56 protein-coding genes and 2 tRNA genes (1 of these 58 only partly in view) are annotated in these 57,671 nt (G+C 40.2%); 17 read left to right on the plus strand and 41 right to left on the minus strand.

Annotation, left to right across the window (positions count from 1 at the left end):
• From BM380_RS12175 to BM380_RS18340, 3 genes are all read right to left on the minus strand, one after another.
• A protein-coding gene (locus BM380_RS12175; protein WP_090494564.1) for a M17 family metallopeptidase crosses the window boundary here: on the minus strand, positions 1–1,278 show its 5' portion. Its footprint begins 258 nt before the window's first position; only the first 1,278 of its 1,536 coding nucleotides appear in the window; the start codon lies at positions 1,276–1,278; its stop codon lies off the left edge, out of view.
• A gap of 110 nt (positions 1,279–1,388) precedes the next feature.
• Positions 1,389–2,444 (minus strand): DNA polymerase IV, encoded by a 1,056-nt coding sequence (dinB, locus tag BM380_RS12180; protein WP_033102619.1) that lies wholly within the window; start codon positions 2,442–2,444, stop codon positions 1,389–1,391.
• Positions 2,445–2,516: 72 nt separating this feature from the next.
• A complete protein-coding gene (locus tag BM380_RS18340) occupies positions 2,517–2,693 on the minus strand; it encodes a hypothetical protein (protein ID WP_013464196.1) in 177 nt (58 codons plus the stop codon).
• A gap of 316 nt (positions 2,694–3,009) precedes the next feature.
• Between BM380_RS18340 and BM380_RS12185 the strand changes: the two genes are divergently transcribed.
• The 3 genes from BM380_RS12185 (at position 3,010) to BM380_RS12195 (ending at position 5,562) form a co-directional block, all read left to right on the plus strand.
• On the plus strand, positions 3,010–3,441 hold the full coding sequence (locus tag BM380_RS12185; RefSeq protein ID WP_028834338.1) for an acyl-CoA thioesterase: 432 nt from the start codon (positions 3,010–3,012) through the stop codon (positions 3,439–3,441).
• Between the two features lie 12 nt (positions 3,442–3,453).
• Entirely contained in the window at positions 3,454–4,506 is a 1,053-nt protein-coding gene (locus BM380_RS12190; RefSeq protein ID WP_090494566.1) for an aldo/keto reductase, read from the plus strand.
• Positions 4,507–4,629: 123 nt separating this feature from the next.
• The gene (locus tag BM380_RS12195) at positions 4,630–5,562 is read left to right on the plus strand and encodes an ABC transporter substrate-binding protein (protein ID WP_090494797.1); all 933 of its coding nucleotides are present in this window, start codon (positions 4,630–4,632) and stop codon (positions 5,560–5,562) included.
• Here BM380_RS12195 and BM380_RS12200 read toward each other — a convergent pair.
• From BM380_RS12200 to BM380_RS12210, 3 genes are all read right to left on the minus strand, one after another.
• Entirely contained in the window at positions 5,495–6,115 is a 621-nt protein-coding gene (locus tag BM380_RS12200) for a fumarylacetoacetate hydrolase family protein (protein ID WP_090494568.1), read from the minus strand. The two genes, BM380_RS12195 and BM380_RS12200, sit on opposite strands and share 68 nt — an antisense overlap.
• A 243-nt stretch (positions 6,116–6,358) precedes the next feature.
• The gene (locus tag BM380_RS12205; protein WP_090494570.1) at positions 6,359–8,875 is read right to left on the minus strand and encodes a glycoside hydrolase family 3 protein; all 2,517 of its coding nucleotides are present in this window, start codon (positions 8,873–8,875) and stop codon (positions 6,359–6,361) included.
• A gap of 16 nt (positions 8,876–8,891) precedes the next feature.
• Positions 8,892–10,157 carry a sugar MFS transporter gene (locus BM380_RS12210; protein WP_090494572.1) on the minus strand — a complete coding sequence of 422 codons (1,266 nt, stop codon included), beginning with the start codon at positions 10,155–10,157 and terminating at the stop codon, positions 8,892–8,894.
• Positions 10,158–10,408: 251 nt separating this feature from the next.
• Between BM380_RS12210 and BM380_RS12215 the strand changes: the two genes are divergently transcribed.
• The 3 genes from BM380_RS12215 to BM380_RS12225 are packed head-to-tail and all read left to right on the plus strand — an operon-like array spanning position 10,409 to position 14,100.
• The gene (locus BM380_RS12215; RefSeq protein WP_064662479.1) at positions 10,409–11,743 is read left to right on the plus strand and encodes a GH1 family beta-glucosidase; all 1,335 of its coding nucleotides are present in this window, start codon (positions 10,409–10,411) and stop codon (positions 11,741–11,743) included.
• Positions 11,744–11,758: 15 nt separating this feature from the next.
• On the plus strand, positions 11,759–13,087 hold the full coding sequence (locus tag BM380_RS12220) for a glycoside-pentoside-hexuronide (GPH):cation symporter (protein ID WP_024601541.1): 1,329 nt from the start codon (positions 11,759–11,761) through the stop codon (positions 13,085–13,087).
• 11 nt (positions 13,088–13,098) lie between these two features.
• Positions 13,099–14,100, plus strand: coding sequence for a LacI family DNA-binding transcriptional regulator (locus BM380_RS12225; protein WP_090494574.1), 1,002 nt, complete (start codon positions 13,099–13,101; stop codon positions 14,098–14,100).
• Between the two features lie 32 nt (positions 14,101–14,132).
• Here BM380_RS12225 and BM380_RS12230 read toward each other — a convergent pair whose 3' ends face one another.
• Genes BM380_RS12230 through BM380_RS12250 form a run of 5 tightly spaced genes read right to left on the minus strand, consistent with a single transcriptional unit; the run spans position 14,133 to position 19,653 of the window.
• Positions 14,133–16,094: a response regulator gene (locus tag BM380_RS12230; protein WP_090494576.1), complete on the minus strand. Its 1,962-nt coding sequence runs from the start codon at positions 16,092–16,094 to the stop codon at positions 14,133–14,135.
• Positions 16,095–16,119: 25 nt separating this feature from the next.
• Positions 16,120–16,581, minus strand: a complete 462-nt coding sequence (locus tag BM380_RS12235; RefSeq protein ID WP_028834347.1) for a response regulator — start codon at positions 16,579–16,581, stop codon at positions 16,120–16,122.
• 1 nt (position 16,582) lies between these two features.
• Positions 16,583–18,067 carry a sensor histidine kinase gene (locus tag BM380_RS12240; protein WP_090494578.1) on the minus strand — a complete coding sequence of 495 codons (1,485 nt, stop codon included), beginning with the start codon at positions 18,065–18,067 and terminating at the stop codon, positions 16,583–16,585.
• An 18-nt stretch (positions 18,068–18,085) separates the two neighbouring features.
• Positions 18,086–18,295: a hypothetical protein gene (locus tag BM380_RS12245; protein ID WP_028834349.1), complete on the minus strand. Its 210-nt coding sequence runs from the start codon at positions 18,293–18,295 to the stop codon at positions 18,086–18,088.
• Between the two features lie 17 nt (positions 18,296–18,312).
• Positions 18,313–19,653: a sigma-54-dependent transcriptional regulator gene (locus BM380_RS12250; protein ID WP_028834350.1), complete on the minus strand. Its 1,341-nt coding sequence runs from the start codon at positions 19,651–19,653 to the stop codon at positions 18,313–18,315.
• 227 nt (positions 19,654–19,880) lie between these two features.
• Between BM380_RS12250 and BM380_RS12255 the strand changes: the two genes are divergently transcribed.
• Positions 19,881–20,396: an NUDIX hydrolase gene (locus BM380_RS12255; protein WP_090494580.1), complete on the plus strand. Its 516-nt coding sequence runs from the start codon at positions 19,881–19,883 to the stop codon at positions 20,394–20,396.
• Between the two features lie 28 nt (positions 20,397–20,424).
• Here the strand turns inward: BM380_RS12255 and BM380_RS12260 are convergent, their stop codons facing one another.
• The 3 genes from BM380_RS12260 to BM380_RS12270 form a co-directional block, all read right to left on the minus strand.
• Entirely contained in the window at positions 20,425–20,931 is a 507-nt protein-coding gene (locus BM380_RS12260) for a YgjV family protein (RefSeq protein ID WP_090494582.1), read from the minus strand.
• Positions 20,932–20,993: 62 nt separating this feature from the next.
• The gene (locus tag BM380_RS12265; protein WP_090494584.1) at positions 20,994–21,560 is read right to left on the minus strand and encodes a Crp/Fnr family transcriptional regulator; all 567 of its coding nucleotides are present in this window, start codon (positions 21,558–21,560) and stop codon (positions 20,994–20,996) included.
• Positions 21,561–21,566: 6 nt separating this feature from the next.
• The gene (locus BM380_RS12270) at positions 21,567–22,601 is read right to left on the minus strand and encodes an NAD(P)H-dependent flavin oxidoreductase (protein ID WP_090494587.1); all 1,035 of its coding nucleotides are present in this window, start codon (positions 22,599–22,601) and stop codon (positions 21,567–21,569) included.
• A gap of 200 nt (positions 22,602–22,801) precedes the next feature.
• On the opposite strand from BM380_RS12270, the gene BM380_RS12275 reads away from it, so the two are divergent.
• Positions 22,802–24,178 carry an NAD-dependent succinate-semialdehyde dehydrogenase gene (locus BM380_RS12275; protein ID WP_090494589.1) on the plus strand — a complete coding sequence of 459 codons (1,377 nt, stop codon included), beginning with the start codon at positions 22,802–22,804 and terminating at the stop codon, positions 24,176–24,178.
• A gap of 71 nt (positions 24,179–24,249) precedes the next feature.
• Here BM380_RS12275 and BM380_RS12280 read toward each other — a convergent pair whose 3' ends face one another.
• From BM380_RS12280 to BM380_RS12295, 4 genes are all read right to left on the minus strand, one after another.
• Entirely contained in the window at positions 24,250–24,786 is a 537-nt protein-coding gene (locus BM380_RS12280; protein ID WP_016900149.1) for a DUF924 family protein, read from the minus strand.
• 132 nt (positions 24,787–24,918) lie between these two features.
• Positions 24,919–25,998, minus strand: coding sequence for an endonuclease/exonuclease/phosphatase family protein (locus BM380_RS12285; RefSeq protein ID WP_090494591.1), 1,080 nt, complete (start codon positions 25,996–25,998; stop codon positions 24,919–24,921).
• A gap of 9 nt (positions 25,999–26,007) precedes the next feature.
• Positions 26,008–26,379 carry a hypothetical protein gene (locus BM380_RS12290; protein ID WP_090494593.1) on the minus strand — a complete coding sequence of 124 codons (372 nt, stop codon included), beginning with the start codon at positions 26,377–26,379 and terminating at the stop codon, positions 26,008–26,010.
• A gap of 73 nt (positions 26,380–26,452) precedes the next feature.
• A complete protein-coding gene (locus tag BM380_RS12295; RefSeq protein WP_013464176.1) occupies positions 26,453–26,701 on the minus strand; it encodes a TIGR03643 family protein in 249 nt (82 codons plus the stop codon).
• Between the two features lie 143 nt (positions 26,702–26,844).
• On the opposite strand from BM380_RS12295, the gene BM380_RS12300 reads away from it, so the two are divergent.
• Positions 26,845–27,501: a YoaK family protein gene (locus BM380_RS12300; protein WP_090494595.1), complete on the plus strand. Its 657-nt coding sequence runs from the start codon at positions 26,845–26,847 to the stop codon at positions 27,499–27,501.
• 56 nt (positions 27,502–27,557) lie between these two features.
• Complete coding sequence (locus BM380_RS12305; protein WP_090494597.1) at positions 27,558–29,627, plus strand: TonB-dependent receptor; 2,070 nt, start codon at positions 27,558–27,560, stop codon at positions 29,625–29,627.
• Between the two features lie 58 nt (positions 29,628–29,685).
• On the opposite strand, the gene BM380_RS12310 is transcribed toward BM380_RS12305, so the two are convergent.
• The 7 genes from BM380_RS12310 to BM380_RS12340 form a co-directional block, all read right to left on the minus strand.
• Positions 29,686–30,825, minus strand: a complete 1,140-nt coding sequence (locus BM380_RS12310; protein ID WP_090494601.1) for a Na/Pi symporter — start codon at positions 30,823–30,825, stop codon at positions 29,686–29,688.
• Positions 30,826–31,220: 395 nt separating this feature from the next.
• Positions 31,221–32,483, minus strand: coding sequence for a tyrosine--tRNA ligase (gene tyrS / locus BM380_RS12315; RefSeq protein WP_090494603.1), 1,263 nt, complete (start codon positions 32,481–32,483; stop codon positions 31,221–31,223).
• Positions 32,484–32,567: 84 nt separating this feature from the next.
• Positions 32,568–33,374 carry a helix-turn-helix domain-containing protein gene (locus BM380_RS12320; RefSeq protein WP_090494606.1) on the minus strand — a complete coding sequence of 269 codons (807 nt, stop codon included), beginning with the start codon at positions 33,372–33,374 and terminating at the stop codon, positions 32,568–32,570.
• Positions 33,375–33,397: 23 nt separating this feature from the next.
• Positions 33,398–34,387, minus strand: a complete 990-nt coding sequence (locus tag BM380_RS12325) for a fatty acid desaturase (protein ID WP_090494608.1) — start codon at positions 34,385–34,387, stop codon at positions 33,398–33,400.
• Positions 34,388–34,552: 165 nt separating this feature from the next.
• Entirely contained in the window at positions 34,553–35,362 is an 810-nt protein-coding gene (locus BM380_RS12330; protein WP_090494798.1) for a substrate-binding periplasmic protein, read from the minus strand.
• A 1-nt stretch (position 35,363) separates the two neighbouring features.
• Entirely contained in the window at positions 35,364–36,644 is a 1,281-nt protein-coding gene (locus BM380_RS12335) for a sensor domain-containing diguanylate cyclase (RefSeq protein ID WP_090494610.1), read from the minus strand.
• Between the two features lie 592 nt (positions 36,645–37,236).
• Positions 37,237–37,321 (minus strand) — tRNA-Leu (locus tag BM380_RS12340).
• 271 nt (positions 37,322–37,592) lie between these two features.
• Between BM380_RS12340 and BM380_RS12345 the strand changes: the two genes are divergently transcribed.
• Positions 37,593–38,090 (plus strand): RDD family protein, encoded by a 498-nt coding sequence (locus BM380_RS12345; RefSeq protein WP_024601524.1) that lies wholly within the window; start codon positions 37,593–37,595, stop codon positions 38,088–38,090.
• Between the two features lie 114 nt (positions 38,091–38,204).
• On the opposite strand, the gene lptG is transcribed toward BM380_RS12345, so the two are convergent.
• Together lptG and lptF are read right to left on the minus strand one after the other, a co-directional pair.
• Positions 38,205–39,272 (minus strand): LPS export ABC transporter permease LptG, encoded by a 1,068-nt coding sequence (gene lptG / locus BM380_RS12350; protein ID WP_016900139.1) that lies wholly within the window; start codon positions 39,270–39,272, stop codon positions 38,205–38,207.
• Complete coding sequence (lptF, locus tag BM380_RS12355) at positions 39,269–40,381, minus strand: LPS export ABC transporter permease LptF (protein WP_090494800.1); 1,113 nt, start codon at positions 40,379–40,381, stop codon at positions 39,269–39,271. The genes lptG and lptF overlap by 4 nt, the downstream gene beginning before the upstream one ends.
• Positions 40,382–40,688: 307 nt before the next feature.
• On the opposite strand from lptF, the gene pepA reads away from it, so the two are divergent.
• The 3 genes from pepA (at position 40,689) to BM380_RS12370 (ending at position 45,730) form a co-directional block, all read left to right on the plus strand.
• The gene (gene pepA / locus BM380_RS12360; RefSeq protein ID WP_016900137.1) at positions 40,689–42,200 is read left to right on the plus strand and encodes a leucyl aminopeptidase; all 1,512 of its coding nucleotides are present in this window, start codon (positions 40,689–40,691) and stop codon (positions 42,198–42,200) included.
• A 172-nt stretch (positions 42,201–42,372) separates the two neighbouring features.
• Positions 42,373–42,819, plus strand: coding sequence for a DNA polymerase III subunit chi (locus BM380_RS12365; protein ID WP_090494612.1), 447 nt, complete (start codon positions 42,373–42,375; stop codon positions 42,817–42,819).
• 58 nt (positions 42,820–42,877) lie between these two features.
• Positions 42,878–45,730, plus strand: a complete 2,853-nt coding sequence (locus BM380_RS12370; RefSeq protein WP_090494614.1) for a valine--tRNA ligase — start codon at positions 42,878–42,880, stop codon at positions 45,728–45,730.
• 136 nt (positions 45,731–45,866) lie between these two features.
• Here the strand turns inward: BM380_RS12370 and BM380_RS12375 are convergent, their stop codons facing one another.
• Positions 45,867–47,168 (minus strand): outer membrane protein transport protein, encoded by a 1,302-nt coding sequence (locus tag BM380_RS12375; protein ID WP_090494616.1) that lies wholly within the window; start codon positions 47,166–47,168, stop codon positions 45,867–45,869.
• A gap of 282 nt (positions 47,169–47,450) precedes the next feature.
• Here BM380_RS12375 and BM380_RS18435 point away from each other — a divergent pair, with 282 nt between their 5' ends.
• Entirely contained in the window at positions 47,451–47,771 is a 321-nt protein-coding gene (locus BM380_RS18435) for a hypothetical protein (protein WP_035112674.1), read from the plus strand.
• Here the strand turns inward: BM380_RS18435 and BM380_RS12380 are convergent.
• Positions 47,731–48,948, minus strand: a complete 1,218-nt coding sequence (locus BM380_RS12380) for an HD-GYP domain-containing protein (RefSeq protein ID WP_090494619.1) — start codon at positions 48,946–48,948, stop codon at positions 47,731–47,733. The genes BM380_RS18435 and BM380_RS12380 overlap by 41 nt on opposite strands.
• 284 nt (positions 48,949–49,232) lie before the next feature.
• A tRNA-Arg gene (locus BM380_RS12385) sits at positions 49,233–49,307 on the minus strand.
• Positions 49,308–49,544: 237 nt separating this feature from the next.
• Between BM380_RS12385 and BM380_RS12390 the strand changes: the two genes are divergently transcribed.
• Positions 49,545–49,727, plus strand: a complete 183-nt coding sequence (locus BM380_RS12390; RefSeq protein WP_008110377.1) for a hypothetical protein — start codon at positions 49,545–49,547, stop codon at positions 49,725–49,727.
• On the opposite strand, the gene BM380_RS12395 is transcribed toward BM380_RS12390, so the two are convergent.
• Genes BM380_RS12395 through BM380_RS12405 form a run of 3 tightly spaced genes read right to left on the minus strand, consistent with a single transcriptional unit; the run spans position 49,724 to position 51,436 of the window.
• Complete coding sequence (locus BM380_RS12395; protein ID WP_090494622.1) at positions 49,724–50,527, minus strand: phosphotransferase family protein; 804 nt, start codon at positions 50,525–50,527, stop codon at positions 49,724–49,726. The two genes, BM380_RS12390 and BM380_RS12395, sit on opposite strands and share 4 nt — an antisense overlap.
• A 3-nt stretch (positions 50,528–50,530) precedes the next feature.
• Entirely contained in the window at positions 50,531–51,154 is a 624-nt protein-coding gene (gene pnuC / locus BM380_RS12400; protein WP_090494801.1) for a nicotinamide riboside transporter PnuC, read from the minus strand.
• Positions 51,155–51,184: 30 nt separating this feature from the next.
• A complete protein-coding gene (locus BM380_RS12405; RefSeq protein WP_008110382.1) occupies positions 51,185–51,436 on the minus strand; it encodes a hypothetical protein in 252 nt (83 codons plus the stop codon).
• 100 nt (positions 51,437–51,536) lie between these two features.
• Here BM380_RS12405 and BM380_RS12410 point away from each other — a divergent pair, with 100 nt between their 5' ends.
• The gene (locus tag BM380_RS12410) at positions 51,537–51,776 is read left to right on the plus strand and encodes a DUF2960 domain-containing protein (protein WP_004588463.1); all 240 of its coding nucleotides are present in this window, start codon (positions 51,537–51,539) and stop codon (positions 51,774–51,776) included.
• A 70-nt stretch (positions 51,777–51,846) separates the two neighbouring features.
• Here the strand turns inward: BM380_RS12410 and alr are convergent, their stop codons facing one another.
• From alr to priB, 8 genes are all read right to left on the minus strand, one after another.
• Positions 51,847–52,926, minus strand: coding sequence for an alanine racemase (gene alr / locus BM380_RS12415; protein ID WP_016900131.1), 1,080 nt, complete (start codon positions 52,924–52,926; stop codon positions 51,847–51,849).
• Positions 52,926–54,305, minus strand: a complete 1,380-nt coding sequence (dnaB, locus tag BM380_RS12420; protein ID WP_016900130.1) for a replicative DNA helicase — start codon at positions 54,303–54,305, stop codon at positions 52,926–52,928. Before dnaB ends, alr begins: the two co-directional genes overlap by 1 nt.
• Before the next feature lie 112 nt (positions 54,306–54,417).
• A complete protein-coding gene (locus BM380_RS12425) occupies positions 54,418–55,356 on the minus strand; it encodes a DUF4097 family beta strand repeat-containing protein (protein WP_024601519.1) in 939 nt (312 codons plus the stop codon).
• A 9-nt stretch (positions 55,357–55,365) separates the two neighbouring features.
• On the minus strand, positions 55,366–55,845 hold the full coding sequence (locus BM380_RS12430; protein ID WP_090494624.1) for a hypothetical protein: 480 nt from the start codon (positions 55,843–55,845) through the stop codon (positions 55,366–55,368).
• Entirely contained in the window at positions 55,838–56,389 is a 552-nt protein-coding gene (locus tag BM380_RS12435) for an RNA polymerase sigma factor (protein ID WP_016900127.1), read from the minus strand. Before BM380_RS12435 ends, BM380_RS12430 begins: the two co-directional genes overlap by 8 nt.
• A 223-nt stretch (positions 56,390–56,612) precedes the next feature.
• Complete coding sequence (gene rplI, locus BM380_RS12440; RefSeq protein ID WP_008110407.1) at positions 56,613–57,065, minus strand: 50S ribosomal protein L9; 453 nt, start codon at positions 57,063–57,065, stop codon at positions 56,613–56,615.
• A 36-nt stretch (positions 57,066–57,101) separates the two neighbouring features.
• On the minus strand, positions 57,102–57,329 hold the full coding sequence (gene rpsR / locus BM380_RS12445) for a 30S ribosomal protein S18 (protein WP_002962753.1): 228 nt from the start codon (positions 57,327–57,329) through the stop codon (positions 57,102–57,104).
• 12 nt (positions 57,330–57,341) lie between these two features.
• Positions 57,342–57,659: a primosomal replication protein N gene (gene priB, locus BM380_RS12450; protein WP_008466122.1), complete on the minus strand. Its 318-nt coding sequence runs from the start codon at positions 57,657–57,659 to the stop codon at positions 57,342–57,344.
• Between the last annotated feature and the right edge of the window lie 12 nt (positions 57,660–57,671).

Consider the following 57,671-nt stretch of genomic DNA (forward strand, 5'->3'; position numbering starts at 1 on the left):
AAAATCATAATCTTCACGGCGTGAACGCGACACTTCAGCACCGTCAGCCCATAAATCACCACAATCGGCTAATTGGCGTGAAATATTAGCACTACGCGCGGGCTCATTCTCAACATATGCACCATATGGTCCCATCGCGCGCGCAGCGTGCCCTGTTAAAGTAGCCACAGTAAACAGCGTTGGATTTATTTCGGTTTTAGCTAAATCTTTCATTTCACTAAGTAAATCCCCCATAGCTAAACGCCCTTCGGCATCGGTATTACCAATACGTACTCGCACACCTTCACGGCTAGTAATTATTTCATCAGGGACAAAACAATCTGAACCAATAGAGTTGCGTACAACCGCTAAAAAGGCAATCACTTTAACCCCTTTAGGCTGATAATCGGCTACTGCTTTCATAAATCCAGCAACCGAGGCCGCACCGCCTTTATCGCGGCTCATGCCCGCCATAAAACCACCGACTTTTAAATCTGCACCGCCCGTGTCATAGACTAAACCTTTACCAACAAACATCAGTGTTCGGGTTACTTCGCCCTCAGGCACGTATTCAAGTTTAACAACGCGTGGATGATGACGCTCTACCGCATACGATGCGCGAGCAACGGTACTTAGCATGGGGTAATGCTTATCAATGGCAGCTAAATCATCAATCACATCAACGCTCACCGCACTGTTTTCAAATAACTCAGTACAATAATCAGCAAAACGTGGGGGGGCCATGCGTTCAGGCTCGGTGCCACATAAATCACGTGCGGCATATTGCCCCGCAGCTAACGCATTGACTGCTTTGATTGTTTGCTCATTGGCATCAATTAAGCCTATTTGAGTAATAGGTTCAATACCTTGACCATGAAACTCACGCGCTTCTAGGGGTTGCCATAATGCTTGGCATGCGCCTAAGTAAGCCACTTCAAGAGCATGTTGATAACGGCTATCCGTATTTAAAGCGGGTAAATAAATAGCAGGGTTAACACTACCTGATGCTTTTGCCTCATTAATGGCTAATTTGGCTGCATCAAAATAACGACGAACGTCGTCATAATCTCTGTTTAAAGGGCCTGTTGGCGCTAACACGACACGTTTACCGGCAATCACTAACAAGGTGACTTGATTGCCTATGCGAGAGTCTACTTGGGCTTGGTCTAAAATTGCATCACGCAGTGGCGTATTTGGTAAATGAGAAAAGTCGTTGCTGATAATAATAAGTGCATCATGCGATGTACAATCTAGGCTTGCACTTACCGGCTTAGCCAGTACTGCTTTTGGATATGCCATAAAAAAGGATCCTGTTAGAAAACGTAGTCCCTATTATTATTTATTTAGCAATTTATAACCAGTGAACTGCGATAACCTGCATATTTACTGGCAACTTGGAGTTACACGTTTTACACATCTAAAATACTGAGCTGTAAATTATGCTCTGGTTGATTTTTAATACCCACGCCAATTCCTAATAAGCGCACCGGTTGTTGTAATCCACGTTGATAGGCTTTGGCGAGTAACTCTTTAAAAATAGCCGTGTTTAATTGATGCGCAGCTTGATCTGCTGAGGTCACTACAAAATTAGCAAATTTAACTTTAACACTTAATTTATTAATTTTATGTTGTAGTTGCTGTTTATTTAATCGAACCACGAGTTCATCTAACAGTTGCGGTAATTGTTCAAGGCATTCATCTAGGCTGTTTTTGTTGTATTCATAAGTATGTTCCACACTCAATGACTTACGTACCCGCTCGGTGGAAACGCGCCCTATATGCTCACCCATGCACTTTTGATATAACGACACACCAAAATTACCCACATGCTGTTGCATCCAATTAGCCCCTTTTTCGCGCACATCTTGCCCCGTGTATAACCCTTTTAAATTAAGCTTTTCTAGAGTTACTTTACCCACCCCTGGAATTTTACCTAATGGCAATTGGGCTAAAAACGAGTCAACCTGCTCAGGCAATACTACAAATTGGCCATTGGGCTTATTTTCATCACTAGCAATTTTGGCTATAAATTTAATTGGGGCAATCCCTGCAGATGCAGTCAGTCCTGTGGTATTAAAAATATCGGTACGAATTTGCTCAGCAATTAACGTTGCACTACCTTTAAAAGCAGTACTATGGCTCACATCTAAATATGCTTCATCAAGCGAAAGAGGTTCTACAAGGTCAGTATAGCGGTTAAAAATGGCGCGGATCTGTGTTGATACTTGTTTATAAACAGCCATTCTGCCAGGCACAATAACTAAGTCAGGGCAAAGCTGTTTGGCATGATAGTTAGACATAGCAGAGCGCACCCCATACTCTCTAGCAATATAGTTAGCGGTAGAGAGCACTCCACGGCGACTATTTCCGCCAATTGCCAGTGGTACGCTTGCAAGCTTAGGATTGTCGCGCATTTCTACGGCCGCATAAAAGCAGTCCATATCTATATGAATAAACTTTTTCATCACACAATAACAACTGTTTATTTATACAGCCATTATTGTGGAATCACTTTTAATTAGCAAGCATGTTATTACTTAAAAAGAGCGTTTACTTTTCTTTGGCTTATTAAAACAATACATCCAAAATAAAATTTCTAAAGAAAAGCCTAATAAAATCAAAACAATTGCCCCAGCCTCATTACCCATAGCGTAACAAGTAAACGACGCTATAAAAACGGTGCATGCCAATAACCAATTAATTATATTCTGCATAGTTATCTCCTTGTGTGTTAATAGTTACTATAGCCATGAATTTAAAGAGGTACAATTTTTACTCAAGGGTTTTTATTTAGCACTGTTGTTCTTTTAAGGTTAAGGTTTGTTCAATCTGAGGCAGTTTACTCACGGCGCGAGGTTTATAGCCTAATTGTTTAAATAAAAAAGGCGCAAAGCTTCCATGTCCTGCTTACGTCCCTTATTTACATCCATGAGGGCAATACAGAATAGCTCCACCCCTAGTTATAATTCCCTTGAGCTCATCCGACCATATTGCTAATCTAAATGCTTTAAAACTAAGAGCAATAAATACATGGAAACGTTTAAACAACAACACCCTATTCATACCGATATCACTGTGGCATGGGGCGATATGGATGCCCTACAGCATGTTAATAACTGTGTTTACCTGCGTTATTTTGAAATAGCCAGAATCGATTTTTTAAATAAATTAAATTTATTTGATACCATCAACTCAAAAGCCACGGGGCCTGTGATCAGTGAAAATAATATTCGCTATAAGCGTCCAGTTACCTTTCCCGACACATTGAGCGTAGGTATTACCATTAGTGATATTAAATCTGACCGATTTGTAATGAACTACAGTGTGTTTAGTCATGCGCAAAACGCGATAACAACCACCGGCATGTCAAAAGTGGTGATGTTTGACTTTAAAACAGGCCAAAAAGCCACGATCACTGAGCCATTGTTATCGGCTTTAAAAGCAAACTCTCAAACCGAATAATTAGGATTAGCAATGCAATATAGTCAATTAGGCAGTAGTGGTGTTAGCGTTTCAAGAGTGTGTTTAGGTAGCATGACCTGGGGAGTACAAAACACCCAACATGATGCCGACCAACAGATAGCCTATGCGCTTGAGCAGGGTGTGAACTTTATTGATACAGCAGAAATGTATGCTGTTCCTCCCTCTCCCGATACCTTCGGTAAAACAGAAGAAATTATAGGCAATTGGATAGCACGTAATTCACAAAAACGAAAAGACATTGTTATTGCAACTAAAATTGCCGGTAATGGGCTTTCATGGATCCGTGATGGCGGTGATATTACTCGCCAAGCTGTTATTGATGCCGTTGATCAGTCTCTAAAGCGCTTACAAACCGACTATATTGACTTATACCAATTACATTGGCCAAATCGTCGCACTCCTCATTTTGCAAGGCAATGGCCTGGCATGCTTAAATTTACTGATGTCGATGCAAAACAACACACCGCTGATATGCTTGATATTTTAGAGGGGTTAGATGCGTGTGTTAAAGCAGGAAAAATTAAGCATTGTGGGCTTTCTGATGATACGCCTTGGGGAATTAGCCAATTTTTAAATTTAGCAAAAGAGCATAACTTGCCAAAAATGGTGTCTATCCAAAACGAGTTTAGCCTAGTACATGCCAAAGATTGGCCTTATTTAATAGAACAATGTGTACATGAAGATATTGCTTATTTACCTTGGTCACCATTGGCCGCAGGGCTATTAACCGGTAAATACCTAAATGGAGCACGCCCTGAAGGCTCCCGCTGGACATTTATGCAGCGTCACGGTATTTTTCGTGATACGCCACAATCACAACAGGCGACCAAAGAGTATGTTGAACTTGCCCATGCACACGCTATCACCCCAGCTCAATTAGCGCTGGCTTGGTGTAATCAAGTTGATGGAGTGACATCATCTATTATTGGTGCCACTACTATGGCGCAATTAAAGGAAGACATTGATGCGTTTGACCTAACACTGAGCGATGACGTGTTATCAGCGATTGATATCATATTTAGAAATAATCCAATGCCTTACTAATGAAATCAAGCAAAGGGTAAATGTTATTCAATAATGTTGATTCTTTGCTATTCTTTATGTTTATTTTTTAAGCGCCAAGGTATAATTAAATACAGTCATTTAATAAAGAATTATCAGCTTTTTATGGATACAGCTCGTTATTTCTGCCTGCTATTTTTAATATTCTCGAGTAACAGTATTAGCCAATCTAAAAATCAGCTTACTGAAATTTTATGGCTACAAAGCAACACACCACCTTTTCACTTAGACTCAGAGAATACTCAAATGGGCTTGTGTGACAATTTAACTAAGCAACTAATCAGTAGTATAAAGGATGTAAAACATACTCGATTATTTGTTCCACAAAAACGAATTAATAAATATATCAAAGAAGGCAAAAATGTCTGCTTTCCATGCGTAATCCATAAAAAGAGCACCAACGAAGTCTATACATACTCACGTCCTACCTCTATCTACCCTGAGTTTAGTATTATTACAACTAACCAAAAAGCAGAAATACTTACTAAAGCACATGGTAATCCTATAAATTTAATTAGTTTACTTAGCGATGAACGCTTTACCTATGGACAAGCCGCAGCACGACGTTTTTCACCACACATAAATATGATTATTGAAAACTCTTTGAGCCATCATAACGTGTCCTTGAGCTTAAGTAGTGATAATGAGAGTGGCGTTGTGATCGATAGGTTGAGGCATGGCTTTTTAGACTACTCGCTCGATTACCCTTTTATGGCCAGTTACTTTAACCAGCAACAACACCCTATAAAAATCGTTAGTATACCCATAGCTCAAAATACGCGCTCATTAATCAAAGGAGCTGTAGGCTGTGCGACTAATGCGCCTAATGATTTTGCTAATCAGGCAATTAAGAAAATTAATGCGGCATTAGAAAGTACCATACTAGAATCAGCGGCTCATCAACTAAGCCAGCGACACTGGCTAAGTGAACATATCGATAATTTTGATAAACAATATTATCAACACATAATTAACTTTGACTCACAGACCAATGATGCTCCAATAAACACTGCTGACCAGAATAAAGAGCAACGTTGAACTCTCGTCCAGTACTAACCATCCCTACGCCAGCAGGCGTGCCAGTCATAATAATGTCGCCTTCTTCGAGGCTCATAAACTGACTAACCTCAGCCAATATTTGTGCAGGTTGGTGCAACATAAGTTGGCTATCACCATGTTGAACCGGCTTGCCATCAATATGTAATTTAAATATAAACGATGTCATCTCTGGCGTTAATTCAATAAACTCACTAAATAAAACTGAACCGTCAAATGCTTTAGCACGCTCCCACGGCAGGCCTTTTTCTTTTAAGCTGCTTTGCAAAGCGCGTTTAGTCAAATCAAGTCCAATGCCCACGCCCACAAGTTGTTTATTTTTAACCGCAAAGCATAACTCTGTTTCGTAGTGCAATGTATCGCCAAGATGAGTAGCGAGTAAGGTATCAGTGATCGCGCTATTAGGCTTATTAAAAACCACCATTTGCTCTGGGTGTTCGTTGTTTAATTCAGCAATATGCGCACTGTAATTACGCCCCACACAGACTATTTTTGAAGGTTGTATGCTCTGCGAAGCCAGCTTTATTTGATTCATTTTCTCACCTGTTAATTACACAACGCGTTTAATATTTTGGCATACTCTCAAATTATTAACGCAAAAGCGAATACAGTTTTATCATGCTTTTATGACTACTACTGAGCTAAATATAATCAATGATACAGACTGAAATAAAAAGTAGACGTGTATAATTTGGTAGGTTTTTGTATACGCGGTTTTAAAGCAATAAGCAGGTACATTTAGCACCTGCTTATTGATAGATTATTAATAGGTTATTGACTACTTACAAGTAACACTACTTTGCTCGGCAGCATTTGCTGTAATAGCCAGCTTAGCAATAGATACATGCCAATCACCTTGCGTGCTTAACAGCCAAGGGGTGAACACTTGTGCTAAGTCAACACCTTGCTCTGCAAAACAACTTAAATTGATGTTTAATGTTTGCCATTGACCTGATTGCTCAAGGTTATCAGTAATATCAAACTTACCCTGACAACTCTCACCACACCCCATACCAACCCATAACGGACTAGCCGCGGCTTTATCTACTTTAATTTGCATTTGCAGTTGGCCATTACTCTCAACGTATGAGCGTAAGTCAGATGGGAATGCCGCGGCTAAATTAACCCCAGCCATTGCTTGGCCATTAAAACGAATAGCGCGCGCATCTTCTTGCACCTCTTTATCAAATGTTTGGATGCTCACCGCACCTAATGACTCGCGACTGCTCGCCACCGTTTTTTGTTGCTCACCACTTTTTAAAACCAGTGACCACGGTGCTTTAATTGCACGCTCAAACAATACTAAATCATCTAGTTTTTCAGTCTGTTGAGTTTGCTCCACCAAGTCATCTTTTAAGACATTACTATCGTTGTAAGTTAAACCAAAACCATAAGGAAGTAATGGGCTGTAAGCTTCGTCGTTACGGTTTTCATTATCGATTGGGTTATTCGGCCATGAAAAAGATAGCTTGCCTTTAAAGTCATGATTAATAGAGCCGTCTGCATTTTTAAACAAGACATCGCTAATAGCATCGCCTTCACTACCTGGAAGCCAAATAGCAACGAACGCATCACTGGCGTTAAGCTCAGCATTAACCCACATAGGGCGACCGCTTATAAATAATGAAACAACAGGGATTCCCGCATCTTTAAACTTACGTAGTAACGCTAAGTCGCTTTTATTACCGCGCTGGTATTCGAGGTTATCAACATCACCATTACCCTCTGCGTATGGTTGCTCACCAAACACCACAATGGCAACATCAGGGCGTGCAGTATATTCCCCTTCAACGCTCAGCGCTGCACTGCCACCAGCTTGCTCTACAGTATCTTTAATACCTGCATAAATAGAGCTGCCACCAGGAAAATCGCTGTTTTTATTACCTGTACCTTGCCACGTAACGCTCCAACCACCCGACTGCATACCTATGTTATCAGCCCCTATGCCTGCGACTAATACGTTGGTTTTAGGTGATAATGGCAGTAACTGCTGCTTATTTTTAAGTAATACTAAAGACTCGCGTACAGCCTGCTTAGCCACTGCACGGTGATCGCTACTACCAATAATTTCAGTTTTTCCAGACAGGGGACGCTTCGCAGGGCTTGGTTTATCAAATAACCCTGCACGCATTTTAACGCGTAAAATACGCGTTACTGCATCATTAATTCTACTGAGTGGGATTTCACCGCTATTAGCTTGGTTAACCAAGTTGCTAAATAATGGTTTCCACTCATCCGGTGCCATGTATACGTCTAAGCCCGCATTAGCCGCTTGAGCACAGTTACTATTAGAACAACCTTTAACCTGCCCGTGGCCATTCCAGTCACCGACAACAAAGCCATCAAAACCCATTTTATCTTTAAGCACATCGGTCAGTAAATATTTACTGCCGTGAATTTTTTCACCATGCCAGCTATTAAACGAGGCCATTACCGTTTGTGCACCTGCACCCAAACCACCAACATAACCTTGAGCATGAAGCGCAAATAATTCTTCTTCAGAGGCGATATTATTACCTTGATCATCGCCATTCACAGTACCGCCATCACCTAAAAAATGCTTAACCGTACTGACTACACGCGTATCTGACAAAAAGTCTTCATCAACAGCGCCTTGTAAGCCTTTAACAATTGAGGCTGAATACGCTTTTACTATTTCAGGGTCTTCAGAGTAGCCCTCGTAAGTGCGACCCCAACGATCATCTCGCACTACGGCAACCGTAGGTGCAAATACCCAGTCAATACCGGTAACCATAACTTCACGCGCCGTTGCTGCGGCAATTTTTTCAATAAGTTCAGGGTTGTTCGCCGCCCCTAAACCAATATTATGCGGAAACAAAGTCGCACCAATCACATTGTTGTGTCCATGTACCGCATCGGTGCCCCACATTGTAGGAATCGTGCTGCCATCGAGTGAATCATCAATAGACGCTTGATACATCTTTTCAGCTAAATCAACCCAGTCTTCGGGGGTTGCATGTTTATTGTTATTTGGAAACGAGCCACCGCCGTTTAAATAGGAGCCAAAGCCATATTTACGCATATCTTCAACCGTAATGTGACGAATTTCAGGTTGGATCATTTGCGCTATTTTTTGCTCTAGCGTCATGTTCTTTAACATATCTGCGATTTTTTGCTCCATTTGAGCATCGCTTTTAATACCGGTTTCTATTGTTGGCCAAATTTCTTTTTGATTTGTCGCATCGCTAGCACTGTTAGAGGGTTGCGAACAACCGCTGCTGGTTATTGCTGCTAGCATCAGTGCAGTGACTGAAAAAGTTCGTTTAATAATCATAGCATTCACCTAAAACTTAAAGACGAGTTGACGTTGTTTTTTTTGCACCAAACAGCGCGAAGTAAGTAATATATAAATAGCAGCCAATAGGCAGTATAAGCGCTAACTGCACACCGATATTGTCAGCCAGCATACCTTGTAGTAATGGAATAATAGCTCCACCTACAATCGCTAAGCATAAAATACCCGACCCCTGTGAGGTGTATTTACCCAAGCCTTGAAGCGCTAAACTAAAAATAGTAGGGAACATAATAGAGTTACATAGACCAACCAATAAAATAGCCCACATAGCGAGTGACCCTTGACCTGTCATCGCAATTAACACTAACACACCGGCCAAAATACCATGACAAGCTAACACCTTGGCTGCATTTAATTTTTGCATAATCGCAGCGCCAGCAAATCGCCCTATCATTGCACCTGCAAAATAATAGCTAATATAATGTGCAGCTTGTTGCTCAGGTAAACCTGCAATATGGTCAAGGGTTAAAAAGCCGACTAAAAAGCTACCAATCGCAACTTCAGCACCTACATAAACAAAAATACCAATAGCGCCCAAAATAAGATGGCGATATTTCCAAACACTGCCTAAGTCAACAAACTCAGTGTCACCTTGATTTTCAGCTTCACTATCAATCGCTTTACCGAGTTTAGGTAACTTCAAAAAAGCAAAAATAATAGCCAGTGTCAGTAAACTTGCACTGAGCATTAAGTAAGGGAACTTAACTTGTTCGGCTGTAGCTTGACTAATTTCAGACAAAATCAACCAACTACCAAATAATGGCGCAACCGTTGTTCCTAAAGAGTTAAAAGCTTGGGTCATGGTTAAACGCGAAGACGCTGTTTTTGCAGGCCCTAATACGCTTACATAAGGGTTAGCAGAGACTTGTAAAATAGTGATCCCTGAAGCAAGCACAAATAAAGCAAGTAAAAAGAGTTCGTAAACATGTGCCTCTGCAGCGGGGTAGAATAATGCACACCCTATCGAAGCAACAACCAAACCAACAACAATACCAAATTGGTAACCTATTTTACTAACGAGTTTTCCTGCAGGAATTGACATAACAAAGTAGGCACCAAAAAAGCAAAATTGTACCAACATTGCTTGGGTGTAATTAAGGGAGAACATTCCCTTTAAATACGGAATTAAAATATCGTTCAGGCAAGTAAGAAAACCCCACATAAAAAACAAGGTCGTAAGCGATGTTAACGCAAAGGTGTGTGTAGCCCCTGGTTTTTGGCTGTTTTCTGCTGCCGGTAGTGGCTGTGTGATATGTGCCATAGTATAATCTCTAATTATTTATAATTATCAGATTGTTACCTCTATTTAATTGCGTTTAGTAAAACTTAAAAAGCAGATAATAGTTGCAACACCAAATGTAAGCGCTTACATTTATAGCATACAGAGAAAATTTATCAATTTATTTACAAATAATATTGTAAGCGCTTACATTGCTGTATTATACAATTTCTATTGCTTAGCTAATTACGGTAAAGCGCATTATTATTGCAAGCTTAAGGACGTATCTCATTGTGTTTAAAACAATTTCGTTGCCAGGCACGTCAGCCCTTTTAAAATCGCCGTTTATTTTTGGTGTTGCCACGGCCTCTTTTCAAATAGAGGGAAGCCACAACACGCGATTGCCATGTATTTGGGATACTTTTTGTAGCAAACCAAACACCATTGCAGATAACAGTAACGGCAATCACGCCTGTGAGCATGTAAAATATTGGCAACAAGACGTTCAAATGATTGCCGATTTAGCCGTTGATGCCTATCGACTTTCTATTTCTTGGCCCCGCGTTTTACACCAAGATGGAAGTTTAAACATTCAGGGCATGGCGTTCTATAAGTCATTACTACAAGCTCTTAAAGCACGCAATATTAAAACTTATGTCACTTTATATCACTGGGATTTGCCACAACATTTAGAAGACAACGGTGGTTGGCTAAATCGCGATACCGCGTATCAATTTGCTCATTACGCTCATATAGTAACTCAGCAACTAGAGGGCTTAGTGGATTCTTATGCGACCTTAAACGAACCGTTTTGTAGTGCCTACCTAGGCTATGAAATAGGGGTACATGCACCAGGCATAAAAAGTCAAAAAGCAGGACGCCAAGCGGCGCACCATTTACTACTAGCCCATGGACTTGCGATGCAAGTGATACGCAAAAACTGCCCTAAGATAGAGGCCGGTATTGTGCTTAATTTTAGCCCTGCCTATCCATTTACTCCTGACGATGAACGCGCTGCTAAATTAGCTGATGACTATCATAACCAATGGTATATTCAGGCAGTGCTGGAAGGCCGCTACCCTGAAGTGATTAAGGAGCTTGCAAATGATGCAAAACCTGATGTTGCAAATGGCGACATGGCAATTATTAGCCAAAAAATCGATTTTTTAGGGGTTAATTACTATACTCGTATCCATTACAAAAATACGCCAGATCATTGGTTTAGCGAAGCTCCTTTAGAGAATATTGCCACCACTGATATGGGCTGGGAAATATACCCACAGGGATTGTGTGAACTCCTACTTTCATTAAATGATCGTTACACGCTACCCAAAGTATATATAACTGAGAACGGTGCAGCGATGGCCGATGTATTAATAGATGGAAAAGTAGATGACATACATCGTATCAATTACTACCATACACACCTTAATGCCGTTCATAATGCCGTTGAGCAAGGCGTTAATGTGCAAGGCTACTTTGCATGGAGTTTAATGGATAATTTTGAATGGGCCTATGGCTATGAAAAACGCTTTGGGCTAGTCTATGTTGATTACCAAACTCAACAACGCACCTTAAAACAAAGCGCAATTGCGTATCGTGATTTTCTTAAACAGCGCCAAAAATAATAATGAGTGGCTTTTATGCTGAGTAAAAAAGAAAAAATAGCTTATGGCCTAGGTGATACGGCCAGTAATATTATTTTTCAAACCGTAATGCTATTTTTAACTTTTTTCTACACCGACATTTTTGGTATTTCGCCTGCTGTTGTTGGTACCCTTTTTTTAGTCGTCAGAGTCATTGATGCAGTTACAGACCCAATAATGGGCGCCCTGACCGATGCCACTCATACAAAATACGGTAGCTACCGACCTTATCTACTTTGGCTTGCCATCCCCTTCGCTGTTATAAGCGTGATTACCTTTACTACCCCCGCGATGGATGACGGCAACAAAATTATTTACGCGTTCGTTACCTACACCTTGCTAATGTTGGTTTATACCGCAATTAACATTCCTTATTCGGCACTTGGCGGCGTACTCAGTAGCAATCCTAACGAACGGGTTTCTATTCAATCATATCGATTTGTGTTTGGCATGCTGGGGGGGTTATTGGTTACGAGCTGCACTTTACCTTTAGTAAAGTGGTTTGGGGAGGGTAATAACGAGTTGGGCTATCAACTCACCATGCTGGTTATGAGTTGCCTAGGTGTAGTGTTATTTCTAATTTGTTTTCGTTACACCAAAGAGCGGGTGATCAATCCACCACATAAATTATCTTTAAAAACACAACTTCACGTTTTATGGCAAAATCAGCCGTTTAAAATATTGTGTATGGCAGCACTGATATTATTGACCAGTATGGTGCTGCGCACGACATTAGCTATTTACTATGTAAAGTATGTTCTTGGAAAAGAAGATTTAATCACCGAATTTGTGACTTTAGGTATGGTCGGTAATATTATAGGCTGTGCGTGTGCGCAACCTTTAAGTAAACGCTTAGATAAAAAAACGGCTTATATTTATCTGCAATATATTTCTGCCATATTGAGCTGTTTTGCTTTTTTTGTCCCTAATGAGCAAGTTTTACTCGCCTTTTTAATGTATTTTTTATGGTGCTTTTTCACTCAAATGGCGACACCTTTATTGTGGGCAAAAATGGCAGATGCTATTGACTACGGAGTTTGGCAAAATGGTCAACGACTCACAGGATTGGTTTATGCAAGCGTGGTATTTTTTATCAAATTGGGGCTCGCATTAGGCGGCGCTATAGCGGGTTGGTTACTTGCGTATTATCAGTATCAAGCCAATGTAGAATTAAGCGAAGCAACTAAAAGCGGTATTTTAACCTCATTTACACTCTACCCTGCGATTGGCAGTATACTTGTGGCTTTAATAATGACTAAATACAACTTAGATAACAAAACCATAAAAAAAATCACCGCCGATTTAACACAAAAAAGTAATTTGTAACAAGGAATAGTATGGCCACCATTTATGAGGTGTCAAAGCTTGCAGGGGTATCACTTGCCACTGTTTCAAGAGTAATGAACAACAATGCAAACGTAAGTGATGCAACCAGAAAAAAAGTGACTTTAGCGATGGAAGAATTAGGCTACCGCCCAAATTCTATTGCGCAATCACTGGCCTCTAATTGCTCTAATAGTGCTGGCTTATTGGTTTCTGAGTTAAAAGGTCCTTTTTATGGCCCTATGATGAGCGGCATAGAAAACACCCTCAGAAAACAAGGTAAACACGTTATTATTACCGCAGGGCACAGTGACGCAGAGCGAGAACAACAAGGCATAGAGTTTTTAATTAGCCGTAATTGTGATGCACTTATTTTGCATGTTGAAGCGGTTAGCGATGAATATTTAATAAAGCTGAGCAAAGGTAAAACACCATTTGTTTTACTCAATCGCCATATTCCTGAGCTCGCCGATCGCTGTATTATTCTTGATAATATTAAAGGGGGCTATTTAGCGACTAAATACATTCTTGAGTCTGGTCACAAAAACATTGCTTACATTAGCGGTCCTTTATGGAAAAAAGACGCTCAAGAGCGTTTAAACGGACATAAACAAGCACTTGCTGAACACGACATTGAGTTTGATGAAAACAGTTTGTATGAAGGTGACTTTATAGAAGATAGCGGCTACGAAGGATTTTCTGCTCTTTATAAAAATAACCCCGCGATTACTGCCTTAGTGTGCGCCAATGACGAAATGGCAACGGGTGCAATGGTCAGTGCCAGAGAGCATGGCATTGAACTACCCGCACAACTTTCAATAATAGGCTACGATAACGTGTTCTTTACCCGCCATGTATTCCCCCCTTTAAGCACTATTAATTACCCAATAGATGAAATGGGAAAAGTAGCTGCACAGTGGGTACTGAGCCATGTATATCAAAAAAGCGTACAGCCTATTCAAACTTTATTTCAGCCCGAATTAGTCATACGCCAATCAGTCGTTAATATTACCTAGCTAATTATTATATAAATTGGCAAATAGTGGCGTTAAACAAGTTTACTTAATAGCGCCAAGTTTATTGGTTTAAGCAAAACTTGCTCTATTTCTAGCTGCCTAATATGTACGGCATCAGGCTCCATTCCACTAATAATAACTCGTTGAATATCAGGATAGTGTTCTTTAATAAACCCAGCAAGCTCTAAACCTGAACCATCGGGTAAATGCATATCGAGTAATACTTTGTCGTAATTACTGTTATGCTCAAGCGTCGCCTTACAGTCTTTGACACTTGTTGCTATATCCGTGTCTACATCCAAACTTTCTAATAATAACTGAGTAATTTGTCCGGCATCAGCATCGTCTTCCACTAATAAAAATCGCTTTATATTAGTATTATGTTTTGGCGTTGGCTGTATCGATGAAACACGTTGTGTTTTTTTCCCCAGTGCTGACTCTAAGCATTGGTAAAGTAAGTTGGAATCCACAGGTTTAGCAATCATATCGTCAAACCCTAGCGCGGTTAGTTCGTTATGAATGCCTTTCATGGTGGCCGCGGTTAAAGCAATAATCGCCCCTTTAAACCCTAACTTTCTGAGTTCAATCGCTGCTTCTTTTCCGCCCATCACCGGCATATGAATATCTAAAAATATAATATCGTAAGCGGCGCGCCCTTCTGCGAGTTGCTTTTTAACCTTATCAAGCGCTTGTTTGCCATTATCGGCATAATCTACATCTGCACCCGCTGAGCCAATTAAATGGCCAACTAACACGCGTAAATCGCGTAAGTCATCCACCACCAACACTTTGCCACTTACTTCGCATGGCGCTACTTTTTGCTGCATGTTGGGGGTTAAATCAAGTTTTAATAAATTGCGCTCTACCTGTCTGATATCACCAGGGTATAAGGAAATGGTAAACGTTGAGCCCTCACCTACATAAGAATCTAATGAAATAGTACCCTGCATACGACTAAGTAGCTCAGAACAAATAGCTAATCCCAAGCCCGCACCACCTACTGAGCGCGACTCTACATCGGCAATTTGCTCAAAAGGCTTAAAGATGAGTGCTTGTTTTTCTGGAGCAATACCCAAGCCTGAATCTTTAATGCTAAAAAAGAGCATTTCACGATCAGCCACCGTCTCTGTCCATGCGTTAACGATAATTTCGCCTTGCTCGGTAAATTTTATCGCATTATTGATCAGGTTAATGAGAATTTGTCGAACCCGAGTAGCATCTACACGAATAACTAATGGCAAAGGCTCCAGTGATTCAAATTTTAATGATAAACCTTTATCAAGGGCTGATACACGCATTAGCGTAAACACGTCGGCCATTAGGCTATCAAGATTAACATCCCCCAAGCTTAGCTCAAGCTTATCGACTGCAATTTTAGATAAATCTAAAACATCATTCAGTAAGCTCAATAAGTGTTTGCCATTACGATAAATAACACCCAACTCATTTTCAGCTTGCTTGCTAAAATCACTGAGCATAAGTAGTTCGGTATAGCCTAAAATAGACGACAAGGGAGTTCGCAGTTCGTGGCTTAAATGCGCTAAAAAGCGGTCTTTTGAACGGTTTTCAGCCTCTGCTTTTAAACGCTCAACTCGCTCATCTTCTACATCGCGGCGCGCTAATGCATAACGAATAGAACGGGCAAACCGGCTACCACTCATTTCACTTTTAACTAAGTAATCAACCGCACCAGCATCAAGCGCAGCCGAATCTAGCGCATCGTTAGATTGCCCCGTTAACATGATAATAGGCCCACAAAAGCCATTCTTAATCGCTTGCTTTAAAACACTTAAGCCATCTGAGGCACCTAAGCGATAGTCAAGCAAGCAAATATCATGCTCATTTTTACTTAGTACATGTATTGCCTGCTCAGGAGAGCTTATCCACTCTATGTCAAACACATGGGAACTGAGCTGCTCTAAATAGTCACGAGTAAGAATGTAATCATCTTCATCATCTTCAACCAATAGCAGTTTCGTTGCCTTTGCTAACATAGCGTCTCCTGTTTTAATTATATGCTTAATCGTTAAACGTGCTTGGTAGCTCTACAAATTCAACCCAGTATTTACCTAACGTTTTCATCAACTCAACTAAACCATCAAAAGTTACTGGCTTGGTAATATATGACGCCGCACCTAAATCGTAACCTTTAACCATATCCTCTTCTTGCTTTGAAGTAGTTAAAATAACAACGGGAATACCTTTTAAATTAGGGTTGGCTTTAATCGCTTGAAGTGCTTCACGTCCATCCATTCTCGGCATGTTTAAGTCGAGTAAAATCAAGCCAGGTCTTGGTGACAGGGTTTTATCTTCAAACTTCCCTTTACGCTCTAAATACTCTAAAAGCTCTACACCGTCTTCAACAAAGTGTAATTCATTTAAAACGCGACTTTCAGCGAGGGCATCTTGGGTTAATAAACGATCATCTTCATCATCGTCTGCCATTAAAATGGTAATGGGTTTTACGTTTGTTAATGGCATATTATGCCTCTCCTTGTAATGTGAATAACTCTGCATCCACAGGTAGTTTAATAATGAAGGTTGCGCCTTCATTAGGGGGACTTATTGCTGTAATAGTTCCGCCATGTCGCTCTACAATTCTGCGACACACAGATAATCCAATGCCGGTTCCTTTATATTGAGAACGTCCATGTAAACGCTGAAATGGCACAAATATTTTATCTGCATACTCAGCTGAAAAGCCGATACCATTATCTTTTACAGTAATAACATGCCAACTTACTTTACTATTATGGTCTTCACTAAACTCGCTAATTCGTTCAAAGCTAATATCAATAACAGGGTTTACGTTAGGCGCTCTAAACTTCACAGCATTTGAAATTAAGTTTAAAAACAGCTGATGCATTTGACTCGGATCAGCCTGAATGATTGGCATATCAACCGTTATTACTTGCGCATTAGACTCATTAATGGCTATTTCTAAATCGCTTAAAATATCATTAAGTATGCTATTTAGATTGGTGTCGGTAAAATCTTTACCTCGAGTTGTTACTCGAGAGAACTCTAATAAATCATTAATTAAATTAGACATGCGCTGCGCAGCATTTTTCATTCGAGCAATGTAGTCAGTTCCCTTTTCACCTAACTCGTCTTTAAACATGCTTTCAAGACGATCGCTAAATGCTTGAATTTTTCTCAGCGGCTCTTGCAAGTCATGACTGGCAACAAAAGCAAACTCTTCTAACTCACGGTTACTGCGACTTAACTCATCAGAATATAACGTAAGTTCTTGGGTACGTTCGGTCACTTTACTGGCTAAGGTTTCGTTTTGCATTTCGAGCTCAGCTCGATATACCGCCGCATTTTTTAAGTTAAGCCGCGCAAGTAAAAACATACCACCAATAAGTAAAGCACTCGTGATGGCTGTAATTGCAAAAGTGATTTTTGCCTCGTTTTTTATTTGCGCTAATTTAGAAAAGTGACTGACTTTAAATAACAGCTCACGATCTTGGATATCATTAACAAGTACACGAATCTCTCGGTATAGGTCACGTCCTTTATGAGAGTTGAGTATGAGCATTGCACGTTCTTCTTTGTCATTTAATGCTAATTCAACTGTGCTTTTAAGCTCAGCAATTTTACTATCAACTAATAAAATTAACGTTGCAATACGCTCAGCTTGTCCCTCAATCTCAGAGTTTAAAGAGCGAACATAATCGGTTTGCGATTCAATTTGTGCAACCGCATCGTAATATGGAGCTAAGTAATCATCGTCCTGCGTTAATAAATACCCGCGCTGCCCTGATTCAGCCTGCACTACAGAGAGATGCATTTGCTCAATGGCTGTACTTAGCATATTAGTGTTATCTAAACTTTGCTGAGTACGCGTTAAGCCTTGTATGGTATTAACCGCTAAAAATGCATTACCTACAATAATGCATAGTATTATGGAGATAAATAACGCCCATATAACATTTGCTTTGCCTTGCTGTTTGCGTTTAATCATTTATCATCCTGGTTTTTATTATTTTGAGTCTGAAATAAGCTGTAAACTGTCACTACATGCTTGGCAATTAACAATTATTTTATCGAGTGCCTCGAGTGCTTTTTCGACGGGCATATCGTTTTCAAGTACTAGCTTGATAAGCTCAGCATTCATTGAAATACGATTTAACGGTGCCCGCGCATCATGTACTAGTTCGTTTAAAGGCTTTATTTGTTTAGTTAATGCCATACTATCCTCATGTTGTTTTATTTATATTCGCCAATGCCACCATATGCGTTAAGGCGGTTATAAAGCGTTTTAGTACTTATACCTAACATTTGTGCAGCCAATGTTTTATTACCTTGTACTTTATCGAGTGTTGCATGAATAAGCTCTTTTTCAACTTCTTCAATGGTTTGTCCTGCAGAAACCTGATTTTCCTGAGCTTGATTATTTACTCGTGAAAAAGGTGACTCTAGGTTATCAGGCAGTGCCACATCGCTTGTTTGTGGATCGCTCATAATAAAAGCGCGATGAATTGCATGACGAAGTTCACGTACATTACCTGGCCAGTCGTACGTTTGCAGCTCTTTAAGTTGCTCGTTCGTCCAGCTAAAAGCAGTGCCATTTTCATCATTTAACTGCTCTAAAAAGACTTTTGCCAATAATGGAATATCGTCTTTTCGTTCACGTAATGGCGGTATATCAATAGGAAATACGGCAAGCCTGAAGTATATATCTTCACGTAAAATATTATTTTGGGCTAAATCGATTAAAGAACGGTTGGTCGCAGAAATAACGCGGCAGTTAGTTGGAATTTCTCGGTTGCCACCTACCCTTGTTACTTTTTTTGTTTCTAATACGCGCAATAAATTAGGCTGCATGCCAATGGGCATTTCAGTGACTTCATCTAAAAATAAGGTGCCATCATTTGCCTGTTCAAACACGCCCTCTTTGCGGGCTATCGCCCCTGTAAAGGCACCTTTTTCATGACCAAATAATTCACTGCCAATAAGCTCTTTTGAAAGGGCGCCACAGTTGCTAGCAACTAAAGGTCCTTCGCATTGACTGGCATTATGAATCGCTTGTGCAACCACTTCTTTACCGGCACCACTTTCACCTACTAACATTACGTTAGCCTGTGTTTTAGCAACACGCTCTATCATAGTATAGAGCTTTTGCATTGCCTCAGATTCACCAATTAAGGTATCAAAATGATGGGTGATAGCGTTTTTCTTAGCTTTTTTAACAGTTTTTTTAGGACCGTTTAAAACCAGTTCTAAATCTTCTCGCTGCAGCGGCTTTAATAAATGCGTTACATTGGGCTCACACATATCGGCTAAAATCCCCTTAACCGATGGGTGACCTGAAATAAGAGTGACTTTAGGAGATTGACCAATCATTTTTAAATGATCTAATAAGTGCAAGCCGCTACCATCGGGTAACATGAAATCTAGTAATACATGATCAAAGGAATTATTCTCAAACCACTGATGCGCTTCTTCTAAACTGGTCGCAGTTTGAATATTATGCCCAAGAAACTCAACAATGTGACAAATAACATCACTAAATTCGATGTCGTCATCAACTAAAAGTATATTTAACATGATTAATCCCTATGCTTTTTTATTATTCTACTCACCCCTTTCAACAAATGAAAGGTATTCAGAGCAGGACTAAAACAATGACATTTTATTTTTTAATAGTTCGCCATTATAACTACAGATATATGTATAAACGCTTAAATTAACAATCTTTTCAGTTAATTACTTTTTAACAATGAAGTAATTAATACAACCAACTGATATAATTTATCTTTATTGCTGGAGTCGTTATGCGCCTATTAAAAACCACTATTCACCCCACTATTAATATTACTCAAGGTCGTCAGTTTACTCGCCCTACTGCTCGCGCAATTGTATTTAAACAACAGCACATTTTATTAATGTACACTCAGCGCTATGACGATTTTAGTTTACCCGGTGGTGGCGTAGACTTACACGAAAGCATTGAACAAGGACTTATCAGAGAGCTTAATGAAGAAACTGGCGCGCAAAATATAAAAATCTGCAGTGAGTTTGGCCTCTATGAAGAATATCGTCCTTGGTACAAAGATGACTTTGATATTATTCATATAAAGTCATACTGTTATGTATGCGAAATTAACGAACAACTCGGCCAAGCACAGCTTGAGCACTATGAGCAACAAAATGGTATGCAAGCTAAATGGGTAAATATTTTTGAGGCGATAGCTCACAACGAACGCACATTAGCTAATAGCGATAAACAAGGATTGTCGATTATTCGAGAAACCTTTTTATTAAAAGAAATTGCCAAACAGTTCTTTTAATAAGTTTACATTGCTGCATTTTACGTTCCTACTTGAGGTTCAGCAAGACTTTTTTACTAATATAAAATCGATATAAACCAAATAAGTTACTACTTAAAAATAGGCTTTCCATAATTATTGCCACAGGGGAGCCAGCAAAAATATTATGCGTTATCCAAAAAGAGGTTCCCACCACCATACATAACCTCAAGTGCAAGTCTCTATTTTGAAATGAAGCAATGGTTTGTATTAATGTCGCCACCAGCGCAAAGCCACTAAACCAATCTTGCCATGTTAAATAAACGGCTAAACAACTCACTGCCATAAACCCAAACATGGCCCAAGTATACTTAAAGTATATGCAGTAAAAATAACGTAACGCGGCAATAAGCATTAAGCAGCCGGCACTGTTATAACCCAAAATAAAAAAGTGGACTGAGGTTAATAACACAGAGGTAAATAAACAACACAAGATAATGCGTCGGGACTTAAACTGAAATGAAGCTAAGTCGAGTAAAGTGGCAAAGGCAACCAATGATTGGGCAATTAAAAACATAACACTCCAAGGCACTTAAGGCATAAAAATGAGGAGTGTATAGTGCTTTATATAAACAGCACTTAACTTAAGTTAAGTCGCTTACGAATTCGTGATAACGAAATGGCCGAAATACCTATATACATAGCCACTTGGCTTAAACTTAACTGCGCCAACCAATGCGGTTTATGTTTAAGCAAGTAACAGTAGCGCTGCTCGGGGCTGTTGAGTAATAAAAATGCTTCTTTGGCTTCTTTAAATATTAGTTGCTGCGCAATTAGCTGCTGCTTAATGAGTTGGTACTGTGCTTGCTCAAATAGTGTTAGCGGTACTTTAATTACACTTGCCTCATTAATTACTTTTAATTGGTAAAAAGCGGGGCTTGAGGTCATCCAATTGGCAAACAGCAATGCAAACTCATTTTTAAAATAAAACTCTTTGCATTTTTGCCCGCCATCAATATCATCATGAATAGCACCTAAAACCCCCTCCACAATTAAATAGCCATAACGCTGTACATCGCCTTGGGGCAATAACACGGTATTGCGCGCGACAAGCTGTTGAGGGTAAATACCTGCCAATTGTGTTTTAAGCTTATTTATAAGCACTTCGTAACTATCGCCAAGCGATAAAAGTGGGTTATCAGGCATTAAACATTACCATTTTTCCATTAAAATATGCGTAATATCCGCAGCTGATACCCCCACCCGAGGCACATACTTTTGACCACACCATAAAGGCGAAAAATCACTTTGGCCTGCTTTTTCAGCGCATGTTCTTAATGCAGTTATTGCGCTACTAGCGTGAGGAAACGAAGGCACGCCATCAGGCATAGTACCTAACTCGAGCATGACGCGATTTTGAATCCCCCGCGCAGCCCGACCTGAAAACAAAGTAGTTAGTGCGGTGCTATCTTGAGCCTGCTCTAAAATAGCTTGCTGATGTAAAGCAGATGTTTTTGCCTCTTTACATAATAAATAAGCGCTACCAACTTGAACTCCACTAGCACCCAGCGCTTTCATATGCTTTACATCATCTGGCGTTGCAATACCTCCTGCAGCAATAATCGGTAATGATAAATGCTCAACACAACGCTTAACTAACTGCTCAGTGGTTTGTTGCAAGCTTAAATCCATTGATAAAAAATGCCCTCGATGCCCTCCAGCTTCTAAACCCTGAGCAATAACAGCATCAGCGCCATTTTCACTGAGCCAAATAGCTTCATCTAAAGTGGTCGTCGTTGAAATTACTTTAGTGCCCCAGCTTTTTATTTGCGCCACAATAGCGTGCTTAGGTAAACCAAAATGAAAACTCACAACCGCCGGTTTATAGGGTGCAATAATATCAACAACGGCTTGGTTTATAGGCTGACGGGATGCCCCTGCGGTTAAACTTTGCGGGTCAATTTCATACTCTGCAAAATAAGGGGTCAGCATATTATGCCATTGCTGCTTTTGTTGGCTGGTGTAATCAGTAACCGAGTGACAAAAAAAGTTTAGATTAAATGGTTTATCTGTTTTTTGAGTAAGTAAGTCGAGCTGTTCAACTAACTGTGCTGGCGATAACATAGCGCAAGGCAACGACCCTAGCCCGCCAGCTTCACAAACACTTGCAGCCAATTCAACGTTTTGTACGCCCGCCATAGGCGCTTGAATAAGAGGTAAATCGATATTAAACAATGACTGTATCATCTAACTACTCCCTGTAACTTTTTCAACAACTTGCAGTATTTACAGAACCATAGCAAAAACAACGAACAAACAAAATCTAGATTTTTGTATAAAGTAATATAAAAACCATTATTAACAAAAAGTTATGAATTTTTATAAACTATTGCCCAACTGGCTTTGGTTTTGCACCTACCCTATTACATAATTTGTTAGGAGGTAAAATGAGTAACACAGTAGATACGATCAATCCAGCAACCGAGCAAGTCATCAATAGCTATACGCTGCTTTCTCAAGCTCAAGCAGAACAAGTGATCGAAAAGTCTCATGAAACATACTTAACATGGCGATTAACCTCGTTTACTGAGCGAGCTAAATACCTGAATAAGCTAGCCTCTTTATTTGAAGAGCAAAAAGAAGCGCTTGCTAAACTGATGACCGAAGAAATGGGTAAAGTGTACGAACAAGGCTTTCAAGAAGTGCAGCTTTGTGCTGACATTTGCCGTTATACCGCAGAACATGGCGCCGATATGCTGAGCGACGAAGAACGCGATATGCAAGGCGGTCGTGCAATTATAAGTTATCGCCCCACAGGCGTGTTGCTAGGTATTCAGCCATGGAACTTCCCACTTTATCAAGTTATTAGATACAGTGCCGCAAATATTATGGCGGGTAATACCACGGTATTAAAACACGCGGGCAATGTGTTTGGTATGGCTGAAAAAATAGATACCTTATTTAAACTAGCTGGGTTCCCTGAGCATTGCTTTAGTAACTTACTAATTGACGGAAAAACAGCCAGCGCACTTATCTCTCATAAACACATTAGTGGCGTTACCTTCACAGGAAGTGATGGCACAGGCAAAAAAGTAGCTGAGCAGGCCGGTAAGCACGTTAAAAAAACGGTATTGGAGCTTGGCAGTAACGATGCTTATGTTGTACTTGATGATGCCGACCTCGCACTAGCAGTTAAAACCTGTTTGCAGGGCCGCATTATTAACAATGGGCAAACCTGTGTGGCTGCCAAGCGCTTTGTGGTAGTTGACTCATTATACAATGACTTTAAAGAAGCGCTGAGCCAGCAATTTAAAGCAATTAAAATGGGCGACCCTATGGATAAAGATACGGAACTGGGTCCTATGGCACGCGAAGATTTACGCGACAAAATTCATCAGCAAGTGCAAGACTCGGTAAATGCAGGCGCAAAAGTAATTGTAGGCGGCGAAATTCCGCAGCAAACAGGCTATTACTACCCGCCTACCGTGTTAGAAAATTTATCACCAGGGATGCCTGCATATGATGACGAATTATTTGGCCCTGTCGCATCTTTGATTAAAGCCAAAGATAATGACGACGCTATGCGTATTGCCAACGACTCCCGTTATGGACTAGGCGGCGGTATCTTTTCAAAAGATGAGAAAAAAGCCATTGAGCTGGCTAAAAAGCATTTTGATACCGGTATGATCAACATAAATGGTTACGGACTGGCACAACCGAACCTACCATTTGGCGGTGTTAAAGACAGTGGCTATGGCAGAGAACATGGCGGCTTTGGTATTCGCGAGTTTGTGAATGTTAAAAGCATCATGATTAATAGCTAATATCAGGTACTTGGTTAATAAAACTAAACACCGCGCTTGTAATAAGCGCGGTGTTTTTTTGCCTGATGAATCTAAAAACCTGAATTGGGCTGTTTTAAAAACTCGCGTTCTTCTTCTGTAGACTCCCGCCCCAGTATTTTATTACGATGCGGGTAACGATTAAATTTATCGATAATCGCTTTATGTTGATACTCAAAGTCTAAGTTATTTTGAATACCTAACGCCTTAAATAGCCGGACTGCTTCCTTATGAATTAACTGCGATTCGCTGTGCATAAAAGGCATATACAAAAATACTCGCTGCTCATCCGTCAACTTCTTATCAAACCCTTTTGTAATGGCCGATTGTGCTAACGCTAAAGCCATTGAATCACAGGCGAATGATGCTGGCTTGTCACGATAAATATTGCGCGAGAACTGATCAAGCACGATAATTTCAGCTAGGCTGCCTAATGCACTCTCACGCCATTGAAATAACTCACTCGCACTCGCTTGCTGGTGTAATTGGCCAAAACGAGCCTGAATCATCAAATCAAACGCCTCGTCTTTTTGCCACCACTGCTTAGGCTCAAGCTCTGTAAACCAAAAGTCGATAATTTTATTAAACATAATGAATCTCTTTGTTAATTAACACTCAACTAAATAGCTCGCTATATAAAATCCCGCAAATTTAAAAGCACGACCCTAATGTATTAATTTTGCCTTTCGCCTAAAGCCTTTAACCTAACACCTGTACTTCATCTAGCCTTTTTCAAACCTAGGCACTTTACGTTTATCGGCTTTGCTCATAGCAAGCTCTTGTATGTCTTGCTGTTTAAGCTCGCTGGGCTTTGTTTCGAGTGATTGCTGATTCGCATCTTCATAAACAAGTTCGGTAAGCAGAGCAAAGTGATCGGAGCCATATTTAGCAAGACGTTTGATACGCTTTACAGTAAAACCTGTAGAGTGGAATAAGTGATCGAGCGGCCAGCGCATAAAAAAGTAACCAGCATGAAAAGTGTTATAAAAGCCCCGTCCTTTACGTGGGTCTAAAAAGCCACTGATTTGCATAAATAAACGGGTGCTGCGTGACCAAGCTACATCATTTAAATCGCCGGCGACTATCGTCGGGCGGCTTGGATTTTTAAGCGCTTTAGCCACCATTATTAGTTCGCTATCGCGCGGACGCGATGAATCTTCTTCGGTTGGGCTCGGTGGGGCAGGATGAATAAAGTGGCCTTGCATTTTTAGCCCTTGATGATTTTCAAACAAAATATGAATAGAGGGAATATTATCTTCTATAAGTTCACAAATTTGTGCATCGAGTATGTTAAATTTACTAAAGACATGCATGCCGTAGCGGTTATTTTTAGGGCACTGTACTTGATATGGGTATTTTTTTTTAAGCACAGATAACTTATCTTGCCACCAGCTATCGCTTTCTAGAGTGATGAGTAAGTCGGGCTGATATTTATCGACTAAGTTGATTAACTGCTCACTATGTCGATTCGACATCAGTACATTAGCGGATAAGATTCTGATGCTATGATCACTACTTTTTGACGCTGTTAATACTTCTTTTTTAGCAAACCAAGTGTAGGGATAAATCCACTTAGCTTGAAGCGCACAAATAATTAAAGCAACAGCCGCTATTAATGAGTATGCAATAAAGTCGATTTGCCACATACCTATTAGTGCAACGATAATTACAGCGCTTGCTAGGTAGCACACCTGCAAGCGCACAAAGTCGCAACTACGTATCAAGTAATGCTGACTGTATGACAGGGGTAATAAGGTTATTAATAACAACAAGCCAGTAACTATGACCAATACAGTGAGCATTTATAAATCCTAATAGCGCTGTAAAATAGAGAGTATTTCACGAGTGTCGTGCACTAGATGAATAATAGTGCGATCAACTTCAACTCGCACTGTGTCTCTTTCTCGGTCTATTACTCTAGCACGCTTATAAATATCACGCTCGAGGATATCGCCTTGATGATAACGGGTGTGCCATCCTGGTGGAGTCCACCCTTGGCGAATTAAATGCCTTGCTTGTTTTTTAGAGATTCGTTTTTTGTCATGGTATTGGTTATATTTATGCTTTTTCCAGTGGTGTTTATTAGCATGCTTATTTTCATGTTTGTCTTTGTGTGGCACTGCAAATACGTTTGTTGCCGTTAGCGTAAAAACCATTAATAAAATACTGATTAGTGTTTTCATGGCTGTTCTCCAGTGTGATCATTACTGAAGAGTATTAACGGCTAAGCCTGAACATTACATGAAATGAGAAAAATTAACGCTGCTTGTACTGTGTTTTACAATGACTGCGCATAATCGCGGGGTCGCGTAACTTTAGGTGTTTAGTTTTACGCCCAGCATGGCGCTTACGCCATACTTTAAATGAGCCGCTAGATATGTGGTCACGCATGAAATTAACTAACTGAGAGTAATTTAGCCCATACAGATTTTCAATGGCTTCAAACGGTGTTCTATCTTCCCATGCCATTTCTATAATGCGTGATTGCTGTTCTTGGTTAAACATATTAATTCCAAATTCGGTTAATACGCAAAAGTTAAATTTAGCGATCATCACTTGCTTGTGATGTTAAAAATATAATCTCTTTTCATTTATTAACTTTAATTAAGTGTATGATTAATCTACACACTGAAACCGGAGCTAAAAGGATGTTTACAAAACTACCTAAGTGGGTCGAATATGGTGCATTTACCCTCGCTTTTATTGCCGGTATGGTAAACGCAGTAGGTTTATTAGGGTTTGAACAGCAAGCAATTTCTCACGTTTCAGGGTCGGTGACTTCATTAGCTATTGAACTTACTACCAACATCAAGTCGGCGTTATTTTTAGTTGCGATTGTACTGAGTTTTATATTTGGCTCGGCATTAACAGGCTTAATGCTTTCAGGCGGTTCACTTAAGCTAGGACGCCATTACGATACGCTCTTATTTATTGAGGGTATTTTACTGCTGGTAAGCGCACAGCTACTTCAACATTCGTATCCTTACGCACTTACACTTGCCTCTGCTGCCTGCGGCTTACAAAATGCTTTGGCCACTAACTACAGCGGCGCTGTAGTGCGTACCACTCATTTAACCGGTATATTTACCGACCTAGGGTTAATGTTTGGAAAAGCCCTAAAAAGACAAACATTCGATACTAGAAAGTGCATTGTTTTTGTATTAATTATTGCCGGTTTTTTAACCGGCGGAGTGGTAGGCGTATTGCTATTTAAACATTACTCAGTGCTGACTTTAGTTGTGCCCGGCATTTTTTGTATTGTTTTATCGATTACTTATCGGGTTTATAGGTTGAGTGTGCTTTAACCAATTCACAAAATCCCCTACCCTAAACTTATCAAATTGCCGATGTGCTGGAATTTATGAAATATTACTATTTACCCCCTTTATTGTTATGCAGTCAGTTAAGTTTAATTAATAGTGCGTGTGCTGAAGATACCGCGCAATCAATTGAACGTATCACCACCACAGCATCACGTAGTGAAGCGCTTTCCACCCCATTACCTTTGGTGATCAGTGTATTAAACGAATCACAGCTTGAGCTTATTGCCCCTACCCATGTAGAAGAAGCACTGCAACGCGTTGCAGGTGCCAATGTACAACGTGGTAATGGTCAAGAGTATTTACCCGCCCTGCGCTCGCAGGTGCTTTCTGGTACGGGGGCTTGTGGAGGGATTTTAACTGCTGAAGATGGTATTGCACTTCGTGCAGCTGGTTTTTGTAATATTAATGAGCTGTTTGAAGCACATAGTGAGATGGCACAGCGTATTGAAGTATTAAAAGGCCCAGGCTCTGCACTGTATGGCTCAAATGCAGTGCATGGCGTAATTAACGTTATTACCCCTGATACTACGCAAGGTGGTGGTTTACTGGGTGTTGATTATGGCTCTTACGGTTATGCTCGCTATAAATTGCGTGCAGGCCATGCTATGGATAATTCAGGGTTCGGTATTAATGCCAGCTTTACCGATGACGGCGGTTACCGAGATGATGAGAGCGTAAAGCAACAAAAAATAAATGTGCGCCATCGCTATAATAATAACAACCTAAGCTTAGTTTCTGGGCTTACGTATACTAATTTAGATCAACAAACTGCTGGTTATATTAGCGGTTTTCAAAGCTATAAAGATGAAGATATTGCACAGCAAAATTTTGATCCTGACGCCTTTAGAAAAGCCCGCTCGCTTAGAGCTTGGAGTAAAGCAAGCTGGCAATTAGGTGAGAACACGCTTGTTGTTACTCCTTATATTCGTGACCAAAGCATGGACTTTTTTAAACACTTTTTACCCGGTACTCCGCTCGAAAAAAACAGTCAAACGGGGTTTGGCCTACAATCGCTTTATCAACATTATGTGAACGACAATACGAACTTAAAGCTTGGCTTTGATGGTGAGTTTACCCAAGCCGATTTTTTACAAACCCAAGATAACCCCACCCAAGGCTCTGCGTTTTTAGTGGCCACTGTGCCGCAAGGTAAACATTACGATTACCAAGTCGATGCCACCTTATATGCTCCATTTGCCGCTATTGATTGGCAGCTTAATGACTGGCTTATTAGCGCAGGACTGCGTTATGAGCACATGCAATATGACTATCAAAATAATATGCTTGCAGGGCGTACAAAAGAGGATGGCAGCGAATGTGGTTTTGGTGGCTGTCGTTATAGTCGCCCCGAAAGCACTAAAAATAGCTTTAATAATCTTTCGCCAAAACTAGGTGTGAGCTATCAGCTTAATATTAACAATACACTATACGCTAACTTTTCAAGAGGCTATCGAGCCCCCCAAGCGGCTGAGCTCTATCAATTACAACGCGAGCAAAGTACTGCCGACTTAGACGCAGAAATAGCTAATAATGCTGAGATGGGTATTAAAGGGGTGTACAACAATACTCGCTATGGCTTATCGATGTATGCGATGAGCAAGCACAATACCATCTACCGCGACAGTGACTTTTTTACTGTTAATGACGGCCAAACTCGGCATCGCGGTATTGAGCTTGAATTAGCGCATAGCTTTAATCAGCACTTATCTGTTAATTTTGCAGGCACCTATGCCAAGCATACGTACTCGAATGAGCAAGTTATTGGCAGCATTAATATTAAAGGTAACGATATTGATACCGCACCTCGAAAGGTTGCTAATATCGATTTTAACTGGCAAGCCAACGAGAGTATTAGCCTTGCGCTGCAATGGCACTATGTTAGCCGCTACTTTTCCGACCCTGAAAACTTACATGAATATCAAGGCCACGATATTTTAAGCTTGCGCGGCCAGTGGCAAATTAGTCCACAGCTATTACTGAGTGCCCGAATTATAAACTTAACTAACACAGCCTACGCTGAGCGCGCCGATTACACCAGCTTTACTGGGGATCGTTACTTCCCAGGTAAACCACGTAATGCCATGTTGTCTGTAAGTTACCAGTGGTAAAACAAAAAATGCGCTATATAAATTATATAGCGCATTCCTTTTATACGTTTATTTCTACTTATCGAACGGCCAGTACAATTAAACCAGGCACCACAAAGAACGATCCTAGTATATAGCCTAATGCTGCTGATTTATTATTTGTACCAATTTCGGCTAGCTTTTCAGCAAGTTTTAGCGGTATTTCACGCAGCACAGGAACGCCATAAATAAATGCAACTGCAAATACATTAAACATAACGTGTACCAATGCAATTGTTAGCGCAACCTCAGCCATAGGCCCTGTAATTGATGTGGCCGCTAATAAAGCAGTAATGGTTGTACCAATGTTAGCTCCCAGTGTGAATGGGTAAATTTGACGCGTAGTAAACACACCACTTCCAGCAAGTGGGATCATCAAACTGGTTGTCGTTGATGATGACTGAACCATAATTGTTACTGCCGCACCTGATGTGATACCCGCGATAGGCCCGCGCCCAATGGCTCCATGCAGTATATCTTTTGCAGTGCCAACCAGCGCTTTTTTAAGTAATTTACCTAATGTAGTTACGGCAAATAAAATCAAACAAATACCTGCAATAACCATCGCTGCACCTAGCATTTTTGTATCTAAAAAACTAAATGCATCTTTTATTACGCCCACAGCTGGTTTTACGAGTGGTTTAATAAAGTTGTAGCTCTTTAATGATAAGTCGGCATCACCAATAAATAAGTGCGATAAAGCAGCAGACATTTTTTGCAGCAAACCAAACATTATTTCTAGCGGTAAAAATATAATAACGGCAAATAAATTAAAGAAATCATGGACCGTTGATGCTGCAAATGCACGTTGGAACTCTTCTTTAGAGCGAATATGGCCAATAGACACTAAGGTGTTAGTAATAGTGGTACCAATATTTGCGCCCATCACCATTGGAATCGCAATACTTAACGGTAAGCCGCCAGCAACAAGGCCCACTATTACTGAGGTAACCGTTGATGACGATTGCACTAAAGCCGTTGCCAAAGCACCTAATAATAATGCAATAAACGGGTTGGTTGCGAATGCAAAAATTTCTTTCGCTCCCTCAGTACCGCCCGACGCTAATTTAAAACCACCACTGACAGTACCAACGGCTACTAGGACTAAATAAACTAAAAAGGCGATAGCAGCCCAGTTAAGCGTTTTTATTAATAGCGTATTGCGCTTTGATTCACTCATGTTTAAATCTCAGTTTTTGTCTTACCAAATGTGGCATTTTGATGACGTTTTTGTTTCAGAACGCATTAGAACACCTGAATATTACAGAAATATTTCAATTCGATTAACGTGTTTGAGTGAGTAAAGAGATTAATACAAAGAAACAACTCGTGCGTACACCGCTATTAAAAACAGATAGAAAAGTTACTTTATTATCAGAAACTTAAAAAAATCGATTTTAACTTGGCATTTCACAGTGATTTACAAATGCCTACAAAACAAATTAATAACGGCAATTAAATTATTAATTACCGTTATTATAATGAGATAAAATTATGAAGACATTTAAAATATTTCAGCCGTTTGAATTATAAGTAACGCCTAAAACCACATAAAAATCACCATTAGAGGGAAATTCAATTGAGTTTAATTAACCTAAATTGCTTTTTACCTCGTTGTATTAACCAAAAACGTTGATGCAACACCAAGTTTAGCTGGCCTTGATCAGCCGAGATTGTTTCACCATTAATTTTTACCGCGTTTGCAGCTATCAGCTCTCTTGCAGCACGCTTAGAGCTTGCTAAACCGCTTAGAACCAATAGCGCGGAGGTGGTTATATTAATTTCAGTAAGCGTTATTACTGGTAAGCCGTCTTGTTCTAATTGTGCTAAGTCATTTAAATTTAAGGTTTGTACCTGTCCATTAAATAACAACTCAGTGATACGCTGCGCACTTGCTAAACCTTCTTCAGCATGAACAAAACGAGTTAATTGCTCAGCTAAAATACGCTGTGCTTGAGGCTTTTGGCCGCTTATCTTATCGTTTGCTTCTATGGCCTCAATTTCTTTAACTGATAAAAAAGTATAAAAATGCAAAAAATTATATACATCAGCATCATCACAATTTAACCAAAACTGATAAAAGCGATACGGTGAGGTTTTTTTAGGGTCGAGCCAAATAGCACCGCCCTCGGTTTTTCCAAATTTTGTACCGTCTGACTTGGTAATAAGTGGCAACGTTAAACCAAACACTGTTTGCTGGTTTAAACGGCGGGTTAAATCAATTCCACTGACAATATTACCCCACTGATCGTTACCGCCTATCTGCAAAGTACAATTTAGCTCACTATTGAGCTTAGCAAAGTCATACGACTGCAATAAAGAGTAACTAAATTCAGTAAACGACAACCCTTGCTCTGGACGTTGCAATCGTTGCTTTACTGACTCGCGGTTGATCATGGTATTAATTGAAAAGTGTTTACCTACATCACGAAAAAAATCCAATACATCAATACGACTAAACCAGTCAGCGTTATTTTTTATTTGCAGTGGCTGGTTTAAATGCGGACCAAGTACATTTTCAACTTGGTTTGCAAGCGCAGTCACCCATTGTGACACCGTTTGTTTGGTATTTAGGCTGCGCTCAGTGGCTTTAAAACTCGGGTCACCAATCAGCCCTGTTGCTCCCCCAATTAATGCCACACCTTGATGCCCCGCATCCATAAAACGCTTTAGCATTATTAGTGGTACTAAGTGCCCTATATGTAAGCTACCTGCGGTGGGATCAAAGCCACAGTAAACCACCTGTGGGGTTTTAAGCTTCTGGGTTAATTGCTCAATATTACTCACTTGAGAGACTAAACCACGCTGCGTAATGTCATTAAGTAAATGTGCTGTCATCGTATTTCTCAAAATTATCTATAAGAAAAATACTAATTAAACTCAGCGATGGACACTATATCCCTAAAGGGACATAAACGCGTTTTATTCTGTGTGCATTAAATGGTTTAAAAACAGTCGAAAAAATTCACTCAGTGAAGCAACCTTTAACTGCGAATATATACGTTTGCGATGGTTTTTAACTGTACCTAGGGTGATCCCAAGCTGAGCAGCAATATCTACGGAGTCGCAACCTTGTACAATTAAACAAGCCACTTGATGCTCTCGCTGAGTGAGTTGTTGATTAGCAAATGATGTGAGTGCATTTTCTATAAGCTGTCCAGTCGCTGTACTATTAAATTGATTTAATAGTAATTTCTGGCTGCCCCAATGTTGGCTACACAGTGCTTTAATTAAATTAAAATGTGTTATTAATTGCTGCTTTTGCAATGCACTAAAACGTTGGCCTTTGGATAATAAACCAAGGTAGATAACAATCGAGCGACCGTTACCTATATTAGTACAAATGCTTAGCTCATCAGTCCAACCAGTGTGAGTATAGAACTGCTGTTGATATACTTTAAAGGTCAGTTCATCTTGATAACTAGCTATATCAGCGAGCCTAAATACTCCTTCCTCAGCTTTATTAACCAGTTCAGTATAAAAAGGATCGTTTACGAACGAGTTAGTAAGGTAGCGCTGAAATAAAAGTTCACGCTGTTTTTCAATAGAATCAAATAAATAAATTGGGTGCTTATTTACTCTACAAGCCAGTACAACCGCACAGTCAAACTCAACAATAAGGGTAATATAATTAATCAGCTTTTGCGCAAAGCTGGCCCCCTCAATGGCCTGTACGCATTGCGCTAACGCATCCTGCTGAGTTAATTGCAGCTGCGAGTCCGACTGCATTATGATGCCATTTTCATTGAGTATTACTGATACAAGTTTGCCTGCTTAATACTAGCAAAATCATTAAAACGTACGCCGTGTTGACGCATCACTTCAAGAATTTTTTTGCTAATCATTTGACGTAAATAAAACGGCTGATTCGGCACAAAATGATGAATAGTATGAGTATGCCCAAAGTTAAAACAAAACAAATTAAACGGCATAAACAAACGGCTAGTAATTACGTGAGTTTGCTCAAGCATATTATTAACACCGCCGTAATAATGCATACTGGAGGTAACAAAATTAAGTGAGCTCGAACGTACAATGTTAGGCACTATCAGCACCACCATTAAAAACTCGAACACATTCATTACATCGAGCAATAATGCCGGTGAGTTAGCCGCAATGGGGGTAAATAAATTAATTAAATGAAACGCTATCACACTGTATAAAATAGCAAAATAAGCAGTAGTAATTGGAAAACCTGCGTTAAACACTTTAAAAAAGCTAAACCCTTTAATTTCTTTACTAAAACGTTTTGCGTTAATTAATAAACCAAGCAATCCATCAACAATCACCAATGCACGTAAAAACGGGTTTTTAATACCATTACCTACCAAACGTTCTTCTAGGTCTTGCTCAGTGCCCGACGTTTTGTGGTGATGCAAATGCATCTTGCGACGATACCACGGGCTAATCGTATTAGGGCGCATCAACCACACAGTAAACATCATAAAATTGTGTAAAAAAGGCTGGTTGCTAAAGTACTGCTTATGAATAAGATCGTGCTCAAGCTCGTGCGAAATAGAGGTGGCTATAGCGGCTAATATAATACAAAGCCAAGCAGGGATAATGGCAAAGTAATACAAAGTACCAACCCCAATTAACGCACTTAGCGAGAGCAATAAGATAGCCATTCCCAAGGTGTTTTGATGCATTAACAATGGATGTTTCTGACGAAGCAGCGCTTCTTCAGCCTTAATCGCTTTAACAATGGCTTGAATATTCTGTTTTGCGGTCAATTGAGTCATGATGTTTTATTCGCAACAAGAGGTTGAGGTATATAATATCCGAGTAAAAAACTCAGTACAAAGTAATTTAATACTAATTAATTTACGGGGAAAAAAAGTATAAGATCATAATCAAATTAAATATCTCACTTTCTTAGCACGTGCTATTGGGGCATTTTAAAGCACTTATAAAGCCACATTATACTTTTTAAGAAGCATTTTTTGTTTATCTCCCTTGATAGATAAACGGCCACTGTTCCATATATTTATTAGCGTTTTCCTTCTTTCAGCGGGCATTTTATTTGAAAAAATAGGTATTTCAACCAATTTATTTTCTAAGCCTGGACGCACTATTTTTAATCTATTGTTCCAATCAAATCGATTCAACATGTACTGTAAAACCAGCATATTATCTGCATATAGATCGATTCTGCCCGCTTTAATCATCTGAAAAATCCGTTCTACCACATCGCTAGAGCCCGCGATTACTTCCACTAAATCAGAATTATTTGGATCATCAATATAATTTTGATAATCAACACTTACCGAGCTGTAATCCCACCCAGGCCCTGTTGCAACACGCTTTCCTTGTATAGATTGAATCCCATCATAGCGCCAGGATTCATCCTGCCTAACAACAAAAGCAGTTGGATATGCAAATGTTGCCTCTGTGGCGTACTCGAAACCCACTTCGGTGTCTTGCGAAAATAAATATTCTGGCAACATATCGCAAAGACCATCCGCAACCATATCGAGTCCCCTTGCCAAAGGCACTTCGTAATATTCTAATTGATAGCCTTTTGATGTATATATTTGCTCTAGCATATCAATCACAAAGCCGCGGGCAGGAAAACCCTCTGACGGAAATATGGTCATAGGAGGCCATTGGTCGTAGCAAACTTTTAATGTATTGGCATGACTAAAGTTACCTATACCCAATGCTAACAATAAGGATATAAGCAGCACTTGAGAGATCTTTTTTTTACCTTTAAACATTCTATTTTTCAACACGATCACGTCCTTTATCTTTAGCGCAGTAAAGCTTCAAGTCAGCGACTTTGAATAACTCAATAACTGAGCAGTCTTTTAGCTCGGATGAGGCAACGCCTTGGCTTACAGTATAGATTACAGTTTCACCATCAACTTCTAAGGTTGAATCAACCACAGCCTTTCTTATTTTACTAGCGAGTTTGAATGCGTTATCAAGCCCTGTGTTTGGAAGAAATAGTGCAAACTCCTCTCCACCCACTCTACCAATAAGGTCAGACTCTCTTATCATGCTCTGAACTGTGTCGGTAAAATGAATAAGCACCTTATCACCAACAAAATGTCCATACGTATCGTTAATGTTTTTAAAGTAGTCTAAGTCAATTAAAATAAAAGATGCGGGTAATTTCTGTCGCTGAGAAAGTTCTAGCAAATGATTTGCTGTATCAAAAAAGCTCCCCCGATTTAAAGTACCCGTTAGAGAGTCTCTTGTTGCAAGCGTTTTAAGTTTTTCATTTAATACTTGTAGATCTTTTGTACGTTTTGTAACGGCCTCTTCCAGCCAATCTCGTTTAGATTTTTCATCCTCGAGTAATCGCTCCCGATCCCTTTCCATACTAAAGAGCATCGTATTCATATGATCTTGGAGCTGGCTGAGCTCGTTGTTTTCAATATGTGAAAGATTGATCCGTTTACGTGTATTTTTACTTGATTGGACCTCATTAACTTGTTGCATCAATTCTTTTAAAGGCCTGGCTAGGTAACGATCGAAAGCCCAAATAAATAACCCAAACAAAATTGATAATTTTATCATTGCCGTAATAGCAATTAAGAAAAAACCAAATAAAACACGATCTAAAACCACCTCAGACGATGAATAGAGCACCAATGTGCCAAGAAAAACCCGTGTACCATTAAGCGTCCAATACAACTCAGATTTAGTTTCAAAAATTGAGAGAGGAAGTGAGGCTTGAGTGTAAGAACGTTTAGAAATCATGCTTTTGCCATGTTTGTCAAAAACATCAACCCCCTCAATAACCGGCATTTTAACAAGCCCATCAACGAGTACACCTAACTGAGTTTGGTCATATTGCCACAAACTCGTCGAAACAGGACCCTGAACAGTTTCTTGCAACTGTTTTAATTCATAGGAGATTGAGTTTTGTGTTTTTAAGTATTCAGTTAAAAACTGCATGCTTGTTATGAGGCAGGTTACAAACAAGTAGATAGAGAAAATAACGCGCATCATTTTTTTAGATAAACTGTTTGGACTACGGTAACTTGCAAACATTAACAATGGCACTTCTTAATAAACTTTATAGTTGAGCTTAGGTTAATTACATTCTTAATGGAAGCAAAGAACAGCATAAGGAATAAGTGTTCTCATTTCTGGCGGCTTTAGGCTATTCAAATTTAAGGCATAAAAAAACCCCAACTAATTTGGTCGGGGCTATAACGTATATAGCTGAATAAATAATTCATCCCTGAAGCTGCATCCATCGTTCATTCATGAACTCACTTCGAGTCACTGCGAAACTACGTTTCGGTTCACTCTCACCCAGCGGCCGGACTTTTACTTATAACAGCGGCACCTCACGTGCCGCTCAAGTCCAGCCACTCAAATTTAAGGCATAAAAAAACCCCAACCAATTTGGTCGGGGCTATAACGTATATAGCTGAATAAATAATTCATCCCTGAAGCTGCATCCATCGTTCATCCATGAACTCACTTCGAGTCACTGCGAAACTACGTTTCGGTTCACTCTCACCCAGTGGCCGGACTTTTACTTATAACAGCGGCACCTCACGTGCCGCTAAAGTTCAGCCACTCAAATTTAAGGCATAAAAAAACCCCTGCTAAATCTAGCAGGGGCTATAAAAAGTGGTACCAGCGGCCGGACTTGAACCGGCACGCCTTGCGGCAGGGGATTTTGAATCCCCCATGTATACCAATTTCATCACGCTGGCATCATTTTTCTTTAACCTTCTAAACACGAGAAGATAAAGAAAAACCACTTTAGAGTGAAAGATTATGTACCCTCTTCCATCTCATTGCTTAGCATTATACAAACAATAAGCAAAGCGGCAAGCGTTTTATGTATTAAGCATGATCAAACGCTTAACATTTAGGCACCCATTAACATTTGAGCCAATATCGAGTTAAGCACGTAGCGTAATAGGTAGTATTTGACGGCTTATTTGCTAAACTATCGCGCACATTAACAGTGAGAGTATATTTATGTTGGCTGAGTTTCCACGGGCAGGGTTTTGGCGCCGTTTTGCGTCATTGGTGTACGATACATTAGCTATTATCGCTTTTGCGATGCTAACGGTGGTATTGTATTTATTTGCTATTCAAGGGCTTATTTCCCTTGATGTTATTGCCCTTAATGGCGCTGAAGATGTCTCAGCACGTATTCAGGACTCACTGTTACTTTCAGGGATTCGCAGCTCACTGTTAGTTCTGGTTGGTTTGGTGTTTTTTGGTTATTTTTGGACTAAAAGCGGGCAAACAATTGGTATGCGTGCGTGGCGATTAAAAGTACAAACCCATCAGGGAAACTTAATTAGCTGGCCACAAGCCATTATCCGCAGTATCAGCGCATTGCTGGGTTTAGGTAATTTAGTGGTATTAGTGGATTTTAAAAATAAAAAAGCACTACAAGATTATTTATCAAAAACCGAAGTGGTTACGCTCACCAAAGAAGAAAATAAACGTGTTTATCGCGAACTATGATATCAATCCGCAATAATACTTAATTAAGCGAATTGGTATAATCTCAAGCTAAAGAATAAAAAAACGTGGCGCTTTTTATAAAGGCCGCGTTTTTTATTTAAGCTTTAAATTTAGTTATACCCGCTTATTCATTAAATAAGCTGCAAACCCAGTAAATAAAATGCTCGGTAGAACAGCGCCTATAATCGCTGGAATTTGATATACCATTACCACAGGGCCAAATATCTCATTGGTTAGGTGGAACACAATACCGGTTACCACCCCCATAATAATTCGTGCCCCCATAGTTACAGTTCGCAGCGGACCAAATATAAACGACAAGGCAACCAACAACATTACGGCAATAGACACGGGCTGCATTAATTTACGCCAGAGCGCTAAATCATAGGTGCTGGTGTCTTGCTCATTTTGTTGTAAGTAAGCTAAATATGACCATAGCCCGGAAAACGACAGTGATTCTGGTTTTACCGATACCACGCCTAGCTTTTCGGCGGTAAGCTGCGACGGATAAAACTCTTCAGAAACTTGTTCAGTGGTAATTAACTCTTCGCTGATCATCACTTTATTTACATCGCGCAATAGCCAACCACTATCTCGCCCTACGGCTTCTTTTGCTTTGGTGATTTGTGTTAGTGATAACGATTTATCAAAATGATACATGTTAACGCCGCGCAGCATGCCATTTTGGTCAACATCTTCAATGTTAATGAAGTTATTACCATCTTTAGCCCACACTCCTTTTTGCGCATTAAATACATCCCCACCATGAATCGCTTGATTACGCATTTCCTTAGCGTGCAGCTGTGCAGCAGGAGCGCCCCACTCGCCTAAAGCCATTACGCACAGTGCCATAAAAATAGCGGTTTTCATTACTGAGCCAATAATTTGTAATCGCGACATCCCCGCCGCTTGCATTACTACCAACTCACTATTTGAGGCAAGCGCTCCTAATCCAGTTAAGCCACCAATAAGTGCAGCCATAGGAAAAAACACCACTAAATCATCTGGAATACTGTAAATAGTGTACAGCATGGCAGTCATTATATCGTAGCTCCCGCGCCCTACAGATTTAAGCTGCTCAATAAACTTTATTAATGTACTAATACCCACTAGCACCATTAACGCAAACCCTGTGGTTTGTAAAATGCTACGGCCTAAGTACCAATCAAGTGTTTTCATCATAGGTTTTGCTCCCGCTTAGTGACGACAGCTTTAAGCCAAGCACCTAATGGACGGCCTCTAATAATTAATAAGCTACCAATAAATAATGCACTTAAATGAATCCACCACAGTCCAATTGATGGCGGAATTTTGCCATCCTCTACTGCAAATTTGGCCGCATTAAGTAAAATAAAATAACCTAAATACAAGCTGATAGCGGGTACCAATTTTGCAAATTTACCTTGGCGAGGGTTTACTACACTCAAAGGCACGGCCAGCAAAGTTAATAACGGAATGGAAAGTGGGATCGCTAGACGCCACTGCCACTGTGCAATTGCTTCGGGAGTATTAATTGACATAAGTTCACCGGTTGGCACAGCTTCTAATTTACGACGTTGATGCTCTATTTCTTGTTCGCGAATTTGTACGCTGTAACCATCAAACTCAGTTAAGTTAAGCGAAGGCGCTTCGCCATCAGTTTCGTAGCGTTTACCATCAGTAAGTACTAACTGCTGCTCACCATTTTGTGCTTCAATTACAACGCCTTGCTCAGCGTATACTAAACGCGCTAAATCGCCTTTTTCACTATCTGGTAACTGCGCAACAAATACTTTATTAAGTTCTTTGCCGCCATTTTCAATATTATGAATAAATACCACGGCTTTTTCGTTACCGGTTTGTTGAAAACGCCCAGCTCTAAGCGCCGATAATCCAGCATCCGCCTTTGCTTGCTCTTTTAATTGATATTCTTGCTCGCTAGCCCAAGGTGCAACATACAAGGTAAGTACCGCGGCGAGTAACGCTAAGATGACACTAGAAATAAGCGTAATGCGCACCACATACCACTCACTCACGCCACAAGCTTTAAGTACCGTCATTTCACTGTCAGCGTAAATACGGCTATAAGCTAAAATAATTCCTAAAAATAAACTCAGAGGTAAAATTAATGATGCTAACTGTGGCAACTTAAGCGCAATCATTGCGAACACGAGTTTTGCTGGGATACTCCCCTCTGAGGCATCACCAAGAATAACAACAAACTTTTGCGACAAAAATATGGTCATTAAAGTTAAAAATACGGCGACCTGCGATTTTAAAACCTCAGTGGTCAAATAACGGAAAATTAGCAACATTCGCCCCTGTTAAACATGGAATTTCAATATAATAATAAAAAACGATGAGTGAACTAGTTAATTCACTCATTTTAAATGAGTATTAAGCACATATTATAAGCCATCAATATTAATTATCCTACCTAACATCACGATATAATGTTGCATTAGTTACCCTTAAGCATATAAAGTTCAAATACACAGTAAGAGTCGAGTAAAATCTACTAATATTAGCGCTAGACCTAAAAATTTAGGTAAAAAGACTAGAAAACACATTTTTAGTCCCAATTTAGCTTCTATAGATGACTCAAAATCAGGAGTGACAATGGAATTCAACGTAAAAAGTGGTAGCCCAGAAAAACAACGCAGTGCGTGTATTGTTGTGGGTGTGTATGAACCACGCAGGTTATCCCCCATTGGTGAACAACTTGATAAAATTAGCGATGGTTATATCTCTAATTTATTACGCCGTGGCGACTTAGAAGGTAAGCCAGGACAAGTACTACTATTGCATCATGTGCCCAATATTTTAAGCGAACGTATTTTACTTGTTGGCTGCGGTAAAGAACGCGAACTTGACGATAAACAATATAAGCAAATTATTTCTAAAACTATCAACACGCTAAACGAAACGGGTTCAATGGAGGCCGTGTGCTTTTTAACTGAACAACATGTTAAAGGGCGTGATACCTATTGGAAAGTACGTCAAGCGGTGGAAACAACACAAGATTGCCTTTACACCTTTAATCAGCTGAAAAGTAAAAAAGTAGACCCTCGCCGCCCACTACGTAAAATGGTGTTTAATGTGCCTACACGCCGTGAACTGACTATAGGCGAAAGTGCCATTGAGCATGGTTTAGCGATTGCTGCAGGTAGTAAGCTGTGTAAAGACGTTGCTAATATGCCGCCTAATATTTGTAACCCGGCATACCTTGGCGAGCAAGCCAAAGAACTGGAAGCTAATTTTGATAACATCACTGTTGAGCTAATTGGCGAAGATAAAATGGCCGAACTAGGAATGAACTCATACCTAGCAGTAGGTCGTGGCAGCGATAACGAATCAGTTATGTCAGTAATTAACTACAAAGGCGCAGGCGATGACCAAGCGCCTATCGTTCTCGTTGGTAAAGGCTTAACCTTTGACTCAGGCGGTATTTCATTAAAACCAGGCGAAGGCATGGATGAAATGAAATACGACATGGGGGGCGCAGCTGGTGTTATTGGCGCTATGCGCTCACTTGCACAAATGCAGCTACCTATAAACGTAATTGGTGTTTTAGCCGGCTGTGAAAACATGCCAAGCTCAAACGCCTATCGCCCAGGAGACATACTAACAACTATGTCTGGGCAAACGGTAGAAGTACTTAACACCGATGCCGAAGGCCGTTTAGTATTATGTGATGCGCTGACCTATGTTGAACGTTTTGAGCCTGAAACCGTGATTGATGTTGCAACCTTAACCGGTGCGTGTATTGTCGCTTTAGGTGCCCATGCTACGGGTTTATTAGCTAATCATAATCCACTGGCGCATGACTTATTAAAAGCGTCTGAGCAAAGTGGCGATCGTGCATGGCAACTGCCATTATGGGATGATTATCAAGATCAACTTGAAAGCCCGTTTGCCGACTTTACTAATTTAGGTGGGCGCGCTGCAGGTACTATTACCGCGGCCTGTTTCTTATCTAAATTTACTAAAAAGTATAACTGGGCTCATTTAGATATTGCCGGTACTGCATGGCGCAGCGGCGCTAAAAAAGGCGCAACAGGTCGTCCTGTTCCTATGCTGACTCAGTATTTATTAAACCGAGCTGGTATTAGCGAAGCAACTCACGACTAACAAACCAACACAGGGCTTCACAGCTCAATGTAGAGTATAAAATAAGGCGCTTTTAAAGCGCCTTATTTATTGGGTATTAATTGAAGCAAACCCCGTTATATGGCAAAATCCCCTTCTTAATTTGTGTGTATTTAATAACAGCACAATCAATGTCATGGGAAACCCCGATACAATGAACATGAATGCCCAGTTTTTCATTTTAAAGCAACAAGATGAGTCATTAGCTAAAGTCGATGATCACTTTGCTTTAGCAGCTCAAATAGCTGGGCAACAGTATCGGCTTGGTCAACGCATATTTATTTTTGTAGATAGCGAAGAAACCGCCAACAGCATTGACGAAACTATTTGGACATTTGATGCCGACAGTTTTGTACCTCACAATTTACAAGGCGAAGGCCCAAAAGGCGGCGCACCTGTAGAAATAGGCACAACACCACCCGTTGGTAATCGTAAAGTATTAATTAACTTGGCCAATCACTTACCGGATTTTATTCGTCGGTTTAACCAAGTTTTTGATTTTGTACCCGTAGAGCCCGTAGCCAAACAAGCCGCTCGTGAGCGCTTTAAAAAACTACGCCAACTCGGTGCCAATATCACCACGCAAGATATTAATCGCTAACGCTCACTGCGTACAAAGCTAACTAACTCATTTAAGTACTTATTTAAGGTTCTGTGTAATGGATAAAACCTACAATCCGCAAGATATTGAACAGTCTCTCTATCAAGACTGGGAACAAAAAGGCTATTTTAAGCCATCTGGCCAAGGCACCCCATATTCAATTATGATCCCGCCGCCAAATGTCACGGGTAGCTTACACATGGGCCACGCTTTCCAAGATACTATCATGGATACCTTAACGCGCTTTAAACGTATGCAAGGTAACAATACGTTGTGGCAAGTAGGTACTGACCACGCAGGTATTGCCACGCAGATGCTAGTAGAGCGTAAACTTGCGGCAGAAGAAGGTAAAACACGCCACGATTTAGGCCGTGATGCATTCATCGATAAAATTTGGGAATGGAAAAACGAGTCTGGTGGCACGATAACCAAACAATTACGTCGCCTTGGTGCTTCTGTTGATTGGGACCGTGAACGTTTTACTATGGACGATGGCCTGTCTGAAGCTGTTAAAGAAGTGTTTGTACGCCTTCATAAAGAAAACCTAATTTATCGCGGTAAACGCCTGGTTAACTGGGATCCAAAATTACACACGGCTATTTCTGATCTTGAAGTTGAAAACAAAGACAAGCAAGGTCACATGTGGAACTTACGCTACCCACTTGCTGATGGCATAACTACACAAGACGGTAAAGACTACATTGTTGTTGCAACCACGCGCCCAGAAACCATGCTGGGTGACTCAGGTGTTGCAGTAAACCCAGATGACGAACGCTATCAAGACCTAATCGGTAAAGAGATTTTACTACCGATTGTTAATCGTCGTATTAAAATTGTTGCCGATGAACATGCCGATAAAGACAAAGGTACAGGCTGTGTAAAAATCACGCCAGCGCACGACTTTAACGATAACGAAGTAGGTAAACGTCATCAAATGCCGATGATTAATATCTTCGATAAAGACGCGGCTATTTTAACAAAAGGTGAAACATACACCTTTGATGGTAAAGAACTTGAATTTGACGCGCCTATTCCTGAGCGCCTGCATGGCCTTGACCGTTTTGACGCACGAAAAGCCATTGTTGCTGAATTTGAAGAGCTAGGCCTACTTGAAAAAATTGAAGACCATGGCTTAACCGTTCCTTACGGTGACCGCTCTGGTGTTGTTATTGAACCACTACTTACTGACCAATGGTATGTGCGAGTTGCACCACTTGCTGAACCTGCAAAAGACGCAGTTAAAAACGGCGACATCCAATTTGTACCTAAGCAATATGAAAACATGTACTTTTCGTGGATGAATGACGTACAAGATTGGTGTATTTCACGTCAGCTTTGGTGGGGTCACCGTATTCCAGCTTGGTACGATAGCGAAGGTAACGTATACGTTGGCCGTGATGAAGCAGAAGTTCGCCGCGATAACAACATTGCAGATAGCGTAGCACTTAGCCAAGACGAAGACGTTCTTGATACGTGGTTTTCATCTGCACTTTGGACATTCTCAACTCAAGGTTGGCCAGAAAATACTGATGACTTAAAAACCTTTCACCCGTCTGATGTGTTGGTAACCGGTTTTGATATTATTTTCTTCTGGGTTGCGCGTATGATCATGATGACGCTGCATTTTATAAAAGATGAAAATGGCAAACCACAAGTGCCATTCAAAACGGTTTATGTAACTGGCCTAATACGTGACGATAATGGCGATAAAATGTCGAAGTCAAAAGGTAACGTACTTGACCCACTAGACATGATTGATGGCATTGGCCTTGAAGACTTAGTACAAAAGCGTACTGGTAACATGATGCAGCCTAAACTTGCCGCTAAAATTGAAAAAGATACCCGCAAAGTATTTGCAAACGGTATTGAAGCACACGGTACCGACGCACTGCGCTTTACTTTAGCTGCCATGGCATCAACCGGTCGTGATATCAACTGGGATATGAACCGTCTTGAAGGTTACCGTAACTTCTGTAATAAATTATGGAACGCAAGCCGTTACGTATTAATGAACACAGAAGAGCAAGACTGTGGCTTTAACGACAGTGAAAAACAGTACTCGTTAGCTGATCGTTGGATTTTAGGCCAATATGAAGCAACGGTTAAAGCCTACACCGAACACCTTGATAACTACCGTTTTGATTTAGCGGCGAACACGCTTTATGAATTCACCTGGAATCAGTTCTGTGATTGGTACTTAGAGCTGACGAAGCCGGTATTATTTAAAGGCAATGAAGCACAGCAACGCGGTACACGTCATACCCTTATTACCGTACTTGAAAGCTTATTACGCTTAATGCACCCAATGATGCCTTACATCACTGAAACGATTTGGCAACGTGTTGCACCACTTGCTGGCCTTGAAACAGCGGGTACCAGTATTATGGTTCAGGGTTTCCCTGTTTATAACCAAGCCAATGTTGATGCACAAGCAATGGACGATTTAGAGTGGGTTAAGCAATTCATTTTAGCAATTCGTAATATCCGTGGTGAAATGGATATCAGCCCAAGTAAACCACTTAGCGTTTTACTGGCTAACGCATCAAGCGATGATGTACGCCGTATAAACGAGAATGAATCATTCCTAGCGTCATTAGCTAAGCTTGAAGCGTTTACCCTGCTTGAAAACAAAGACGATGCTCCAGCGTGTGCGACCTCTTATGTTGGCAATCTTGAGATTATGATCCCAATGGCGGGCTTAATTGACGTTGAAGCCGAGCTTACACGTATTAACAAGCAACTTGAAAAAGCAGAAAAAGGGCTAGCCCAAGTGCAAAACAAACTCGCTAACGAAAAGTTTGTTAACAACGCACCTGAAGCAGTACTGGCTAAAGAAAATGCTAAGCTAGCTGAATTTACCGATGCTAAAACTAAGCTACTTGAGCAAAAAACTAAGATTGAAAGCTTATAATTAAACCGTTACGGATGGCTTATGCTATTCGTAAACATTTAATTTATAAGTATAAAAAAAGCCGCTTACTTCATTTGAACTAAGCGGCTTTTTTATGTCTAGGCTCTAGGCTCTAGGCTCTAGGCTCTAGGCAGAATTAGAACGTGTAGTTATACTGAGCACCAATAAGTACTGCATGACCTTTTGATTCAAAAGACCATTGCTGAGGTAGCGTTTCGCTTTCTACTTTTTCAGTGAACTTTTGCGTTTTACCACGTAATACACTCACACCTAAATCAACATTTGAGTTTTCATCGATCGCATAGTTACCACCGAACGAGAACCAGAAACGGTCTGTATCAGGAATAGAAATTGATAAATGCTGTTGTGACACTGGCGACTCATCAAACGCAAAGCCGGCACGTAGCATTAAGTTTTCGCTGTATTGGTAATCAGCACCGATTGAGTAGCGCATTGCATCAGAGAAATCTTCTGTTTTTTCAAACGCGCTGAACTTGTCACCTGTAGGCGCTGTTACTTGTGCTTCTAATGAATCAAAGCTGCTCCAACCTGTCCATAATACGCTGTAGTGAACGCCTAGCTTTTCATCTAACTGGTGAGAACCAGAGAACTCAGCAATTGCTGGTAATGTAATTTCAACAGAGCCCGGTAATTCAAGCTGTCCGTTTAATCCACCAGGAATAAATGAAGGTAGTTCATTCGAGTATTCACCTTCAAAAGTAATATCTGTTTCTGTACGGTAGTTAAAACCAAAGCGGCTATTTTCATCTAATTGATACATTAAGCCGACGTTTAAGCCGTAGCCCATATCATCACCTTCAAGGTGAACAGCATCAGCACTTGCAGGAATAGAAGCAATAGCAGGGTTTACAGGAGGTACTACACCAAACTTACGGATAATCTTCGCTTCTGCATAAATTGCATTCAAACCAATACCAAAGCTAAACTGCTCTGATACTTTATAAGCAACACTTGCGTTCATGTTTACAGTAACAATTTCAGTTTCACCGGCAATTTGGCCAGCTGCGTAATCATCGTTAAACTCAGTAGCAAGGCCAAAGTTTGAAAAAGCACCAAACCCAACCGATACTTTATCGTTTACTGGCATAGTGAAATAACCTGCTGGAATAATCGCGCTTGGTGCAATGCTGTCATCATCTAGTACGCTGTTATCCAAACCGTAAGCATTACCTGTGCCTTTAAGGCTCACATCAGGAATGACAGCCATAGCTGCAACACTAAGTTGCTTCTCTTTAAACAACGTCATTAATGCTGGGTTACGTGCAACCACAGACGCATCGTCTGCTACAGATGCTTCACCTGCGTATGCACGACCTAAACCAGATACGTTTTGCTCAGCAAGCTGAAAAGCCGCTGCAAAAGTATCAGCTGAAACAAATGCCAGCGATGCCGCAATAAGAGTTTTAGTAAATTTCATTGTTGTGTCCTTAGCCAAACTTACTGTTTGGATAGCTATGTGTGTTGTTATTAGAGTTTCAAACCTGCGTACCCTACCTTAATTTTTTATAAAAAACCTTACTAAAACGTTAAAAAAAGCCAAAAAACACGTTTTTTAACGACAATTTAACAACTATTTAAAACTCATCGGACAAGAAGTGTGGTATTAGAGTATATACTCTAATGAGATTAATTCTTATTTGCATTGACTTAAAATACTTTGCAATTTACACTGCAAATAAAATCACAAAGGGAGAAAACTGTGATCATTTTACTTATTCTTGCTGGGCTTATTTTTTGCGGCATTAGTGTTTATTTCTTTTATAAGGCAAATTATTGCGCGTGTACGCGTGCTGGGAAATGTGACAATCCTGTCAATCAATATTGGCTCGCAGCCATTGCCATGGCGATTATTGCTTTGAGTTTTTGCTGCTTAGCGCTGCATGTAGAATTAGGCACACTGTTGTGGTTAACGCTGATGGGGAGCTGCTTTTTGGGTGGCTATATTTCTGTTAAAACAAACGAAAAAAGAAGATGTAACGCTAAAGCAGTAAATGCTCTTTTAAAAGCCGAGGCAAATTAATCTTATAATCAGCGGGTTTGACACTTGCCTGTATTTTTATCTCGTTATTATTTAAGCTTAAATCTATATCTTTTGCGGTAACATGGTGGTTATGTTTAGCATTGTAAAAAAGCTTCACTTTAGGTTTGATAGGGTTTGAATGATTGCCCTCTAGCACCAACGCCAAACGCTCATTAGTTAACTTAACAATAGTTCCTACTGGGTGTACACCTAAACACTTAATAAATAACTGTACTAACTCTGCATCAAACAGCTGTTTGTTAGCCAACAAATAGCGAAGCGCATTAATTGGCTCATCACCCTCTTGATGCGGTCTATCTGCTGTCAATGCATCGTATACGTCTACAATCGCAATGATCCGAGCTGGGCGGCTTAATTTGCTTCCATCTACACCTCTTGGATAGCCTGAACCATCAAGACGCTCATGATGATTTACAATCATATCAAGCATTAAAGGCGTAATACCTTTTCCGCCTTTTAACAATCCTAAGCTTTGTGCGACATGCTTTTTTATTGCCGTCATTTCGTTACCCGTGACTTTTCCTGGTTTGGAAAATATCCCTTGCGGTAACTTAGCCTGACCTAAGTCATGCATTAAAGCCCCCATTGCAAGCTCTTGCACAACAGCGCGTTTATAACCTAAGTATTTAGCAAACACCGCTGTAAAAATGGTGCAGTTGATCATATGACGCCAGTTGTAACTGTGCTTATCTTTGATCCGAGTTAAAATAGTCATAGCGTGTTCATTACGAAATACAGAGCTCACTATTTCATTACTTATTTCATTGAGCGCTTCAATATTAAGTGACAAACCTGATGTTAAATCACCAAAAATACTTTGTAGTTTTCTGTTGTGCGCATCATAACTCACACTGGCTTTTGCAAACTCTTGCTCTAAGCTTATAGCAACCTTTGCCTTAACAGGCTTATCTTGCTTAGCTACAGGAGCTTGTGATTTTTGTTTTTCTTTGTATTTAGCTGGTACGGCGACATCACTTTTTGTAAAGTCAATGAGAAGCTCAAGCACCCCTTCGGTAATTAAACGCTGAATGATTGATTTATCACGAACCAAACCACTGGTTTTAATTTTTATGCCATCCACACTCTCCTGCTGCTTAGTAACGCTATTTACGTACATGCCTGGAACGAGTTCTGATATAGGTAAGGTGATTAGCATAAAAATGAGGGTTTCTATAATTAATGAATATATACTTTAAATAGCATTATTTAGCTATAAAAGTCTAGCTTTTGAGTTCAGGGTAATAATAAATGATTAACATCAATAATTATACGCACTAGCAAGAATAAACCATAAGCTCAGCAATGAATATACGCCTAAAGGTATAAAATAGATTGCTACATATTTTATTATCGAAAATTAAATAATGTAAGGCAGCGGACTAATTTAAATAATTGTAGGTATTTTGAGGAAGAAACAGGAAATGATACTTTAAACGCAAATGGCGCTCTCGGTAGGGATCGAACCTACAACTCAGCCTCCGGAGGGCCACGTGATATCCATTTCACCACGAGAGCACATTTGTTGCCGCCACATCAACTCGCGATATCAATGCTTTAGCATGCGCAATAATAAAGGCATCTTTGTATAAATGCCAGCATGATTCGTTTACATGTCTATAATTTAAACTAATCACTTCACAAAAGGTAAAAAAAGCGCTATTTGTTTATATTCTATAAAAAAACAGTAACGCTTTAGACACATATTATCTATTATTGTCACTGAACGGAAAGATTAAACACGAGGAAGTAATTATGAAGTTAATGTCAACAGAGCAAGTTGCTGAATTTTTAGGTGTAAAAGCAGAGCGCGTTAAACGCCTTGCTCGAGAAAGCCTATTAATCGCTAAATCAGAAGATGATAACGGCGAAATGCAATTTGACGCTGATGAAGTAGCAAAATACAAAGAGCTTGCGGAACGCTTTGGCGGACTTTAACCCTCCATTAAAGCAATAAGCTCATCCAGTTGCGCGCGCAATACAACAACCTGATTGTTTATAGCGCGTTGCTCATACCAACCTATACATAACAGTAAATAAACTAACTGATAGCAATTGAGTTTGTGCATAGATAAATAAAATTGTTTTGATAGGGTGTGCGTTTTGTAATTGTTAAGCAGAGCCTGCTTGCCTGAAGCATCTAATTTAAAACTAACCGCTAACGCAGCAAGATCAAAATACACATCATTTATTTGAGCATACTCAAAATCGATTAAATAAACGCCTTGCGGGTTTACCACGATATTTTCTTTGACTAAGTCGTTATGACAAAAGCCGCTATCTACGGGCATGTTGGCTATGCTTTTTAATGTTTTGCTTATGAGCTTTTCATACTGTTTAAACACTAATAAATGCTGATAGGCTTGCAATTCCAAAGCTATATTCATTGCCTCATTATTAGTTGTATACGCATGTAGCTTAACAAGTTTAGTCAGTAGCGGCATCGCCAAATAAGACTGCGCGACGTCGCCATCAATATAGGTAAAAGCTGCGCGCTTATTTTGCTTATCAAGCCAGATGGGAGCAGAGCAAACTTGTTGTTTACTGAGCTCATATTGGGCATGTAACCCTACTTGTGGCCAATACGCTTTATAACACTTTAATAAATAAGCTTGGCTGTCAGTACGGATCAAAAAGTTATCGTTGCTTAAACCGTTAACCAAATACTCTGTTGAGGTTATTGTGCTCGGTACTAAAAACGCGCTACAAATATTAACTAACTGAGAATGCTGATTCATAGATTAAAGTTGCGCCATGGACTTGGCTTGGCTTTGCTCGTATTCTTCGTACCACGTTTTAAATCCCCATGCTGCCATAACGGTATAAAATACAAATAAAACAAGGGTTGGGTAATAGCCTTTTTCGTAGTATAAATACATAGAGGCCGCATCAATGACTATCCAATAGAGCCAATTTTCTAGTACTTTTTTAGCTACCAGATACGTAGTAACCACAGCAAAGCAAGTTGTGAAACTATCAAGATACGCAAAATCTGCATGCGTATAGTTTTGCATTACATAGCCAATTGCTAATGACACTAATGCAGTCAGTACAATTAAAATAATATGTCGGTTTACCGGCCAGGATGTAATTAGTCGCTGCGCTTGATTAGCCTTGCCTTTGCGCCACACGACCCAACCAAACACCGCCATATACATATAATAAAAGTTTAGTAACGACTCCATTAGCAGCGCGCCATTCCAATACATAATGGTATAAATAAGCGTACTAAAAAAAGCCGCAGGCCAGCACCATAAGTTCTCTTTAATGGCCAGTAATAAATACGCCATCGACAAAGCAACCGCAATATATTCCCAATGCGACATAGCAGTAAAACCACTGAGTATTTGCGTTACAAAATCCATCATTATAAAACGACCGTGTTTGTTAAGAGGTTATTCGGGAGATAAATCGCCCGAAATAAATTTACACACAAATATAGCTTTACCAAATTGCTCATATGAATGTTTAATTTCTGTGCTGATCACTTGCATAACTAGGTCATAATCACCAAATATTTGGGTCGACATCGTATTAGTGATCACTTTGAGCTCTTCGTAGGCATTAACTCTGTCGATAAAGCCTTTAATAAAAGGAATGTAATCTTGGTGGAGCGGGTATTTACTGATCTCTACTGATAACTTCATTTCAAACTCACCTTTTTAATTATTTGATTTCAACTAATCATTCAACGCAACTTAAATACAGTGTAAAATTACACTAACACTCAATTTAAATGAGCTCATTATGGCACGCAGAATTACCTACACTTTTAAAAATCAACCGCGCGAAATTAACTTCGCCAAAGATAAATACCACGATATGTATCAGGCTATTGCGGCTGCCGAAGGTATCGATTTAACTAACTACTTAAACATGGTACGCCAAATTGAAATGACCTCTAAAGGGTCATCGGCAGTGCGTAACTTTCGTGATCAAGAATTTGCTCGCATGGGCTTTAGCGATATTTACTTTATAAAAGAGTAACGATACCGATTAAGTGAGCATCACGATCATTCTAGCAATGTAAACTTAATGGGTATTTTTAAAATAAATATTAGCGCTGGTACTCATAACTTACGCGCGGTGTAATATTACACAATAACTCGTAAGATATAGTATCAGCACATTGTGCAATTTCTTCTACCGGCAACTCAGGGCCCCACATTACTACTTCATCGCCGACTTTGATGCCATCAGCATTTTCACCAATATCAACACTGATCATATCCATAGAGATGTTGCCAGCAATACCATAACGTTTGCCAGCAATCACTACTGGGGTACCATGTTTAGCATGACGCGGATAACCATCACCATAGCCCATAGCAACCACTGCAAGCTTAGTTGGCTGAGCACTTTGCCAACTGCCACCATAACCAACACCTTGCGCAGCATCAACATCGCGAATTGCAATGACCTTAGTGGTTAAGCGCATCACCGGCTTAAGCTGATGATCTTTGCCTGAAGTGTTAAGCATTGGTGATACACCATACATCATCAAGCCTGGACGCACCCACTCTCCATGACCGGCAGGCCAAGCAATAATACCGGCCGAATTTGCTAAACAATGTGCTTGTTGTTTGCCTTGCACTAATGAATCAAACAAAGCAATTTGCTCAGCTGTTTTGGGATCATTAACATCATCGGCACTGGAAAAGTGCGTCATTAAATTGATTGTATCTTTAGCGTTATTAGTCGCTTGCAAGCGCTGATAAAAATCATTCAATTGCGTTGGTGCAACCCCTAAACGATGCATACCCGTATTGATTTTTAACCAGCAACTGATTGGTGCATCGAGCTTTGCATTTTCAAGTGCTCTGAGCTGGTTTTCATCATGGATTATGGTTTGAAAGTTATTGGCTAATAAAATCGGCAAGTCATCTTGATGGAAAAAACCTTCCAACAACACAATAGGCTTGGTCAGCCCGCCTGCTCGAAGTGCGAGCGCTTCATCTATTCGTGCCACTGCAAATGCGTCGGCATCATTAAGGTGCTGCGCTATTTTAACTAAACCATGGCCATAAGCATTGGCTTTTAATACCGCCATAACTTTACTGTTAGGCGCAAACTGTCGCACTTGCGCTAAATTATGAGCAAGTGCTTGTAAGTTAATTTCGGCAATAGCTAAGCGCATTAGTAATCATCATCTACAGCAGGCCCCGCGTAATTATCAAAACGAGAGAATTGACCTTGGAAGGTTAGGCGCACTTTACCAATCGGACCGTTACGCTGTTTACCGATGATAATTTCTGCAACACCTTTATCAGTACTGTCTTCGTTGTATACTTCGTCACGATAAATAAACATGATTAAATCGGCATCTTGCTCAATAGAGCCCGACTCACGCAAATCTGAGTTAATTGGGCGTTTATCAGCACGTTGCTCTAGGGTACGGTTAAGCTGCGATAGTGCAACAACCGGACACTGTAATTCTTTTGCTAATGCTTTAAGTGAACGTGAAATTTCGGCAATTTCTAAGGTACGATTATCTGACAAGCTAGGTACGCGCATTAATTGTAGGTAATCGACCATGATCATACTAATACCACCATGATCGCGGGCAATACGACGTGCACGTGAACGTACATCAGTGGGTGTTAAGCCTGAGGCGTCATCAACATACATTTTGCCTTTTTCCATGAGTAACCCCATGGTTGATGAAAGGCGCGCCCAGTCATCGTCATCTAGCTGACCAGTACGTACTTTGGTTTGGTTAATTCGGCCAAGGGAAGCCAGCATCCTCATCATAATTTGTTCAGAGGGCATCTCTAGTGAGTAGATAAGTACAGGCTTGTCTTGGGTCATTGCTGCATGCTCAGCAAGGTTCATCGCAAAGGTAGTTTTACCCATCGATGGACGTGCTGCTACAATAATTAAATCTGAGGGCTGCAGACCAGTCGTCATTTTATCTAAATCAGCGTAACCTGTGCTTACACCGGTAACACCATCTTGTGGTGACTGATAAAGCTCTTCTATTTTATCAACGGTTTTTTCAAGTATGTTGTGAATGCTTTGCGGGCCATCACTACTTTTTGTACGTTGCTCAGCAATTTTAAATACTTTGCTCTCAGCAAAGTCGAGTAAATCGTGACTTGTGCGCCCTTCTGGGTTAAAGCCTGCCTCAGCAATTTCATTGGCAACACCAATCATTTCACGCACAACTGCACGCTCGCGTACAATGCTAGCGTAAGCATCAATATTAGCAGCACTTGGGGTGTTTTTAGCTATTTCGGCTAAATACGCAAAGCCACCAATCCCTGAAAGCTGATTATTTTTTTCTAAACTTTCAGAAATAGTAATTAAATCAATCGGATCGCCAATTTCAGCCAGTGCTGTCATTGCCTCAAAAATAAGCTTATGGGTACGGGTATAAAAGTCCTGTGACACAACAAGTTCAGCTACGCGATCAAATGCTTGATTATCAAGCATTAAACCACCTAAAACAGATTGTTCAGCTTCTATTGAATGGGGAGGAACTTTAAGAGTGTCGACTTGCTTATCTGGTTTGGCCATAACTTCACAGTACTAAAATTGAATGGCTCTATTCTATCGACTTGGCGGGGCTGTGCAAATAGCAAAGCAGGAAATCTTTCCTGCTTTTTGTAACTTAAAATAAAATGGATGATTATTGACGCTTAAGTCCAATCGTCCCACTTATGGTATTCATTTCTACACTGGCATCGGTGCCATTAGTATTAAACTTAATTCCACTTGCTGGGCCATATTTGGCTTTTTGCACTTGGTCGCTCGTTAGCTGGTTGTCAATTTTACCGCCGGCATGGGCTTGCACTTCAAATTGTGCCGATAAATCAGCTGGAAAGTAAAACTCAGCATTGCCACTTACAGATTCAAAACTTACATCAGCATCACTTAAAAGGCGATTAATACGCACTTCAACTTCGCCATTTACAGTGCTTATTTGTAACTCTTTGATTGCATCGAAGGTAAGATTGATATCACCGTTTACATTTTCTAAGCGAATATCATTGGCAGTCGAGTTTGATTTTATATTCCCATTAACCGCATTAAAACGAACTTCTCCGTTAGATTGCTGATCATCAATTGCGCCATTTACAGTTTCAAATTGCACTTTACCACTGAGGTTTTTTGCGTTGATGTCACCGTTAACACTAGTAAGCTTAATATCGCCGTTAAGATCATTTACTGTAATGGCGCCATTGACTACATCAATTTCAGTGCCTCTTTTTAACTCTTTTGCAGTTACCGAAGCGTTAACCCCAACATACTCCAGCGCACTGCTTTGCGGCATGAAAATAGTTAGCGTTGAGCCATTATTATTATTATCCCAATTTGAAAGATCAGGCATTTTTACAATAAACTGAGTTTTATTACCTTGTGTTTTAAGAGTGTAGCCTTGTGCTTTATCATCAAGCTCGCCGCTCACTTTAAATTGGTTTTTTTCCCAGCCCATAATATTTACATTGCCGCGCTGATTTTCTATATGAATAACGCCACCGTTTGGTACTTCAATTTGTTGTTCTATTTTTTCACCGGCAAATACAGCCATTGGTAATAAAGCGATTCCAAGTATTATTGCTTTCATTTATTTCTCCTAGATTTGTTGCCAACGCGGTGCATGCACCTTGTTAATTAAGTCGAGTTGTTGTTGATATACTTGCGCTAACATAGACAGTAGCGCCTTATTTTGTGGTTCATTTTCAAGTGTTTGCTTTATAGCCTGCTCAGCATCTTCAAGTTCTTGTAGCTGCACTTGCCAGTTATCTGTTAGTGCCGCTTGGCTTTGGTATCGAACAAGTAAACTTTGTTTTTGCTTAGTAAAAAAATCACTCATCGCCACAGCGGTATTTGTCTCTGGAGATGTAAAAAACACCATAGTGCTAACCAAAGCAGCCACACAACATGCCGCAATAGCAGTTAGCTTCGGCCAAACTACACTCTTAACTGTACTTGCCTGCTTATTAGTCATTATGGCGCGCTCAATCCCATCCCAGAGCTCTTTATCGGGTGTTATATTTTTATTTAATTGTGTTAGCGACTCATTTAAGTAGTCATCAAAATTTGTTTTACTCATTTTCGTACCACTGTTTTAATAATTGCCTTGCACGATGATATTGCGCCTTACTAGAGCCTACAGCCATGCCTAGCAAGGTTGCTATTTCTTCATGCCTATAACCTTCAACGGCATACAGTACAAATACCATTCTTGCGCGCTCAGGCAGCCTAACGATTAATTTATCTAAGCCATTTAAGCCATTGCAGTCATTTGCAGATTGCTCATCCATACCGCTTTGTTCAAAGCTAATAACTTTATTAAGCCAATGTTTTTGCTTACGCACATAGCTAATAGCAATATTACTGGTGACACTGTAAAGCCAGGTAGAAAATTGCGAACGCCCATCAAATTGCGCTATTTTGTGCCATACCTGTACAAATACTTCTTGGGTTGCATCTTGCGCATGCCCCTCATCGGCAATTAGCCTCAGGCATAAGCCATAAACTTTTGCTTTATGCATGTCATAGAGCGCTTTATAGGCTAACTGGTCGCCGTTTTTAACTTGATCAATAAGCATTTGCTGCACTTGATCAGTTATTGGCTGATTAGCGTCCATTAACATCGCAAATTTTTCCTGTTTATAATTATGTAATTGCAATTTAACTTATTAGACGCGAGGAGAAATAGAAAGGTTTAAATGAAATAAAATTTTTTTGAAAATAAAGGTTTAACTTAGAAAAGTGTTTGATTTAATCCACAACAAACAATTTATTGTTTTGAATTACAAATTTTAGATACAAAAAAACCGTGCAAAGCACGGTTTTTTTTTAACTTAATTTTAAAAATTAAGCTTCAGCAATAACGATTACTTTAATAGTAGCTGTTACGTCTGAGTGTACTGCGATTGCAACGTCAAATTCGCCAGTCTCACGGATAGTACCTAGAGGTAAACGAACTTCTGATTTAGCAACTTCAACACCAACAGCTGAGATAGCGTCAGCGATGTCACGAGTACCGATTGAACCGAATAATTTACCTTCGTCACCAGCTTTAGATACTAATGTAACTTCTGCTAATGCTTCAAGTTTGTCAGCGCGTGCTTGTGCTGCAGTTAACTGTTCAGCGATTTTTGCTTCTAGTTCTGCGCGACGTGCGTCAAACGTTTCAATGTTTGCTTTAGTTGCAGGAACTGCCTTACCTTGTGGGAAAAGGAAGTTACGTGCGAAGCCAGATTTAACAACAACCTGGTCACCTAGGCCACCTAGGTTAGCGATCTTATCTAGTAGAATAACTTGCATGTTTCTACACCTTTTAAAAACGTGTTAATCCGCTGCTTACTTATGTAAGTCAGTGTATGGAAGAAGGGCTAAGTAGCGAGCACGCTTAATAGCAGTTGCTAGCTGGCGCTGGTATTTAGCGCTAGTACCTGTGATACGGCTAGGTACGATTTTGCCACTTTCTGTAACATAGTTTCTAAGAGTAGCTAGATCTTTGTAATCGATTTGTTGTACGCCTTCCGCTTTAAAGCGGCAGAACTTACGACGTCTGAAATAACGTGCCATGAGATTAATTCCTCAAATAATTCTTTCTATATGCTGAGCATGCAAAACCAATTGGCTAAGGCCGTTACGACCTTCGTGGCGATTTAAAAAACCACTCACTTGCAATGCCTGCCCAACGTGCAAATGTTGAGTCTGTTGTTGCATTTGCTTACCACTGGCAACCACCTGAAGCCTCACATAACTATTACGGTTAAGATCTGCTTCAACTTGCATTGATTTATGTTCTACAACAAAAATACAATGCGGTATGCCCGCGGGGCTTTGGCTAAACTTGGGTGTTTTACAAACAACCCCCGATATAACCAGCTGATTCGTATATGGGCTAACCATTATAGTAACTGC

Source organism: Pseudoalteromonas sp. DSM 26666, assembly GCF_900116475.1.
Lineage (GTDB): Bacteria > Pseudomonadota > Gammaproteobacteria > Enterobacterales > Alteromonadaceae > Pseudoalteromonas > Pseudoalteromonas tetraodonis.

Bases quoted from the DNA above. Each gene is read 5' to 3' on its own strand.
- dinB (WP_033102619.1), bottom strand. From the start codon at position 2,444: ATGAAAAAGTTTATTCATATAGATATGGACTGCTTTTATGCGGCCGTA.
- BM380_RS18340 (WP_013464196.1), bottom strand. From the start codon at position 2,693: ATGCAGAATATAATTAATTGGTTATTGGCATGCACCGTTTTTATAGCG.
- BM380_RS12185 (WP_028834338.1), top strand. From the start codon at position 3,010: ATGGAAACGTTTAAACAACAACACCCTATTCATACCGATATCACTGTG.
- BM380_RS12190 (WP_090494566.1), top strand. From the start codon at position 3,454: ATGCAATATAGTCAATTAGGCAGTAGTGGTGTTAGCGTTTCAAGAGTG.
- BM380_RS12195 (WP_090494797.1), top strand. From the start codon at position 4,630: ATGGATACAGCTCGTTATTTCTGCCTGCTATTTTTAATATTCTCGAGT.
- BM380_RS12200 (WP_090494568.1), bottom strand. From the start codon at position 6,115: ATGAATCAAATAAAGCTGGCTTCGCAGAGCATACAACCTTCAAAAATA.
- BM380_RS12205 (WP_090494570.1), bottom strand. From the start codon at position 8,875: ATGATTATTAAACGAACTTTTTCAGTCACTGCACTGATGCTAGCAGCA.
- BM380_RS12210 (WP_090494572.1), bottom strand. From the start codon at position 10,157: ATGGCACATATCACACAGCCACTACCGGCAGCAGAAAACAGCCAAAAA.
- BM380_RS12220 (WP_024601541.1), top strand. From the start codon at position 11,759: ATGCTGAGTAAAAAAGAAAAAATAGCTTATGGCCTAGGTGATACGGCC.
- BM380_RS12225 (WP_090494574.1), top strand. From the start codon at position 13,099: ATGGCCACCATTTATGAGGTGTCAAAGCTTGCAGGGGTATCACTTGCC.
- BM380_RS12230 (WP_090494576.1), bottom strand. From the start codon at position 16,094: ATGTTAGCAAAGGCAACGAAACTGCTATTGGTTGAAGATGATGAAGAT.
- BM380_RS12235 (WP_028834347.1), bottom strand. From the start codon at position 16,581: ATGCCATTAACAAACGTAAAACCCATTACCATTTTAATGGCAGACGAT.
- BM380_RS12240 (WP_090494578.1), bottom strand. From the start codon at position 18,067: ATGATTAAACGCAAACAGCAAGGCAAAGCAAATGTTATATGGGCGTTA.
- BM380_RS12245 (WP_028834349.1), bottom strand. From the start codon at position 18,295: ATGGCATTAACTAAACAAATAAAGCCTTTAAACGAACTAGTACATGAT.
- BM380_RS12250 (WP_028834350.1), bottom strand. From the start codon at position 19,653: ATGTTAAATATACTTTTAGTTGATGACGACATCGAATTTAGTGATGTT.
- BM380_RS12255 (WP_090494580.1), top strand. From the start codon at position 19,881: ATGCGCCTATTAAAAACCACTATTCACCCCACTATTAATATTACTCAA.
- BM380_RS12260 (WP_090494582.1), bottom strand. From the start codon at position 20,931: ATGTTTTTAATTGCCCAATCATTGGTTGCCTTTGCCACTTTACTCGAC.
- BM380_RS12265 (WP_090494584.1), bottom strand. From the start codon at position 21,560: ATGCCTGATAACCCACTTTTATCGCTTGGCGATAGTTACGAAGTGCTT.
- BM380_RS12270 (WP_090494587.1), bottom strand. From the start codon at position 22,601: ATGATACAGTCATTGTTTAATATCGATTTACCTCTTATTCAAGCGCCT.
- BM380_RS12275 (WP_090494589.1), top strand. From the start codon at position 22,802: ATGAGTAACACAGTAGATACGATCAATCCAGCAACCGAGCAAGTCATC.
- BM380_RS12280 (WP_016900149.1), bottom strand. From the start codon at position 24,786: ATGTTTAATAAAATTATCGACTTTTGGTTTACAGAGCTTGAGCCTAAG.
- BM380_RS12285 (WP_090494591.1), bottom strand. From the start codon at position 25,998: ATGCTCACTGTATTGGTCATAGTTACTGGCTTGTTGTTATTAATAACC.
- BM380_RS12290 (WP_090494593.1), bottom strand. From the start codon at position 26,379: ATGAAAACACTAATCAGTATTTTATTAATGGTTTTTACGCTAACGGCA.
- BM380_RS12295 (WP_013464176.1), bottom strand. From the start codon at position 26,701: ATGTTTAACCAAGAACAGCAATCACGCATTATAGAAATGGCATGGGAA.
- BM380_RS12300 (WP_090494595.1), top strand. From the start codon at position 26,845: ATGTTTACAAAACTACCTAAGTGGGTCGAATATGGTGCATTTACCCTC.
- BM380_RS12305 (WP_090494597.1), top strand. From the start codon at position 27,558: ATGAAATATTACTATTTACCCCCTTTATTGTTATGCAGTCAGTTAAGT.
- BM380_RS12310 (WP_090494601.1), bottom strand. From the start codon at position 30,825: ATGAGTGAATCAAAGCGCAATACGCTATTAATAAAAACGCTTAACTGG.
- tyrS (WP_090494603.1), bottom strand. From the start codon at position 32,483: ATGACAGCACATTTACTTAATGACATTACGCAGCGTGGTTTAGTCTCT.
- BM380_RS12320 (WP_090494606.1), bottom strand. From the start codon at position 33,374: ATGCAGTCGGACTCGCAGCTGCAATTAACTCAGCAGGATGCGTTAGCG.
- BM380_RS12325 (WP_090494608.1), bottom strand. From the start codon at position 34,387: ATGACTCAATTGACCGCAAAACAGAATATTCAAGCCATTGTTAAAGCG.
- BM380_RS12330 (WP_090494798.1), bottom strand. From the start codon at position 35,362: ATGTTTAAAGGTAAAAAAAAGATCTCTCAAGTGCTGCTTATATCCTTA.
- BM380_RS12335 (WP_090494610.1), bottom strand. From the start codon at position 36,644: ATGTTTGCAAGTTACCGTAGTCCAAACAGTTTATCTAAAAAAATGATG.
- BM380_RS12345 (WP_024601524.1), top strand. From the start codon at position 37,593: ATGTTGGCTGAGTTTCCACGGGCAGGGTTTTGGCGCCGTTTTGCGTCA.
- lptG (WP_016900139.1), bottom strand. From the start codon at position 39,272: ATGATGAAAACACTTGATTGGTACTTAGGCCGTAGCATTTTACAAACC.
- pepA (WP_016900137.1), top strand. From the start codon at position 40,689: ATGGAATTCAACGTAAAAAGTGGTAGCCCAGAAAAACAACGCAGTGCG.
- BM380_RS12365 (WP_090494612.1), top strand. From the start codon at position 42,373: ATGAACATGAATGCCCAGTTTTTCATTTTAAAGCAACAAGATGAGTCA.
- BM380_RS12370 (WP_090494614.1), top strand. From the start codon at position 42,878: ATGGATAAAACCTACAATCCGCAAGATATTGAACAGTCTCTCTATCAA.
- BM380_RS12375 (WP_090494616.1), bottom strand. From the start codon at position 47,168: ATGAAATTTACTAAAACTCTTATTGCGGCATCGCTGGCATTTGTTTCA.
- BM380_RS12380 (WP_090494619.1), bottom strand. From the start codon at position 48,948: ATGCTAATCACCTTACCTATATCAGAACTCGTTCCAGGCATGTACGTA.
- BM380_RS12390 (WP_008110377.1), top strand. From the start codon at position 49,545: ATGAAGTTAATGTCAACAGAGCAAGTTGCTGAATTTTTAGGTGTAAAA.
- BM380_RS12395 (WP_090494622.1), bottom strand. From the start codon at position 50,527: ATGAATCAGCATTCTCAGTTAGTTAATATTTGTAGCGCGTTTTTAGTA.
- pnuC (WP_090494801.1), bottom strand. From the start codon at position 51,154: ATGGATTTTGTAACGCAAATACTCAGTGGTTTTACTGCTATGTCGCAT.
- BM380_RS12405 (WP_008110382.1), bottom strand. From the start codon at position 51,436: ATGAAGTTATCAGTAGAGATCAGTAAATACCCGCTCCACCAAGATTAC.
- BM380_RS12410 (WP_004588463.1), top strand. From the start codon at position 51,537: ATGGCACGCAGAATTACCTACACTTTTAAAAATCAACCGCGCGAAATT.
- alr (WP_016900131.1), bottom strand. From the start codon at position 52,926: ATGCGCTTAGCTATTGCCGAAATTAACTTACAAGCACTTGCTCATAAT.
- dnaB (WP_016900130.1), bottom strand. From the start codon at position 54,305: ATGGCCAAACCAGATAAGCAAGTCGACACTCTTAAAGTTCCTCCCCAT.
- BM380_RS12425 (WP_024601519.1), bottom strand. From the start codon at position 55,356: ATGAAAGCAATAATACTTGGAATCGCTTTATTACCAATGGCTGTATTT.
- BM380_RS12430 (WP_090494624.1), bottom strand. From the start codon at position 55,845: ATGAGTAAAACAAATTTTGATGACTACTTAAATGAGTCGCTAACACAA.
- BM380_RS12435 (WP_016900127.1), bottom strand. From the start codon at position 56,389: ATGTTAATGGACGCTAATCAGCCAATAACTGATCAAGTGCAGCAAATG.
- rplI (WP_008110407.1), bottom strand. From the start codon at position 57,065: ATGCAAGTTATTCTACTAGATAAGATCGCTAACCTAGGTGGCCTAGGT.
- rpsR (WP_002962753.1), bottom strand. From the start codon at position 57,329: ATGGCACGTTATTTCAGACGTCGTAAGTTCTGCCGCTTTAAAGCGGAA.
- priB (WP_008466122.1), bottom strand. From the start codon at position 57,659: ATGGTTAGCCCATATACGAATCAGCTGGTTATATCGGGGGTTGTTTGT.